This window comes from Chlorogloeopsis sp. ULAP01 (assembly GCF_030381805.1).
Lineage (GTDB): Bacteria > Cyanobacteriota > Cyanobacteriia > Cyanobacteriales > Nostocaceae > Chlorogloeopsis.
Genome location: NZ_JAUDRH010000008.1, coordinates 173,014 through 230,684, shown reverse-complemented (window position 1 = coordinate 230,684; position 57,671 = coordinate 173,014). Strand labels below are relative to the sequence as shown.

The window sequence follows — 57,671 nt, the reverse complement described above, 5'->3', positions numbered from 1 at the left end:
TCATCAGCCAAGATGGCAGCGATTTGGTCGTAATCTAGCGCTCTGAGGGCTTCTTCATAATCTGGCAGTACTACCACATCTGTATTGGGAAGAAGTGCGTAGATATTTGTTTCAGCAGTACTGCCTTGTATGACTGCCACTTTTTTACCAGCCACATCACTCAGTTCTTGAATCTGGCTCTGGGACTTCACGAGTAAGGTTTCACCTGCCAGATAGTAAACCTCGGAAAACGCCACTTGTTCTCCTCGCTCTGGGGTGGCGGTTAAAGTAGCAATAACTACGTCAACTTGCCCTTTTTCTAGCAAGGCTCGTTCAGTGAAACGTTTACCTTGATTAATCAAATCTTCTCTACTACGAAGCCGAGTCACATTGAGATCCACTATTTTTTGCAACCACAGAGGTAAACCAAGTAACATTGGGTTTGCCCCGACTTGGGCATCTGGGTTGAATTGCTTAATTATCGCTCTAGCTCTGGTGTGGGCTATAAATAAATTTCGCATCAAATCGCCCACTGCTGCCATCTGCTGTGACATCGAAGCACCGCGAGGTAAACCGGGAGGCATAAAATAAGCCCTTTCCCACCAAGGTTTGACGTAGCCGTAAATGAGTTGGCTCGGTTCGTTAAAGGTAATCCAGTAGCGGACTAAATCGCCCAGACGTTTAGCTGCTTCTGTGGCGTAGCTGGCAAAAATAGCCGGAAACTCCTCAGCAGTTAAACCACCCCGCCCTTCTACGTGTAATGGATGGGTAAAGTGGTGTAAAGTAACAATTGGTTCCATTCCATAGGAACGGATCGTTTCAATGACTTGGCGGTAGTGCTCGAAGGCTGCATCGTCAAACTTCCCTGGCTCAGGTTCCACTCGCGACCAAGCGATCGAAAAGCGGAATGCCTTGCAACCAAGGGATTTAGCGAGGCCAATATCTTCAGCATAGCGGTTCCAAAAATCAGTTGCTTGACCTCGTGGTGTGAGAGCGCGGCGGCGTTCCCAAACATCGCGAATATCCTCAAAACGAGCATCGTAAGCTTCGCATTGGTGATCGGCAGAAGCAACACCAAACAGAAATGATTCTGGTAGAGGTGAGTAGCGATCGCTCATTGAAATAACTCCTTTTCGATCTAAATGTGCAAATGTATAAACAGTTAAACTAGACACTCATGTCATAAATCACACCACGAGGGAATGAAAATCTCTTTTCTCTAGCCCCTAGTCCCTAGCCCCTATTTTCAAGACAGTTGAACTGACACTATGCTTCGCTCTGCTAATCTTTGAGCAGCATCGGGGTCGTGACTGGGAAGATAGACTGTAGGAAATTCTTGGACATATTGCAAAATTCGCTGCAAAGTTTGGCGAGAAGAATTTTCATCTTGGGCAACACCATCAACAATCTGCTCTAACATCAACTGTTGCGAGTAAGAGGCATCACCAGCAAAAAATAGCGATCGCCCATCAATTTGAACCAGTACTGATAGATGCCCTGCTGTATGTCCGTGGGTAGGAATTAAGCAGACATCCCCAGCCTTTGTGAGCGTGAAACTTTCAGGAAAAGGGCCAATTGGCTTGGGTTCAAAGTCTATCAAGCGAGGAGCTAGCCACTTAGGCCATTGATGGTTCAAATAGCCTTTTAGCTGTCCGCTCCAACCACCGCTCACCTCGTACTCCCGACGAGAGACTATAATTTCTGCGTTGGGAAAATACTCTAAACCACCAATATGATCTGTGTGCATATGAGTGAGAATCACCCAACGAACATCTTCCGGTTTTATACCCAAGGCTTGCAACCTATTACCAACTTCATCTTCAGGTTGCAAACATGGTTTGATACTCCACTGAAAATAGGGATTCCACCAAGGAAAATAGCCTGGTTCTAAAGTGCGTGCAGTCTCACCTGTATCGATTAAAATAATCCCTTCTGGATGCTCGATCGCCCAACTGTAAATGGGTAAAGGCTCAGTCCAATTGCGATCGAGAATGGTGTTGACTAAGCGCATGGCTCCATGACCTTTGCTGTAGCACTGACAGGTTTTAATTGCAACAAGCCCACTCTTAACAGGATGAATTCGCATTTTTAAACCTTGCAATATTTTCTAGAACCTTCTGCCTACTGCCCTCTGACTTGAAAGTCACCTCACCCCCTGCCCCTCTCCTTGCTAAGGAGAGGGGTGTCCGACAGGACGGGGTGAGGTTTTTCATGCATGGGGGTGAAACTTGTTTCATCGTGACTGCCTTTCTTCAGTCACTTCAAGGCGAATAAATACCAAACCGCACCTTTAAACCATCACGGGGAGTTGGAAACAAATCGCGGTTAAATTCTAGATTTTGCGGCAACAGTTCCCAGGTATATCGACGTAGCAAATGCACCGCCATTACCTTGAGCAGCACTGTAATCATGTCTTCACCAGGACAACGATGCCCATCTTTCGCTCCGCCGCCTTGGGGTACGTAGCTATTTGGTGGCAAAGTCGCAAATTGTTCTGGAGCAAAGCGGCAGGGTTTAAAACTTTCTGGCTCGGAAAATACCTGCGGCATATGCATGGTAGTATGGATTCCTGCCACAGCACCCCATCCTTTAGGAATGCGGAAGTCTTTATACTCGCAGTCTGTCTTTACCTTGGCGAAAAAAGTAGCAGCGTTAATCGGATAAAAGCGGCGAATCTCTTTGGTGATTTGCTCCAGATATACCAGCTTTTGCAACCGCTCCATATTCAACGCACCATCACCAGCAAATTGATTAACTTCTTGCCTAGCGCGTGCCATTATCTCCGGATGTTGAGCTAAGGTTAGGGACAGAAGAGTGAGCGCCACATAAAAACCGGAGTAAGCTGCAAAAAATAGATGCAATACTTCACGGCGCAACTGGTCGTTAGTAAGGGTAGAACCATCTTCACCACGGGCTGTTAAAAGTACTTCTAAAATATCTTGTTGAGGTTGCTCTTGGTGTTGAGCGATCGCGCGATTAATATAATCGAGCAGCCAATCGCGACTTTTAAGTGCTTTTCCGTAGGCATTAAAACCCAGATTAATCGGGACTGCGGAAAAACCTTTGATAAAGGTGTCCATGATTTTTCCTACAGCTTCACTGTCTGAACCAGGCGTTTGTCCTACAAACAAAGCATTGCTCAAAGAAGCGCACATTTTGCGGTATTCAGTTAACCAAGTAAAGCTGCCTAACTTTTCCCAACGCTCTAGATAGTAAGCAGCGTTCTGTTCCATGACTGGAATATATTTGTCGAAAGCCTGCGGCATAAAAGCTTGGAGAATTAACCTTTTCCGGCGACGATGTTCTTCTCCGTCCAACAACGGCAAGGCATCCCAGTCTAATAATTCTCGAACTGGTTGTGGATTGCCATTCTCACGGGTAAAGTATTCCTGATTGAGAAAGAAAGTAAAAGCTTCAGGGCCGATAAAGACGATGACTGGTTTACCAAACAGGTGGGTTTTAAAGACTGGGCCGTATTTTTTTAGTCGCTGGCGGTAAAAGCTATGGATATCCCAAGCTAAAGCAATAGTTTCTCCTATCAAGGGCAAACCGAAGGAACCAGGCGGTAAGGGCTTGCTATTGATATTTGGTTCAGTATCTTTACCTTGGAAATTTTTTTGAATTTGCATAATTTTTGTGTGAGTTATGTTGTTAATAAATTATTAAAATTTCAACAAGTAATACAAATTCCCCATATAAAAAAAACGAACCACAAAGAACACAAAGAACACAAAGAAATTAGTACTCATCAAATGCATTTTTATAGATAATTGATAGAAGTAAGTATTAGTAAATTCTGTTAGGTAAATATTTTTTAGCTTTGAATATTGTCATTTTTTATGCCTATATAAGTTAAAGCCTGGAGGCAGCAGCCCTCAAACCCCTCGTTACCAGGTTCAACCTGGTAACGAGAACTAGAGCAATCTGGCTCTCTCAATCTTGTGTTTATTTACTAAAGAGTTTTGAGATACTCCAACAAATCTTCTAAAGCAGCTTTATCCCAGCCCGTGCCTTGATAAGGCCAAGGATAATCGTGTCCTTTATTAGAGTTACCTAAAGTATGGGTATCTAATTTATAGTAGGTTTTTTCGTTTGGCTCTGTTGGTGAAGCCAATCCTACATCAATCGGATCGTAAAGATTATCTCCGCGATAAAAAATCTCACGCCTTGGTTTGAGATTAATTAACTCTGCTAATGTCAGGACACTACCATTGTGCAAGTAGGGAGCGCGGGCAAAAACCGATTCTAGGGGAGCATTAATGAAACCTTTGGTATCTCCCATCGGCCCCGGTCTGAGGTTTTCCCGCTTTGGCTTTAAGGGATGATCTTCAGGAAAGTAAGTCTCCACAGCATCGGGCAGTTCTTGATAGTAACGATAGTTAAGTCTTGCGGAGTCGGTTTGAATTTCTGCGATCGGTGTAATCAAACCTTGAACTTCTCCTTTGATCCAACTGTCATCTTTTGAGTTGCGATACCCGTGACAGGTGCTGCAATTTTGCATATAGACAGCACGACCGCGTTCTACTTTCTGCGGATCTAGTTTTGCGTCTTTAAATACTTCTGTATATTTTGGCCCCTTTAAATCTAACGTGTACTCAATAGCTTGAACAGCATTATGAGAAATTTCCGGCACCAGTAAGTTATTTGGATTGGCTCCAGCTGCGATCGCGGCGAGAACACTACGGCTGAGACGGTCTCGAACACTACCGTCATACTGCGCCCATTCACGGTTTTTCTGTTCGTATAAGGAAGGAAGTTTGGAAAAAGACCGATCCGATGCACCTGGTCGATCCATGACAAAGCGCACTAATTCCCTAAAAGGTTGGGTGCGACCGGGGCCATTCGGTTCTAGGTGAGCGTTTCTCAGGTCTTTGCCAGTATAAGGCTCGTCCCACTTGGGCAGTGAAGCCGCTACCTCCCGTCTCGCTGTTGATAGCCAAAAGGCGATCGTGGCTTTATCTAAAATTCCTAGTTGTTTGTCGTACTTAGACTCATAAGCCTGGACAATGTTGGTGAGGGTAAGACGCTTGTCATCAAGCAGAGATGATTTAACTGCATCAACCCAGGCAAATAAATCTAAAGATGTACTGCCCATACCTGTGACTACAATTTCCTCATCTCCCTCAAACCTTCTAATGTGAGAAGAGTGACACAATACACAACTAAAGCCTACGAATTTTGTGGGTGAAGGCGATCCCGATTGTGGTTGATAATTGGACGCGTTAAAACCTATTGGTAGTCCTTCGTTCTCGTTAGGTTTTCCTCTGATAAATCCAAATTGTTGAATCCAATCTCCTGCTTCCTTACCTGCTGGCTGAAATTTATCGGGGAATAAATCTGGCAGGATTTGAAACACTGGCAAAGGCATTAACTCAGTACCGATACTGCCGTGCAGAAATGCCTCTTTGGGAGTTCTAAATTCTGGCTTGACCCAAGTTGATTGTAGGAAGAAAAAACCAGCGATCGCTACCAGCACAATAGTAATAAGGGAGATAGCACCAATTTTAATGATTTTGAGCATATTTGTTTTCTCTGTTACTTTTTACCCCAAATTTGCTCGTGTTGGGCTTGACGACGGAACAGTTCTGGATCGTAGTATTGCTGGTAATATTCCATTTCCAGGTTCGAGAATTGCAGCCAGATGCCAGGAACGTAGAAGGCGTCTATATGTGCGGGGAAGCGACCGTAGGTTTCCCAGATATAGTTGCAGATATCTTTGGTATACTGAATTGTTTCTTTGGAGTGGGGTTCGGCGTTGCGCAGGAAGGCTTCACCACTGCTGCGATTTTTGTAAGGGCGGGTAAATATGTCCTTGTCTCCATAGGCTCCTTGGCTGCCGAATTTGTCTTCAATTACCCGATCAACTGCTTCATCCATTGATTTTACATAAGGCGGGCATAGTCCTTCCAGCACTCCATCAATACCCACGGGGTTAGTCTGAGGAGTAGGTAGTGGCGCCCACCGTTTTTTGGCTGGAGTGGGTTGTTCCATGCGGAATCCTAAACCATACCAATCCTTGGCTGGATTGCGTTCCAAAATGTAGGGCTGGAAGACTGAACCGTGTATCCAGCTACCAAGTCCCATTGCCTGACTGATGAGCATTAAATTCTGCAAGATGAAAAAACACTCGTAATCAGTACGCATTGTCTGAGCAAGTCCCAAGGGAACGACGTTGTTAGGATTGACAAAGCCTCCTTGGGCGCGATCAATACCGCCGATGGGTTGATAGGGAATCCAAGGAACCAGTCCTAAATGCATACCAATCCATGCTTTCCAATCTGCCCAGCTTTTGGGTCTGAACTTTTGCCAGTCATCGACAAACAAAGGTTTTTGTCCTTCCGGCTCAGATAGCAGGATGAGCAGAACATTAATATATTGGCGGGTACAATCGACGACTGGGAAAAAGACTGTTGTCCCTGGCAGGTTAGAAATTTGCTTGTTCCAGCCGAGGTAGTAAGGATAGATCCGGGGGAAATCTAGACGGCGATCGCTAATTCGATGTTTGACAGCACCAGCAGCTTTGAGCCAGTGTTCCTCTGTCCAGTCTTGCCATTTGGGAGGCAGATCCCCAAGGACTGCTAAAGCTTCACGTCCCTTGAGATGCTTAATTAGCCAGATACCTTCGTCATTAATCATGAAAAAGGATGTGGCTTGGGAATTATCCGCACTACTACCCGAACGAGCGACGATATTTAGAAAAGGAGTTCCTAGTTCTTTGCCTCCTTCTGGTTTATAGAGCGGCCCGTCGTGAGTCGTGATTCCTGTCATCCCTGTGGCTACAACCAAAATCGCCTCTTCTAGAGGACTGAGGGGTTCGGGCTGATTCGGACTGGTATAGCTGAGTTCTCCTGCCGAGATGCAAGCACCACGGGCTACTCTGCGGGTGCGGCGCTCTACAATTGCTTCCATTAAGGGATAGCGAAATAGCTCCACCAAACCTGGATGTTTTGCGATCGTAGATGCTAGAGGTTCACTGATGAGTTGATTAATTTCGCTCATATAGTAGGGTGGGCATTGCCCGTCAAAGTAAATATTTGAGATATCGGTGAGCAATGCCCACCTTACAGAAAACCGCTTTACAAACAACAGCCGAAGATAGACTTCAAGCTGTTGGGCGTTTGTTTCGGAATGGAAAAGTAAAACTAGTTAAACTTTTCTAATTCCGCCAAAATTGTTGGAAAAACGTCTTTTGCTGCGTTTTTACCCATAAAACAGTCCATATGTGCATAATCGGGGATCACATGGCGCACGTACAAGTCTTTACCGTTTTTATCACACAATAGTTTATATGTAATTTCCGAACCTTCAGGTAAGAAAAAGGCGTTATCTGCACCGTGAATAAATGCGATCGGAATAGCTAACCGCTCTAGATGAGGCAAGTAAATATCTTTACCATCTTTATCTAATATTTGCCCTCGACGCAAAATTAAAGAAATATGTCTGAAGAAGGTCATATTTGCCGGGCCGAATATCTCGTGAATGGCGTCGTGAGTAGCTTCGTTGAGTTGGTCTATTTTGTATACCTCTCCGTACATGAACAAAATTCGGCGATCAACCGGATTATTGTAGGGTTCTTTGGTGGGATAAAACCTCAAAACCATGTCGTAAAGACGATCCTGCCAATCGGCATGGGTGTCAAAGTCAGGATTGAGAGTTTCTACCCCCAATACTGTTAGAAACGATGCCAGACGCAAACCAGCTCTGATTTCGTTGAGGGTTGCTGCTTTAGGATGGGTGGTGAGTTGAGAGCAAACTGCGGAACGTACCCCTTTGAGACCTGCTAGCATAGCCATCAAGAAAGACATCGAACCAACACAGTGACCGACAACTTGGACTGTTTCTGCCCCAGTTAGAGTACGTACCTTTTCCACAGCTGCTGGCCAATCGTAGAGGGCAATCTCATCAGTGGAGAACTGAGTAGTAGCAGATGGCAAGTCGGCACTGGCTCGATAATCAAACAACCAAACATCATAGCCTTGAGCGTACAAGACTTCCGGTAGGTTTGTCTCAACAGTATCGATGGAAAATGCCAAGGTAGAAGTGCCAAAGCCTGGTGCTAGCATGACTGGCCCTTTCGTTCCGCCTTGATAGCGAGTTAGTCGCAGTTGTACACCATCACTTGTATTAAAGAAATGAACTTGGGGAGCCGACATCCGCAGGGGACGCTTTTGGCGGGGTGGTGCATCTGGATCGAATACTTTTGAGGGAGCAAATATTCCACCGTAAATATTGAACAAAACTCCGGCAAAAAAGCTGCCAAAGCGGGCAGTTTCTTCCAATTGCTGCTTGAGACTGGTGGTATTGGTAACTTGCAATGTAGACATCTGCCGCAGAAAATCTGCTGGCTGGATATTTAAAATTCCCCGCCCCAGCACTGGAGCGTTGAGATTGTCACCATCATGGACAGTAATATACAAAGTTGTTGTGTCTGCCCATAAATCAAAGCCCGGATCGTTGTGTACAACTTTAAAGCCATCTAAGTAATAAACCTTACCGTCGCTGGCTGTCATTGTCATGCCATAGGCCATGCGGCGCGTATTTACCCGATCCGGATCGACAATAAATAAGTTAAATTCGCCATTGGTTACTTTTAAAGGTTCAGGCGATAGAACTGGGGCGGTGACACTGCCAACGATTTTGGCTTTGTGGCTTTCATCGGTGAGCATCACCTCTAAATCGTCGGAGGTGACAGTAACAGTAAACTCAAACCGGGAGTTATTTTGTTTACCTTGCTGGGCTGCACGTTGATAGTCGTCTTGAATTTGCGTTGAAAAGTAGCCCCGCATAGTTTCAGTGAACTGAATTCCCACTTTGTTTTGTGTGGCTTGGGTTGTTGGCATTGAACACCTCGGTTAGTAGTTGGGCAAAATTAAATTCATTCGTGGAGACAGGGAACGGGGAAGGGGGTTGGGGGAACTAGGAACTAATGACTCTTGACAAATGACTAATGACTAACCACTATCAAGCAACGCAGATGCCATATTTGGGTAATAAGTCGTGGCTGATGTAGAAGTGATGTGCCTGCAAAGCGTCGTGAAATAATTTCCAATCACTGGCTAAAAAGGTGGGATGATAGGAAAATACTTCGTTTCCCCGGTCAATACTTTCTTCAGTACCAAGGGCTAGAAATTTCCATGAATTTTTGCCTTTGGGGATATAAGTAACTACTTCCTTACCAAAACTAAACTTACCCTCAGCGATCGCCTGCAACCACTTTTGGTGTCTTAAGCTACCGCTATTTCCCGTAATATTTTTTAGCAAAAGAGCGATCGCAGTCCGATCCGGTTCTGGCAATCCTGGGACAGTGGCATTGGGATCGCCTGCTATATACCGTTGCATAGCTTTACACATACAATCGGCCGCTTCTAAAAAGTCTTTGGGATTGTCTCTGATAATTTTTTCGCCCCGTCCGTTAGTGTAGCCCCAGCGTAAAAAAGGCTTGTCAGGATGGCTGAGAACTGCTCCATGTCCCAGAGGTAAAGCTTCGCTAACAAAATAATTTGTCAGGCGATCCATGAGACTGCGATCGGGTTTGCCATATTCGTCCACTAAGTTTCTCGCTTCGTTAACTCGATGGTTAACACCAGCAAAACCTTGATGCGCCCATGTATCAACATAGACGTGCATTGTGATACCAAGGCGATGGAGAGCATAGGGAGTGTCTTGACGGAGAATACACTCTCTGACCATTTCTTGAGCAACATAGCTATTGGGACGACAAATTAGCTTGTCAATAAATTTACCTGGAGGCTCTTCTGTTGCAGGTAGCCCTCCGTTCCCTGGCAGAAAATGAAAGGGAATCCAGACGAGGTTATTTGCCAGTTCCTGAAAGTTGCGGTAGTCGAGCATTTTGTGGGCGGAACTGATGCGGCTAAATAATGCCCCATTATCAAAACGGATCACCCCGGCATTAGTGGCATCATCTACGTATTGAGCGCAATAAGCGATGATACTAGCCGCTTTATGTTCAAATCCAGCTAGTCGCGCGGCGACGTAAGTAACACCATGATGAAAGTCAATTTGCATGTTTAGTCATTGGTTATTTGTCATTGGTCATAGGATAGTGGTTAGTAGGGGCGGGTTTTGCCGATGATTTTTCGGTTGAAACAGACAATTTATCTTCTAAACCCGCCCGTACACTAGTTAGTTGTTCTCTCCTCATCTCCTTGTCCCTTGTCCTCTTTCCCCGTGTCTCCTACTCGCCTTATCGCTCAGACGTAGACTTCAGATAGCGTGCCAACAAAGAAGCGACTGAAGCGATCGAGGGCTTGTGTTTGTTGCCAGCGATTTTCAGCATTTGTGACTTTGATTGTGGTCATTTGCTTAATAAAGTCTGTGGGATGGATTTTGAGAATGCCCTTACCAAAGACGGGACTGTTGCTACTGTCACCTGCATAAATAGTGATGTAAAGAGTGGTGGTATCAGACCATACATCGAAGCCCGGATCGTCGTGAATTTCTTTAAAGCCCTCAAAGTAGTAGATTTGTCCCGTTTCCGCAGTCATCTGCATCCGGTAACGCATTTGTCGTGTCTTGGGCTGGTCTTTTTCTGGTATAAATAGATTGAACTCGCCGTTGGTAACTGTGAGTGGATCTGTAGAAATCACAGGCGCTGTTACCGTACCAACTATCTTGGCTGGGTGATTGGGATCGTTAAGCAGCACTTCCAAATCGTCGCAAATTACGGTTAGGGTAAATTGTAGGGGTGTGCCGTCTTTTTTACCTTGCTGTGATGCCTTTTGATAGTCGTCTTTAATTTGCGTTGTAAAGAAGCCACGCATGGTTTCGGTGAACTGAATGCCTAGTTTGCCTGGGGCAGACGGGGTTACTGGCACTGAAGGCAAGTCGTAGTTGATTGTCCAACCCCTATCTTTGGCAATGAGGGTACAGCAGCGCTCGGCTATAGCAGAAATTGTCAGTAGTGGATTTACTCCCAGTGTACGAGGAATTACTGAGCCGTCAGCAATATACAGGTTTTTGTAGACATCTGTGCCTTGCTGTGTAGCAAAAACTTGTCCTTTGTGGTTAACTACACCATGTTCGGCGTCCTCTGCCATGATACAGCCACCTAAAGGATGGACGGTAATTAGATCGTGTCCAAAAACATTAGTCCAGATAGGGTTGGGAATTTGCGTACCGCCTAAAGGGCGAGTTGCTTCTTCTAGGCGATTGTTCACTCTTTGAAAGATGGGTTGTTTGCCGACGCCTTGCCATTTGATATGAAGACGATCGCTTTCCAAATACATACGTCCAGCGGCATCATCATGAGTCATGACTAGGTAAGTCTGGGTATTGCGGACTGCACCTGTGTAAGCACCTTGAGCTAAACTTTGTGCTTCTCTGAGTTTTTCTTTAATGCGATCGCCTATACCACAGTCAGTGTCTTTGCCTAGTATTTGGGCAGCCGCAGCAAAGGTTTGCGGTAGGATGGGAGCCAGCCCTCCGGGAATTGAGCCTTCTTCGATCACCATACCATTATCTAGTACAGGTTGCTCGCGCATATCAATAATACCTGTAATGCAAGGGCCGACAGGTTCTTGTTGCCCTGGGAGACGTTCGCCAAAACCAACGCCGTTAATTGTTTGCTCGGTGTTGTAACCAAATGCCAGTACATCACCATTGCCAGTAAAGTTATGTCCTACTTTTTCGGATAAGGACAAACCGGCTGCTTGAGAGCGCAACAAAATTTCTGTAGATCCCAAAGTTCCCGCCGCTAAAATCACAATATCGGCACTGACAAACATTGTTGGAGCGTCAAACTTTTCTTGCCCGGCATTCTGCAATTGGTAGTGAACCAACCAGCGATCGCCTTCCCGTTCTAGATATCGCACGCTTACCTGCGTATAAATCTCCGCTCCGTGATTCTTGGCATCGGGTAAATAATTCATCAATACAGTATTTTTTGCCTGATGATTGCAACCAGATACGCAGTCACCGCAGAGATTACAAGATTTTTGCTCTACACCTACGTGATTGACTTTATCTTCAAAAGTAACATTGATGGGTGGTCGATAAAACTTTTCATTTAAGTATTTAGAGGATTTTTCCAACGCCTGTAATTTTCGTAGCTGCGGCAAATTTTCTGGATAGGGAGTCGGTTTGAGCATCTCTTCCGCACGACGATATCCTTCCATTAAGAGAGTATCTAAATCATCACGCAATCCTTTTGGCCAACGGAGATCTTGAAAAACACGAGGTTCAGCTCGTAAAGATACGTTAGCGTTAACTAACGATGTTCCACCCAAACCACAACCAACAAATACATTAATATCCTTATCTATATGAAAATCGTACAAACCCGTGCGTGAACCAACATGCTTACCACCAGGTAAATCTAGTTGCATTTCTGCTAAGGCTTCTTTGGTGTTGTTAGGGTATTCACCGGGCTTAAATTCTTTTCCCCGTTCTAGTACGCATACCTGTTGTCCGGCACGAGATAGGCGCGATGCAGCGATCGCGCCCCCATATCCAGAACCTATAACAACTACTGTATAGTGATTTTTAATGTTCTCAATCGGACTTGATAAGCGAACCATGCTATCTTTTCCTTGAAATAATAAAAATTAGCTAATGCACCCCAGCCAATGCAGAACAAATAATAAAGACTATCAAACCAAATCTGAGATATTGAGATATCGCCGGGTTAATTGTGTACTTCAACAACAAAAGAAGTAATTCTGTAAAATTTACAAATTTTGATATTTTCAAGTGATTGCATCCAGGTTGATGCAAAGCTGTATTAAACAAAGAATAACAATAGAAGACAACACGGCTTGATTATTTTCTCTGTAACCTCTTAGTAGCTAAATTGACTTAATTTCATCATTATTAGTCCTCACCTACAAGTAAAATGATTACTCCAAAAGTTGGACTGGTGATACAAATACTAAATTCTTCAAAGAATTAGATTTAGGCTAATCGCAGGTTTAATTATAATTTCGAGAGCTAGTATAGCTGTAAGCAATTATACAGGTGTAAATTTTAACTATTTTTTACGAAAGTAGTGACATTATCAGCATAGGCTAGTGTATTCAGGGAAAATCCCTGATTTGGATTAGAGCGTATGCTGTTCTTATAGTCTTAGTGCATAGCATATCTGTAAGTCTTTGTTTTTTATCGCCTACTCGCTCCTGAATCTTGAACAGATGGAGGCTGAGGGAATAGAAAGCCAAGGAGTGTTCTAAATATATAGTTCCCCGACTTATTTGAAAAATCGGGGAAATTATTTTATGAGAATTTTCCTCTGAGTTTTATGAATAATTTGACCAAAGTTCAGAAATAAAGTTCAGAAAAAATAAATTCTTTTTTCAAAAATATTTTTGTTTGTATTTCATTTAATGATGAGTATTATGAATTGACATATATATGTAACTTATATCTAATATATAAATAACATACAAAAATTCAATGATTTGCATAACCAATATTATAGTAGGCATCTACAAGCAAAAAACAGTCAAGTTTTGATGAATAATCAATATCTAATCAGTGACAGTTAAATAACTATCAATTTAATTGGTATCAGAAGATGAGGTAGCAAAATGAAAATTATCTTTCATGTCATTATCAAAGTTTTTCCCAATTATAGTAATCGCCGTGGTGGTAAATTTGTCAACGGAGTTGCTACTATAATTAGCGCCCTCGCTAGCTTACTAATTACAAGCTATCAGGTGGATTTCATTCCTTACCATCTAGAAAATATCCACTTAAATGACCAAAAAAATCCTACCTGCCCATTAGTACAAACAATACCTACTGTGTTTTTTAATTTAAAATCACGCCACTTGCTACAACACGGGTTCCCCGTGCCACACAGTGGCTCCAAAATCTAAAATCTTAAATTGGTATTACAAGTGTGGATGAGGAGTTTCAAGTTAATTAACTATCTATTTTAAGTACAAAACAATGAAAACCAATCAGGACAGTCGTCTATTTCGGTTCGCTTTTAACTCTCTCAAATACTTTTTATTAGCATTAATAGGACTGGCGATCGCCTATGTTATCTCAGCCTGTTTTGGCGCATTAAATCTTGCTGTTATGCTACTGCCGATAGTCATAGATTTTGTTGTGCGATTGGGCATTATCCTATTTTGTGCGATCGCAATCACCATCATCATTGAATCTGTGCGCTAAATACAGTAAAGTCCCGCCATTATTTTCTTGGATTAGGCACGTAGAAATTTGACCAAAATATCTCATAATTCTTGCTGTATGCCTTTGGCTGACTAATTCTCAACCAAAGGCTGCTTAATCACAGCTGAAATTGTTTACAACAGAACAGGTTTGAAAACTTAGATCTTGTACCTCGCCCCTCAAACGCCTGGTAAAGTACCCTACGCAAAGCGTCTACTGGGCGTCTACCAGGCTTATAGTTCAAGTCTGTTAAATCTGACTGAAAACCTTACTCAGTCTACTTTAGTAGACTTTAGCTTCTCGCGGTGAAATTTATTTCTTGGCGGTTGAGAGCTTAAACGCAAGATATTTAAAAAAGTTAAGAAAAAATAACCTATGCTAAATATAAAACTAAGTATTTGTAGTGATTACTGTCAGGGCTTCTTTTTAGTAGCACATTGGCAAAGTATAAATTTTTTACTTTCTTGACTTCAAGAAACTCATAGATTATGGAGATTGAAGAAGCATTACGGTTTATAGATGAATTGCTTACACCAATAGAAGAGCGTCTATCTGAGCCTCAAAGGATAGTCTTTGTAGCTGCTTGGCATGGGCAGAAATATGGGGAGTTTGTGGTTCCTGGTTACGCTCCTGGATACATAGAGCGAACAGTTGCTCCCGAACTGTGGAATCTGCTGACAAGGATAATAGGAGAAAAAGTTACCAAAAAGAATCTACGAAGTGTAATAGAGCAGACATGGTTGCAGCATTCACAGCCAGAAGGCAATCAAACGCAAGAAGATTCTAACTTGACAGATAATTACTCTGAAGAAGATGCGATCGCCCCAGGGTTTGATTTTTGTCCAGCCCACATTTTATTTCATCAACATTATCAAGAAACCTTCACAATTGAATCTTCAAGTAATTCAGACCTTTGCTATATTTTCATAAACACCAGGCACTTCAAAAATTGTAAAGCTAGGCTTTTAAGAACTATCTTGCAATATAAATCGGATGAACTTTTCAGCGAATCTGTTCAAGAAGCCGTTGTTTGGTCTTTGCTTGGCAACGCCGAATTACTAGTCACATTTAGAGCTACGGAGAGTATAATCAATAGTTTTAATCAGTCTCTGCACGAAGAACTTTCTGGAATATTAGATGAGCCTCATGATGGTAGCCACTATGGTATTTTTTTGATTAAAATCAGTGATGAATATTCACGAATTCATACTCACGCATCTTTTCCATCACAAGAAGATATTTTTCAGCCAGGAAAACGTCTTTATCAAAAAGAGTTTCCCTATGAAGAGCTTCGTAGTGTAAAAGCCTTTATTAAGTTACGTTTTGTTGGAGATGGTACAATCAGCGACAGATTAATTGCCAATATTAGTACACATATTCGAGAATTTAAAGATGTTTTAGAAGGTTATTCTGTTTCTATTGATAGACGATATATAATTATCGAAGTTCATATGCCTTGTGGTCGTCTATTTCGCCTAAATCAATTATCAAAACTTCTGGAAAACGTTTTAAATAATAATCTTCTTAAGGAGACTTATCTTGCCTATGACCTAAATTACCACATTTAGCATAGATAAATTATAGTAGATGTTGGATTATAAGTAAAATCAAGAAAAATCATGAAAAATCAACATTTATTCAAACCCAAGATTGTTAAATTCGATGCAATAAAATCATCAGCAGATTCTGTTTCCATATCTCAGTTACCTGCTCTTGGCGATCGCAAGTTTATAACCATACAACTGCAAGCTAATACATTGCTTGAAAAGGCAATAGGATGGACAGATGAACAAGTTGCGAAAACAGCAATATTACTACTTGTACTTGATGGCTCGCTTGTGACCCCAGAAATAAAATTAGAGCGAGGTTCACTGGCTAGTCTATCTAAAATTAATCAAGTATTTGCTAGTCAAGAAGGATGCACGTTAGCATTAATTACTTGGTCATTAAAAGATTCAACAATTCCAGAGCACATATCATACCACTGTCCGCAGTTAGTGTGGTATGACAAGTATGAAGCTTGGGTAGGAAAATTAAATTTTGAAGTATACGGTAGTGACTTTCTCTTTCCTTGGAATGGATACGCAATTAATATACCACCAGAAGAAAATCAACAAGAAAAAAAAGCGTGTTTACATATACATCAAAGACTAAAAAACTTAATTTTTATTCAAGGTTCATCAGCAGCTACGGTAGGTTACTTAGTTGTTGAAGATGATGGACGTTATATTGCTTGGCCTCTGCGCAGTGGCGATATTATTCTTGTGCAACCAGGTGTTAAGCATAATTTGGTATCAGCTAGTAATGGTCAACCTTTACAGTTTTTTGTCTTTAATGACACTCCTTCAGATTATCAAGAACCAAAGACATCTGATTATCATGTTTTAGACTGCATTCCTTGGCATAAAGTTACAATTGCATCACGCCCTCATTTGGAATCCCTTATGGCAAATGTAGGAGTCGTTTAGATGCTATTTGAGGCTACACAAATTGCTTGGTATAATGGGCGTTTAGTTGAGCGCGAACAAGCTGCACCATCCATTGCTAGCCACTCTCTTCATTTAGGCATTGGAGTTTTTGATGGAATGATGGCTTATTGGAATCGCGATCGCTACTACGTTCACCAAATTGATGCACATTTAGAACGTTTTCGCATCGGTTCCCAAAAAATGGATCTAGGATTTCCTTGGTCTTGTCATCAGTTAAAACTAGGTATAGAGGAACTTTTAAGTCAGCTTCCCCCAGCTGATTACTATATTCGACCAATTGTCTACCGTTCATGTCCTCAAATCAATGTCACAGGAAGCGATCGCATGGCTGTTGATGTGGCAATTTTTGGGGTTATTGCTCCACGTGATCTTGACACACCTCTTTCTTGCCACATTTCCCCCTATGAACGCGTATCCAGCCTTGCAATTCCCGTCACTTGGAAAATCTGTGGTTCTTACGTCAACAGTTACCTAGCCCGACGTGCAGCAGAGAAAGCTGGATTTAATGATGGTATTATGCTGGATCAAAAAGGTCGAATTACAGAAGCATCGGCTGCAAATCTTTTTCTGTTGAATCAAGAAACAATTGTCACACCTGCGCTCACTCCAGAAATTTTCCCTGGAATAACGCGATTCACCTTGCTTGATATTGCTAAGTCTTTAGGCATAGAAGTAGTAGAGCGTGATGTATATCCTGAGGAATTGGAAAATTTTGAGGGAGCTTTTTTAGCTTCTACTTTAATGGAATTAAAACCATTAGAAAGGATAGATTGGTATAAATATAATTCCTCAAGTCATCCTTTATATCGTTTCCTTTTAAAAGAATTTAGAGAAATCACACATCAATAACTTTATTAATTTTTTTGTTAAAGCTTAATTATTTTATATGTAAAAATGTACCCAATTTTTGAATAGCTTGAATGTAATCTGAGGGCAAACCACAAACCGAAGCTCCATTAATAATATGTTCTAAATAGTCAACTGTCGGTAGTAATCCCTCTGTAATCCATTGAGGTTGAGCAACATAAGTATAAGCCTCAATTCTAGAGGTATTATCTAAGTTTACTTTGACTTCAACACGTTTATAAAGTATGGGATGCCCTTCATATTTATCTAACTCAAATAAATCTATTTCGTCAAGTTGAATAATAATTCCTCTGACTTGTCGTGTAGGATGGGGAACTATATTTGCTCCTACTCTCTGTTGTTCTGCAAACATATTAAAACGCAATTCATATCCTGACAAGGAAGCAAGCTGATAGCTACCATCCCAGTTCCGAATCCGCGATTGCAAACGCATTGGATTTAGATTTGAACCATACGAAAAGACATTATGTAATTTTTTCTTTGTAACTTTTTGTTCACCTTTATGAATTGATTGCATATTCATATTTCAACAACCAGCAAGTATATATTTTGTCAAAAGTAGAAATATTTTGCATACTCAGTAGGTAGACATAATTAAATGTAAGATTAGAGTTTTATTCATAGTAAGCGATTTATCACTCTTAATAGAGGTTTTGAGGGCTAGAGCCGCAGACTACGAACTTTAATTTAATTTAGTCATTCTACTTAGAATCTGCAATAAATATTGTACGACCATTTATATTTCTAGAATTGCTACAAATAATACTTATTAATTTTATTTTTGTAAAAAAATATATTTACACAATGAACTGCTATTTAAATGCCTGAAGATTTTCAGGAGTTATCTGCTCAACAACCTCAATACTTCCATCACCCGCAACAGTCCAGATATCATAGTTACCAGTGACATCTCCTTGAGAGTCAAAATCAACATTACTCCCAGCTCCTTCATAATTAATCTTCTTACCTTGTCGAATCAGATCTAATGCTTGACAAACATCACTAACTTTTTCTCCAGGAGGGTTAGTAACTGTTCGTATATGTTCTTTAATAGTTTCCCCAGAGGTAGATTTAGCTGATTCTGCTGCTAAAACTAAAGCAGCCGTAGCATCCCAAGTATTAGGATCGTATATACTTGGTTCTTGACCATTGTATGCTTTTTTATAAATCTCTCTAAATTTTGAAAATGCTGGACCTTTTGCACTAGGTGCTGTACCAGTAATATTAGCAGTCGGCAAAATTAATTTTCCATCATTACTTTTTCCTACTATTTGAGATAGATTAGCATCCTTCAATCCATCAGATAAAATTAGTGGAGTTTTTACTAACAATCCACGTTCATAAATCGAACGTAATACGAGGCTGCCTGTTTGAGAATAATCTATCAAAAGTACAGCATCTGGATTTTCTTGAAAGGAATTTAATACTTCTGTGTCAAATGTAATTGCATTGGGTGGATAGAAAGCAATATTATTTTTATTGATTATCTGTCCGCCTAAAGCTTCAAAAGCTGGTATAAAAGCATTAACTAAGCCTCTCCCATAATCATTATTAACAGCCAAAATAGAAACTTTTTGATATCCTTTTTTTTGAGCTATTTTAGCAATTACTGGGCCTTGAAAAGTATCAGGAGGAGCAGTACGGAACCAAAAGCCTTTGAAATCTCCTTTCTTGGCTCGTTCTGTAAAGCTAGGGCTAGTACTAGAAGGAGAAATCATCACGATTTGATTCTTCACAGCAATATTTACTGCCGCCGCAGATGTGGCACTTCCAGCGCCTCCTACCACACCAGAAACTTTATCTAAATAAGCTAGTTTAGACATAGCTTCAGCCCCTACTTGTGGTTTTGATTGATCATCAACCGAGATGAGAGTGACTGGTTTCCCCATGACTCCACCACAAGCATTAACAGTTTTGATTAATAGATTGGCAGTTTTTTGCATAGGTATACCATATGCAGAAATTTCTCCTGTCAAAGGTAAAAGTGTACCTAGTTTGAGTGAATTACTCACAGATGAATTAGCTCTGAATTCACAAGAAGTACTTAGTAGTAGTAGCACAAATAGACTAAAGCGAATGTGGAAAAGTCTCATTCTCTTAGCGTGCATATATTTACTAAAATATTTGTTAAATTTTGCCTGGTGTTTCACCAGGTGTGAAATGCATTATTTCTGTTCCATTTCAATATCGCTTAAAACTAACTAGCAATCAATTCATAAACTTCATCATATTTATGTCTGAATATCAGGAATACCTCAGACTGTGCGATCGCTCTTGCTGCTATTTAGATCCCCGACTTTTTTGAAAAAGCCGGGGATCTATAACCTCTCACCAAAAGACGACGGGGAAGCCCGTTCCTTTAAGGGGCGCTCAGAATCGTCGTCCGTCGTCTTGGGGCAAGGGGCATTCATGCATTGGCCAATGCCCAATTCCCAATTCCCGATGCCCGCGAAATCCCCCCGACTGAAGTCTGGGGGATGAGCTTAAAATTTGCGTGGCAAACTAGTATTCATCTCACGTTACAGACTGAGCATTACCTTGGATATCTGCCCCGTCTGATTTGAAACGTCGCAGCCTTGAGCAGCGATTTCTATAGCCCCTAGCGTTCTGCAAGCCGTGGTAAACACTGCCTATGCAAAGATAGAGGAGGTAGCGATACTAGCAGCCAGACGTTCTAAGCGAACATCCGACTCAAACACCATTTCCTCAGGTTTGTACAGCATTTTTATATTGTTTCCGTCTACTTCCAGTGCAGTAGAAAACTTAATCCAACGTTGATCGGGAATGGTAAAAAGCCGATCTTTTCCTCTCGATAACTCTCGAACAAACGCCTCAATTCCTTTATTGCGGTTAGAGCGACGTTGATAAAACGATTGCAGCCGCCGCCACAGTTTTGGAAATATCGGTGGTAACGCTGAGAGATCGGGAGGGATATTTACTTCAAATCCTTCCGTTGAGCGATCACCAGCCCAAGTTTCTCGATTTGCTGCTCGTGCTTCCTTAGTTGCAGCCACCATCTCATCGCGCAACTCTTTATAAAGAGTTTCATAAAACATCGGGTAGACATAACCCTCTTGGAGCAACTTGTAGTTGACACTTTGACGCAGCAAGTCAGCTTGAAGTTCATCCCCTCTTGCCGTATTGTCCCAATCTGGTGGAGCGCCAGTAAAGACAAAGCAAACAGGGCGCCCATTGCCATCAGCATGGCTGGATAAAATATATCCAGGTAATCCGGATTGCTCACCCCCAAGTAACTCGATATTCCGTTTAGTCGCGTTTGAGGAAAAGGGTTGAATCGCTGCTTTTTCAAGAGCATCGATACCTTCGTAGCGTAGCTGAACTTGTCCACCACTCTTGAATTCAATTCGCCCTTCTAACTTATCAAACAATGTATCATTCTCTGCCTGAAACCGAACTGAATCTCCATCAGGAACCCCGCTGGTTGGTTCAAAAGTCCCTCGAATCAGCAAAAACGGCATAATCTTGTCCTTAGTGTTGAAAAGTTTAATAGATCAACTAGGGATACAATCACGACGTATGTAATTTAGTGCAACATTGACTCACATATCTTAATATTTCCATAAATCCTTAGCCTGGAATTTCCGGAGCAAATATATCTATATAGACTCAATAACCCATCATCGCTACGGATTGTAATTACTGAGTAAAAATTCTGTAGCCATGTAGATGATGGATGCCTGCAAGCGATCGCTAATTATGAAGATTATCCCAAAACGGTTATTACCTAGACTTAAATTTATACCCTGCGGATATTTCTTTTCAAATACTGTCCAATTGGTGAACCAACTACCTCTGTTTTGTCGTAGATTAAATGACCGCGCAAAAATGTATGCTTGACTCTACCAGTTAACTCAGCACCTTCAAAAGGTGTATATCCTTGTTGAGACTGAGATTCACTAGCACGCACCACAAAGCTTTCATTTGGATCTAAAAGCACCAAGTCAGCATCATAGCCAACAGCAATATCGCCTTTCTCAAAAAGTCCAAAGCGCTGGGCAGGATTCCAAGACAATAATTCTGCCATGTGATTGTAACTCATACCGCGCTTGCTACCTTCGCTGAAGACACCCGAAAGCAAGTATTCTGTACCACCAAATCCAGATTTTGCTAGCCAAATATTATTCGGTTCTAAAGCACTTCTTTTTTGTTCTGCCGAACAACAAGCGTGATCGCTGACAATCCAATCAACCTGGCGATTCAGCACTGCTTGCCATAAGAATTCTACATCAGCGCGGGGACGAATCGGCGGATTCACCTTTGCCCAGGTGCCATTGGGAGTATCCACATCTAAAAGCAAATGCCCGACGGTTACTTCCCGGCGAAAGTTGATGTGAGGAAAAGCCACCTGCATAGTTAAAGCTGCTTCCATCGCTTTGCGAGAACTCAGGTGCAGCAAATTGATGTTGGCACAATTTGTTTCGTGTGCCAAATAAGAAGCAATGCAGATTGCCAAGCCTTCAGAATGAGGCGGGCGGGCTGCACTGTAAGCGTGCAAGCCAGTGAGAGTATTTTGTTGCTGAACAATTTTGGTGTAAGCGTTAAGAATTTCCGCAACTTCACAATGCAAACTCAAGCTAATGCTGTCTCGCTTATCTGGGTGTTTCTCCATCAAGCCAGTCAAACTACGCATGATGAATTCAAAATGTGCAAAGTCGTAGCGCTCTTCTTTATTAATCATCAAAAACAAGTTTTGTTTCTCTGACAATCCATGCAGCCCGTAACCACCATAGAACATGAAGATTTTGAACGAGGAAATACCATATTCTTCAAAGAGCATAGCCATCTCATCAATATGCTGGCTAGCAATAGGTGCAATGTGATAGCTGTAATCAACATAAAAATTATCTTTAGATAAAGTTAGAACCTCTGGGAAAAAATCTCCATAGGAACCACCTTTGTTCAAGTAATACTGACCTGTGCGAATGTAATTTAAGCTAGTGGTAACACCTCCCATTGCTGCTGCTTTACTTTCGCTCACTGCATCCTGTGCTAGAGGTTGGTAAATACCAATGTGCATATGAGCATCGACAATGCCAGGAAAACCCAATAAATTCTTAGCATCAAAGACTTCTTTGGTTTGTTCTGGACTGATTTGAGGTGCTATTTGGGCAAACTTGCCATTTTTAATGCCAATATCGAGTGTTTCAATATAATTTTGGTTGGGACGCACTACTCGAACATTTTTTATGACTTTATCTAGTAGAGAATTTTCAGACATAATGCACCTCAATTAACAGTAAAGCAGAAATAATTTTTATCTGTAACGAACCACAAAGTATACAACGAGATTATTTCATGAATCATTTAGGGTTGTTATAGATGCTGATGAGATTATTTCATTTATAAACATAATAAAAATAATTTATTTTTATTACAAATAAGTTGAAACTTATTGCAAAATCTAAAGTTTAAATTCTCAGAGATGATATCAATACTGATAATATTATTTCTACAAGCTGATACCCTTGTGAAGCGATCGCCTGCTCTGGCGATTTGATTACTTTTAACAATAAGCGTCAAACTGTTGAAATCTTGATTCCCAAAGTTATAGTTTGCAAAGCACTCCCATGTTATGCTGAGTCAGCAAACTTTAGATGCCGTCAAGCTTTGAGTATATGCCATCAGGCGTTGAGCAAACTTCTGGACAAAAACTGCGACAGTTGCTTGCACGTCCGGAAATTCTTGTGATTCCTGGAGTTTACGACTGTCTGGGAGCCAAGCTAGTGGAACAATTGGGCTTTGATGTTGTTGCTACCAGTGGCTTTGGTATAGCTGCTTCCACACTTGGTTTACCAGATTATGGTTTTCTGACTGTCACAGAAATGCTATACACTGTCGGGCGAATTGCTCAGTCAGTAAGCATTCCGTTGATTGCCGATTTAGATACTGGCTATGGCAATGCTTTGAACGTAATGCGTACCGTCAAAGATGCCGTACAGTTAGGTGTAGCAGGAGTGATTTTAGAAGATCAAGAATGGCCGAAAAAATGCGGTCATTTCGAGGGGAAACGAGTCATTTCGATGGCAGAACACGCAGGAAAAATTCGGGCGGCAGTACAGGCAAGGGGTGATAGCGGTTTGGTGATTATTGCCCGTACTGATGCTCGTGCCCAATTAGGTTTAGAGGAAGCAATTCGGCGTGGCAGTACATACATAGAAGCTGGGGCAGATGCACTATTTGTGGAAGCACCCCAATCTGTTGAGGAACTACAAGCAATAGCCTCTGCTTTCCCAAATGTGCCACTGATTGCAAACATTGTTGAAGGTGGCAAAACTCCTCAGATTTCTGCTTCCGAGTTACAGCAGTTGGGTTTTAAGATAGTATTTTTTCCAGTCACTGCTGTTTTAGCAGTAACGCAGACTATGACTGCTTGCTTGCGGCACATTAAAGAACAGGGAACTACAGCTAATTTACAAGATTTGGTTAAGTTTAAAGATTTTCAACAACTGATGGGTGTTCCCAAATATCTGCAAATGGAGAAGCAGTTTGGTGGTTAGGAATTGGTTATGTGGGCGATCGCAAGGAATGATTTTGCTTGCCGTTGCGGAGGTTGACTATTAGTTACTTAAAATTGAGATAAGGCATAAACTGAGCCGCAATAGCGAGATGAAAAATAATTTGCACCAATACATTGAGATCGTGGATGGAGTCCGCAGTGGTAAACCCTGTATCACTGGAACGAGAATCACTGTGGCAGATGTGGCGATGATGTATCTCCGCATGGGTCAGTCTTTGGAAGAGATTGCAGGGAAGTATCAATTGCCTTTGGCGGCGGTGTACATGGCAATGGCGTTTTATTTCGAGCATCGGCAAGAAATTGACAGACGAACGATGGAAGCAGAAGCGTTGGCTGAGGCAGAAAGAATCAAGCAGCCTTCTTTGCTGCAAGAAAAATTGAGTGCAGCTAGGGACTATGTTTGAGCGCATTCGTTTCCATTTAGATGAAAATGTAGATCCTGCGATCGCATTGGGGCTGAGACAAGTTGGCATTGATGTGACGACCTCTCAAGAAGCGAAACTTTTATCTAGAAGTGATCTGGCTCAGTTAGTGCTAAGGCTGAATCCCGTGTTTTGGTAACCCATGATGATTTTCTGATTCTCAGTAGCCAAGGCAGTGAACATTGTGGAATCGTCTATTGTCAGAAAGATACAAAATCCATTGGCTATTTGATTCGGATGCTGATTTTGCTGTATGAGGTGGTGACGGTAGAGGAGTTGAAGAATCGCGTAGAATATTTGTAAAGGCTTGCTTCATGCAACTAGAAGACTACTTCAGTGTGTTGGCACCGGATGATATCCGGCTAAAAGGAACACGGATTGGTATTGAGACGATTTTATACGAGTACATCTATCGCTGCAAAACACCAGAAGAAAAAATCGCCGAGCAATTTCATACGGTGACACTCGAACAGGTTTACGCCACCATCTTGTATTACTTGCATCACCGCTCACAGGTTAATGCGTATCTGGCAGATTGGCTAGAGTTTTCTCGAACCATACGTGAAGAACAAGAGCGAAATCCTTCACCTGCCAGAATAAGATTTCGGCAAATGCGAGAAGAACAGGCACTCAAGCAGTTACAGAAAAGCTAATGGCGATTCGGTATCTGTTGGATGAACATCTTAGTCCGGTGTATCGTACCCAACTAGTGCGACGCAATCCTGAAATAGATTAATAATGTATGTTTAGGTATCGGTTTAAGGAGTATTAACTAAGTATTTATATAAGTCATCAATCACGGCATTAGCAGCAGGCGGATCTTGCCATGCTATCCATGACCACCAATCAACGAGATAAACTTGCCCTTTTTGAACAGCCTTGAGTTTTTTCCAAAGGGGTTTGTGTTTTAACCTTTCATAAGCTTCTTTATTTACACTAAAAACCGGCAAAAATAAAATATCACCATCTAACACATCAAGTCTTTCGTGGGAGAGTTCATGACTATAACCACGAGATACAACGACATTTTGTGCTGGTGGTCGTTGCAGCCCTAGTTCATTGAGGATAGAGCCGATGAATGAGTTTTTAACAGCAACAATACTGTAAGAATTAAGAACAATAGCCACAGAAACAGTTTGATTTTTATAGCGATTGCCTAAGACTACTTTTAATTCCTCAACTCGCTGATTATACTGATTCATTACTTCCTGCGCTACTGCTTCTTTTCCTAACACCTCAGCGATAAATCTAAATTTATCTTTCCACTTAGGTTCTTTCCAATTAGGCATATCAAAAGGAACCACAACTGTAGGTGCAATTTGAGAAAGCAAAGGGTATATTTTTTTAGTAGGTTCCCAAACCAAAATTAAATCAGGCTTAAGTAGTAAGATTTTCTCTATATTAGGGTTAAGCACCAATCCTACTTGCTGAACCTCTTTTATCTCTTCTCCCAGGTGAGCTTGTTCTGTTGGATAGTTTGCATTCAAATCAATTAGTATAACACTACTAGCAATGGGTTTAATACCCAAAGTAAACGCATTACTTAGCAAGCTGGTGTCAGAAAGGACGATGACCCGCTTAGGGTGATTGGGAACACAGGTTTCCCCCATCAGGTGTTCCACGACTCGACAAGGAGTTGAGGGTGATTTAATACTCAGCATTACGGTATGCTCAATCGCCGTGCTGCTACAGGCTGAGGCGATCCCAATTGTAAGTAGTGCTAGTAATAGTTGTTGCTTTACCCCCCTCAGTCCCCCCTTATAAAGGGGGGAAGAAGTTGACTCCAATTCCCTCCCCTTTGCAAGGGGAGGGTTAGGGTGGGGTCGATCCTCGCAATTGACGAATCGTCTGAGCGATCGCCTCCACCACTTCATCCAATTGTTGATATACCTGTTCATTGGTAAACCTCACCACCCAATTCCCTTCGCTTCCAAAAATAGTTGTCGTTCTTTGTCATATTCAATTGCGTCAGGTTGAAAGTGACTATCCCCATCAATTTCAATCGCTAATTTGAGTTCAGGTACATAGAAATCAACTACAAATGCACCGATACTGTATTGTCTGCGAAATTTACAATTTTCAACTTGTCGTCCTCTGAGCTTTGCCCAAATTTTGGTTTCGGCTGGAGTTAAGTTATTACGGAGATTACGCCGTTTTTCCAGTTCGGAGGTTTTGTTGTAGAGTTTGGTCATTAGTTGTTGGCATGGGTTTATTTCTGTTTATTATTCCCTGTTGTGTATTGACTAATCTCTACCCCCCTTAATCCCCCCTTGGAAAGGGGGGAAACCGGAAAATCCAGTTCCCTCCCCTTGGAAAGGGGAAGGTTAGGGTGGGGTAATTCGAGGGCTGGTAGCGATTCGATAACTTGTGTGTACACCGTAGCCTTAAAAAGGGGGGAAACCGGAGTTCCGGCTCCCTCCCCTTCACAAGGGGAGGGTTAGGGTGGAGTAAACAAGAGACTGGTTATGATTCGATAACTTGTGTACACACCGTAGCTTTTGCAAGGGGAGGGTTGGGGTGGGGTCAAAACTGCCACGAAATCGTACCCTGCACTGTGAACGGCTCACCACGATTAACCAGCAATATACCAAAGGCACTTTCAAAATAATCGACATCGAATAGATTTCTAAAATTAAGGGCAGCACGGAAGCGTTCTCTCCTGTAAAAAATTGCTGCATCCGTCCGCAGATAACTTGGGAGTTCCAGGCTATTGTCTAAATCCACTTGCCGCTCTCCTACATAAAATAATCCCAAACCAAAGCCTAACCCTTGTAAATTACCTTCTTGGAGTTCATAGGTTGTCCACAGATTCAAGGCATTTTCTGGGACGTTACGCAACCGATTGCCTACAGGAAGTGTATTGTCTTGGGTAATCCTGGCATCGGTGTAGGCATAGCCTGCAATAATGTTCCATCCTGGCAAGATTTCACCTTGAACACTCAGTTCAACGCCTCGGCTACACTGCTCCCCAGTCTGAATCGAAAAGCCGGATGGTACACCGGGTCTAGTATCATCCGTTGTGACATTGGAGCGGGTCAGGTCATAAAAGGCAAGGGTCGTTGAAAATCGGTCATTCAAATCAGCCTTGACTCCCACTTCATACTGAGTACCACGTTCTGGTTGAAATACATCATCCTCAAAACTACGTCCAGTAACTGGTCTAAATGAGCGACTGTAGCTGGCATAAAGAGAAATCGGTTCAATCGGCTGATAAACAATGCCTGCACGCGGACTGAAGGCATTCCCCGATTGACTGGTTCTAGTATCTCTCAGAAAATCTCGATCAGTTTGCTCAAACAGATCAAACCGTCCGCCCAACAAAAACTTGAGATTAGGAGCCAGTGTCACTTGGTCTTGAATATAAATTCCTAAAGTGTCTGTTAAGCTTGAATTAATACCAACAAGATTGAAAGATTCAGCAGCAGGCTCTATATACACAGGGTTGAACAAGTCGAATGAGCCAGGAGCTAAAGAAGTATTGCCGCTAAAGTCATACCGCCCCAAATCAACACCGACGGCTATTTGATGTTGAATTGAACCTGTTAAAAATTTCCCAGTCAAATTAACATTTAAGTCGTAGAATTCCTCCCTTTCTTCAAGGTCAATAAATATGCCGTTTAACGTTCGATTGTCAGCAGCCAGACTAGTAGCTTGAAATAAGAACTTCCCATCTGCGTAAGCAAAGTCACGATATCTCGTTTGAAACGCATTTTGTAACGACCAGTTATCGCTGAACTGATACTCTAGGCGATATCCTATTCTGCCTGTTTGAGTAGTTAGAAAAAAGTCAGGATCTGCAAACTGACGATCGCGGGGAATGCGACCATTGGGGTTAGGCAGTACTGTACCGACTGCTGGCACACCTACAAAATTGGAATCATTTATCTCCGTGTACCCGCCTTCTAAGATTAAACGGGTTCGTTCTCCAATTGCTACGCTTACGACGGGGGCAATAGTGAATTGATCCCGCTCATAAAAATCTATAAAACTACCTCTGTCCAGGTAGGAGGTAATCAGTCGGTACAAAACCGTTCTGGAATCGTTTAAGGGTCCAGATAAATCAATAGCGCCCCGATATAAGTCATAACTGCCAATAGTGGCATCAACAGCATAGAAGGGGTCGCGCAGTGGTTGTTTCGTCACCAGGTTAATGGTTCCACCTGGATTACCTGCCCCGTAAAGCACGGAAGCCGGACCTTTGAGCACTTCAATTCTTTCGAGATCGGGGGTAGTTTCCGGAGCTAGCTGTCCAGCCTCTCTCAACCCATTCCTGAGAATGAAGTTGTTGGCAAAGTTAAAGTCAGGAAAGCCTCGAACAATCAAGTTGGCACCTGCACTTTGTGAAGGATTGAATGGAGCTACCCCAGGAACGTTTCTTAGGGCTTCATTGTAAGCGGTAACATTTTGATCGCGTAGCACCTCTTGGGGTACAACTTGAATCGATTGGGGAATGTCGCGCAGGGGGGTGTCGGTTCGTGTCCCCACAGATGTATTCGGTACGCGATAACTATCTTGCTCTCCCGTCACCACCAACTCAATCGGCTCATCCTGCTGCGCTGCTGGTGTCTCACTCGCTGGCTGTTCTTCGGTTGGCAACCCCTCCCTCTGTCCTCCCCTTGGTAAGGGGAGGGAAGGGTGGGGTTTTGTGTCGCCTTTGTCGTAGATGCTACCGCAAAAACCAGCCCTGCATCATCATCAAATAACTCAACTGTGGGTAATGCTGCAACACCTACCACAGTCACCCGCACAGTATTTGCATCAATATTCGTAACCGTTATTTCCGTAATTCCCTCGACTGGTTTTTCCGAACGAAATGTGAACGCCTCACCACTGGGTAAACGCAGTTGAGCATTGGGAATATCTGCAATAAAGTTATTCTCAGCACTGCGATTTGTAATTTGCAGTTGTTCACCAAGGGTAGTCTCTAAAATCACTTCCACCCCTTTATCCGTGGGATTTGCTTTCACTCCCGTGATGGTGACAATACTTCCCTGTTGAGCTACCGTGTATGCGCAAGAATTACCCCCCTTAATCCCCCCTTGCAAAGGGGGGAAACTATTCCCTCCCCTTTGCAAGGGGAGGGTTAGGGTGGGGTGAAATTTAGGACATATCTCAACAGGTTTTTCCTGTGCCGATACCGATGAAACTGCAAAAATACTCAAACATCCCGAAAGACTGATTAAAAAAGATAGACGAACAGATAAACACCAACCCCTCATAGTTCCTCACACAGCAATCAAATCTTTTGTTGCTAATTATTTTTGATAGCAATAAGGTGTAGTGTAGAAAAGTTGACTGCAGCGTGTCTATCCAAAAAATGCCATTTATCTAGCCGAAAAATGCTTTTTCCCCTGCCAAGTATTGGCTGGGTGTGATACCATACCGTCGTTTGAAGGCTGCTGCAAAATGACTTAGGTGGCTATACCCCACTAGATTTGCACCTCTGACACTTTACGATCGCCTTGACGCAACAACCTTTGTGCATTCTCTAACCGTTGCTGTGTCAGATAGCCCACCACCGTTGTGTTAAAAAGTTCGGTAAAACCTCTCTGAAGAGTGCGAACACTAACTCCCACCTGCTGTGCTAGTTCACACAGAGATGGCGGATGCTCAAGTTGTGTTGTCAAAATTTCTTTAGCGTGGTAAATGCGGGCGATAGTGTCAGGTTTAAACCCAGGTAAGTCATAAATTGGCTGTTGCTCTACCGAAATCAAATCTAGGTACATTGCTATTATTTCAAACACCTTCGCCTGAAAATACATCCGCTTTGCTGCACCGCGATAGGGTGGATTCCACATTTGTTGAGCAAGCGATCGCATTGCTAGAGTTACGGTGGGATAAAATGAGAGTTTCCAGTCTTCCCCTTTGAACAGCAATTTCTGGACATCAGAACTGTACTGCCCATCCTCCAGAAAAACCGATTCTATCAGTTGTGGTTCAATTTCCACATTTACGCAAGTTAAACGCTCTCCAGCACGATTTTTACAAATGTAAGAGGGCGAAATCCCGCTACCCGAAAAATAACTGCGTGTTCCACCCATAACATGAGGATGAACATTCTCAAAATAAAGGCAGCCTGATAGGAAAATCGTGAATTGAATCGGATGGTTGTGGACAGGTGTTTTCACTATCAAGTCCTGATGACATTCGTAATCTGAGAAAGACAACCATACCCCAGGCGATAGCTTCATACTGCAAGAGTAGCCCCGACCCAAGATTTCCGGCACTCCCTCAAGCCTCTCAAAGCTATCAAGTACGAGATTTTCAAACTGGGGTTCAGGAGCCTGTTGGTGCAGTTCGTCAAGGTCTGATTGGCTGAGGATGAGTGTCATTGTGGAGCTAGATAAATGCGATTTATTATCAATAATTTTACCACCACATCAATGATGGATCTCAATTATGTCCGCCCAATTAGTTCTAATTCCCGCATCTATCTGTGCAAAAATCGCAAATCCTACCAAAGTTACTGCATCTGTGAGGCGATCGCGCTAGCTTGGTTACATAGCAAAATAACTTTACAAAGCGCCTGCTAATGAATCAAAGCTTAAGCGTTGCTCCTACTACAAGTAAGGACAGCACAACAGAAAATCTTGTTGTTACTAAGCAACAGCAATTTCTCAAGCAACTAGTAGTCCTTGCGTTAGAACTGCTTTTAGCTTTACCCTTAGGTTTAGCCCTCTCTCACTTCAACGTTGGTGGAATTGCCTGGATCTTCGGTGGTATTGCCTCCGGTGCGGCGATACTGCAAATTTGTCGGGTTTTTTACGACTATTCTCCTAAACCGAATCGAACTGCCAGAAAAATCGGCATGGCGCTTGTGGGCTTAAATGTTGGCTTTTCCATTGCTCACGGTAATTTAGCTGGTGCTGCGTTTGGTATTCCTGTTTTTATTTTTCTCACCTTATTCTTACTTTTGTGTGGCAGTCTAATTGGCTACATTTACTCTCATTTGAGCAATACTAATTTGTTGACAGCGATGCTGGCTACAGTTCCTGGTGGTGTAGGGCCAATGTCAGCGATCGCCGCCGATTACAATCGAAATGTTTCCCTTGTGTCATTAGTTCAAGCGCTTCGCGTCACTTGCGTAGTTTTTCTGATTCCGTTATTTATTAAGACATTTTACTCTGGTAATTTAATTTATCCACAACCACGCTCTATTACAGGTGCCTTGCTCAGTCTCGATGCATCTGGGATTGAATTACTTTTGTTGGCACTGCTTTTGTGCGGATTAGGAGTTTATTTAGCTGTTTTGTGCAAAATTCCTGCTGGCGATTTTTTTGGAGCATTACTGGTTGGAATTGCATTTAATCCTTTGCTGAATTGGTTGCATCTAATTGGTGATGTTAACTTTATTCCCCCTCCTCTAGTAAATTTACTAGGCCAAATGCTTTTGGGGATTACTATCGGTGAGTATTGGGGTGAAAAACCCGTCTTAGAGAAACGAACTATAGGATATGCATTGATGTCTGTGGCAATGACTCTCGCAACAGGAGCTATCGCTGCTATGCTTGCCATGCAACTAACATCTTGGGATTGGTTAACCTGTCTTTTGGTAACAGCACCAGGAGGATCTGCAGAGATGATTTTAGTGGCCCTGGCATTGAATCATAATGTGGAAGTTGTCACGGCAAGCCATTTAGTGCGACTTATTGCTATTAACAGTTCTTTGCCAGTTTGGCTATTTCTATTTCGTCATCTTGACAATCAAACAGAGGAACTAAGTTGAACGGTGTAAATATTTATAGTTGGGATAAGGCAGATGGGAAGAGGGTTTTAGCCTTATCTTTCTTAACATAATTGTGTTTTTTCGCCGACTTACTGATTGTAAGGTTTAAGTTTTTCTTATCTTCTATCACCTGTTTATTTTACTCCCTTATTTTTTTAATCATTTTTGTAAATTATTAGCCGCCCTCTTTTAATGCGTGAAGAGACTATTTCACTCGCTAGGAAGAGGAAATTTAATTGCATAAAAAATTTCCATTAAGAAAAGTGGACTTTACTTTCAACAAGCGCGATCGCCAGCAAATAAGGAGTCAGCCATATGCCACGAGCAATCAAAGATTCAGTCATCGTCATTACGGGTGCCTCAAGCGGAATTGGGCGTGCCACAGCATTGGAGTTTGCCAGGCAACGTGCAACTTTACTGCTGGCAGCTCGACGCGAAGCAGCTTTGCAGGAAGTTGCCCAGGAGTGCGATCGCTTGGGCGGAAAGGCTCTAGCTGTGCCAACTGATGTAACAAATGAATCAGAGGTTCAATCACTGGCACGCCGTGCAATTGAAAATTTTGGTCGCTTAGATGTTTGGGTAAATAATGCCGCCGTCAGTTTGTTTGGTCGGTTCGAGCAAGTGCCGATGGAGTCTTTTCGACGGGTAATCGATACCAATTTATTTGGTTACATTCATGGTGCGCGTGCAGCCCTACCTTATTTCCGCGAACAGGGAAGCGGTACTTTGATTAATGTTTCCTCGGTTGTAGCCATAACCGGTCAGCCATACACTAGCCCTTATACTATTAGCAAATATGCAATTCGTGGTCTTTCCGATTCCCTACGTATGGAGTTATACCTAGACAACGCACCCGACATTCATGTCTGCACTGTGTTGCCAGCCTCCATAGATACACCGATATTTCAGCACGCAGCTAACTATACCGGACGTAAAACTAAAGCACTCAGCCCTGTATACCCTGCCAAAGAAGTCGCTGAAGCGATCCTTGGATTGGCAGAAAAACCGCAGCGCGAAATCATCGTCGGACAAGCTGGTTATCTTCTTGCCCTAGAAAAAACCTTGGCACCCGATTTAGAAGAGCGGATGATGGCACGGCAAGTCGATGAGGATCACTTCCAAGACTACAAGCCAGCCATGCCAACAGATGGCAATTTGTTTGAGCCAATGCAAGATTACACAGGTATCAGTGGCAATTGGTTGGGTACTGGCGGCATCACAACGCAAGATGTTTGGGACTTGGCAAGGCGGGCTGCAAAGGTATTAGGTATACCGATTTACTAAGTTTAGTTAATTGTTAATGGCTAATAGCTAAAATATGAACCTACGCAAAGGAAGATTGGAAAGCCAGTACACGAATGTAGATGGTTTGTGGATGCATTCACGTGTATCCGTGGATGTACTTCCCCAGGATGCTCCTGTGGTGATTTTGGTGCATGGGGTGGTAGTTTCCAGCCGTTATATGATTCCTACTGCCGAGTTGCTGGCTCCCTATTACCGTGTCTATGCACCAGATTTCCCTGGTTATGGCGAAAGTGACAAGCCAAAGCACGTATTAGAGTTGCCAGAGTTGGCAGACACTTTATGCCGATGGATGGATGCGGTGAGAATTGAGCGGGCAACCATGCTCGGTAACTCCTTTGGCTGTCAAATTATTGCAGAGTTTGCCATGCGCCATAGCGATCGCCTTGAGCGAGCCGTCTTGCAGGGGCCGACAATTGATCGACACGCACGCAACTTACCCCAGCAATTGTGGCGTTTTATACTCAATTCTCCTTTAGAAGATCCTTCCCAAACTCCCATTCAAATTTATGATTACTGGCTGGCTGGCTTGCCACGCTTTGCCCGTACCGTGCAAATAGCGCTAACAGATCGGATCGAAACCAAACTTCCCTACCTGCGTGTGCCTACTCTCGTCGTGCGCGGTAAAGAAGATCCGGTTGTGTCCCAAGAGTGGACTGAGGAAGTCGTCAATCTCTTACCAGATGCTCGACTGGTTGTAATTCCAAGCGGAGGACATACCCTCAATTACAGTAAACCCTTAGAACTATCCCGTGTGACAAGAGCGTTCATCGACGCTACAGAAAAAAAGGAGAGGTTTAATGCAAACACCCTTGTTTAATCGAAATATGGCTTCTTTGGCTGCAAAATTTAGGATTGCACCGCCCTATATTGCCAACTTTGATTCCGGTTCAGCCATGCTGCGTGCCACTGCTGCTTATCTGCGGGGAGAAGATTTTCCTGGCATGGGTACAACACCACCTGCCGCAGAACCGATCGCAACTTTGATTAACAAGCTCCCCCAACAAGTTCAAGAATTCATCTACACACTGGGCAGTGCAGGCGAGGCAATTCTTCCCCAACAGTTATCAGATGTAAGTGCTGAGGTAGTCTCCCAGTGGATGGTGAGCCAATATCCCCAGCGCCAATATCCAGCAGTTGCAATTGGTTCTGCCAGTGGTGCGCTTGTTCACCTGAGCGCGGCATTGGATATGCCTTGGCTGCCACAAACCTTTATGATCCCGGTTCTGCATCCGGAGATGAATCCAGACAATCCCAAAGAGGCGATGGAGTGGGGTAGGCAAGTAGCAAAGCCTCTCCTTGATGCTAACCCAGAGTTGGTATTGCATCATATGTACGATCCCAACCAAGATCGTTTGACTTTGCGGGGTATGGATTATTTCCGCGTCAAGCGCCTGCGCCTTGGTGAAACTTACAAGCGCTTTTTGGAAAACTGTCTGCCCAGAGGTGGCACTATTTTCATTGTCGAGTGTCAGCGCACCTGGCCGACAACTCAAGTTAGCGATCGCCACATTTTCCAGTTTGGGGCGCTGGGTGGTGCAACACCAGAAGAATTTATTCACGGTAGCGATCGCGTGGCAGATTACTTGGAGCGTTACAACGTACCCAAGCGGCAATGGAATCCGCCGACACCCGATGGCGATCGCCCTGAAGCTGAATGGGGTTTTGAGCCTAGCTTGCGCAATGATATAGAAAATTTTGCTCGCGATCGCGGCTATCAAATCCGGCGGATTGTCTTTCAAGAACCAGAGCATCTCAGTCCTTTTGTCGCTGAACTTTATCGCCACTGGTACAAACAGCGCGGTATGCTTGCTAATCGTTTGCTGGTGGAATCATTTATTCTTCTGGAGCCAATGTGGGCTTTGCGTACTGGTTCCGTGCCATTTTGGATGAAGTTTAATATGCAGCCTTCCCTAGAGTGGATTGAAAATTATTTGGAAAACACCGATCCCTACGATGAAATTTACATGATCCTTTTCTCTCACGGGGTAGATGCGGTTGGCTTACCTAGCATTGAATCCTGGCGTCAGGTTTTTAGGCGAGCTCGCAAGCGCGGTGAGTTTATTGGAGTGGAAGAAGATAAATTCCCTAGAAACTTTGCCACGTTAATTCGCTACTACACAGATTTACAACGAGTTATTCCATCACGCTACCCGCTCCCCGGTTCATTAACTTTAGAGCAATTAGATCGGTTTGTTCAAGAAACGGGCGATCGCTTCCCGGTAAATTGGGAATGATATTAGTTTGCTACACAAAGATTCAACTTCTTGCACTTATTACTATAGTGAATACAAGTCAACTTCAACAGGAGGTAAAACTAAAGGAGATTTAGATGAATCAGGTTCTTAAGAGCAAAGTAGCTCTGGTGGCTGGAGCAACACGCGGGGCGGGTCGTGGCATCGCCACTGAACTGGGTGCGGCTGGTGCAATTGTTTATGTCACAGGTCGAACCACCCACGCTCATCGCTCCGAATACAACCGTTCTGAAACCATTGAACAGACAGCAGACCTAGTGAATCAAGCGGGCGGTCAGGGCATCCCTGTTCAGGTCGAGCATCTCGATCAGGCACAGGTTCAGGCTCTAGTGGCACGAATTGAGAGCGAACAAGGGCGGTTAGATATTTTGGTCAACGATATCGGCGCAGAATACCTAGTGGATTTGAACAAGCCTATTTGGGAGCTTTCTTTGGATCGGGGACTACGAATGCTGAGGTTGGCGATCGACACGCATATCATTACCAGCCACTTTGCACTGCCGCTGTTAATCAAAAATCCGGGCGGACTGGTTATCGAAATCACCGATGGCACGGCAGAATATAACGAAAAAAACTATCGACTGTCGCTGTTTTACGATCTAGCAAAAACATCGGTAATCCGCATGGCTTGGGCACTGGCGCAAGAGCTTCAACCCCATAAATGCACAGCCGTTGCATTGACTCCAGGCTGGTTGCGCTCAGAAATTATGTTGGATCACTTTGAGGTGAGCGAAGCAAACTGGCAGGATGCCACAGCAAAAGAGCCTCACTTCGTTATCTCTGAAACCCCCCGTTATATCGGTCGTGCCGTTGCCTGTCTTGCCCAAGATCCGGATGTTGCTCGCTGGAATGGTCAGTCGCTATCGAGCGGTCAACTAGCTAAGGTTTATGGCTTTACAGATCTGGATGGTTCCCAGCCTGATGCTTGGCGCTACATCCGTGAGGTTGCAGATGTTGGTAAACCTGCTGACGCAACTGGATATAGGTAGGTCATCCGCAGCACCTAGTCCTGGCGATTAGAAATCGCGGCTATACAAGCAAAGTCCGCCGACGCGGACTTACTTTAAACCCACGTAGGTGGGTTTTGTATGTGTAGCTGCGACTTCTAGTCGCCTGGTGCAAGACGGTGATGTGATAAATCACACAACGAGGGAATGAAAATATTTCTTTTTCTGTTCCCCCAACCCTATTTTCAAGACAGATATCTGAATATTCGAGGATTTAAGAGATTGAAAATATATCCTATCAGCTATTGTTGATTTTAGATGATTGCAAGGAAGCCAAAATGGTTGCCCAAATTCAAGAATTAGATGCCTCGCACTGGGTTAAAACTCGTTCATCCCTCGATCCTAACGAATCCAGCTTTCTGATTTGGACAGGTAAAATTTACGCTTTTATGCCCGGTGAAAAACGAACACTCTTGTTTAAAATGGTCGGTATGAATGTCAGTAGGTGTATTCCCACTGAAGAGAGTAGCTGGGATTTTACCTCTAGAGAACTGACTTACTATCTCAATCCCCAAACAGAGGAGATTTTACATAAGTGGGATAATCCTTGGACGGGAGAAACAGTTACGATTATGCACGTCGCCAATAGTCCAGTACAAGGCAATTTTAGGGGGAAGTTTCCGGCGCTAGTAGACGGTGATAGCACAACTTTCATGTTTGATATATTTCCTACTTATGATAATCCCCTAACAGAAGATTCTAAATTAGCTCAATACAGTCCACAATCTACTTATCAAGCTGCGGAGTTATTTAAAATCACTGTCCCCACCGCAGATTTATTTAATGAGGAAATGTCTTCAGTTTCTCAACTAAGGCTAAGTTGGGATAGGATTGGTCAATGGTTACCTTGGATGAACATGGGCGATCGCCCCGGTTATCTTATCTATAGTGCTTACGGCAGCAAAGTTAGTGGCTTTAACGAGTTACCACAACTGCTTCAAGATGAAATTAATACCCGCGTTCCTTTATATAAAAATGCTCCAAAATCCTGTTCAGATGAAGTGGAAGATATGACATCATGGCTTTACTTTCAACAAAATTTTGATGCTTACTTAGCTGGCGAAAGATTCCCACTGCCAGTTACAGAAGAAAATGAAGGAATTACCAAAAAATAAATTATTCAATAAAATGTAGGGTGGGTTAGCGAAGCATAACCCGCCATTTTTGGGAGAGTTGATGGTGCATTATGGACTATCGTCCTAACACACCCTACTACAAATTGGAGATTTTTTATGGCGATCGCTTTCCATAAATTTCTCAATACACCTCATCATGAGTGCCAATATCAATTAGCACAATCATATCCTCATCTTCATCAGGATTTGGCTGAAATGTGTAGATAATACGGCAATCATACTCAACCCAACAAGCCTACAAACCCTCTAAATTACCTTTTAACTTATGTGATTTTAAAGTAGGTGCAAATGATCGGCTGCTAGTAATTCTAAAACCTCAAAAATTATTTCTTCTAACCGGGGATTTTTACGAATAACTCGTTTAAAAGCACGCTTAAAGCTACTATCCCAAACAAGAGATCTCATTCTTCACTTAACAAATCAGCCCGCAGCTCCTCAAGAGTACCATGCTTGGCTGTACCTGTTCTAATTGCTTCCAATGTTTGTGTAGCGTTTCTATAAATTTCTTGACGCCGCTGTTCAATCCGCCTTTTAGAAATTAGTTCGAGTAGTAAATCTTGCTCTTCGGTCGAAAGAGCCTCTACATATTCAATTACTGTCTGAAAAGATACATTTTTGCTCATCGACAATGTTGATATCTTTTGAGAATTCTATACTTTTTCATCTTATACCACTATATAACAACAAGCTTAATTAGCCCGCAAAGGATTCGCTGGAACACAAAGTTATTATGCTTGGCGATTCTGAGGAGAAGTGATCGCTATAACTTGTCACTTCATCAAAACAACAAATAAAGTCAATTTCAATAAACAAAATGCCCGATCGCTTTCTCGTTTTGCCAAAATGCTTACTCAAAATGCCCGATCGCTTTCTCATTTTGGTGTTTTCCGCAAGCAAAAAGACATATTGCTTACTCAAAATGCCTGATCGCTTTCTCATTTTGGTGTTTTCCGCAAGCAAAAAGGCATATTGCTTACTCAAAATGCCCGATCGCTTTCTCATTTCAGTAATTCACGCACTCCTATAGGTGTTTTCCGCAAGCAAAAAGACATATTGCTTACTCAAAATGCTTGAATGCTTTCTTGTTTCATTAATTCACACACTCATAAGAGCGATCGCCTTCACGGGCTTTGTTTGTGAGCCAAGCCCTTCTAGTACAGCAGGTGCGTAAATAAAAACACCATTTTAAATGGTGCAAAAGCCCGGAATACAATTCTTTTGACTTCAACCTTGCGCTACTAAAGTGAAGGCGAAGGGCGCTCAACATTATAGAGAATTGGCGTAGTAACGCTGCTCAATCCACATCCGAATTTCTTCTTCAGAACCAAAACAAGCATGACTTCCAGTGACAGGATCGTAAGCGTGCCAACAAAAGGGATGACCATAACGGTCTGATTCCTGCCATACTTGTAATTCAGAACCACTAGCTATCCAATTGGCGATCGCTTGCCAACTATTTTGACAAATTGATAAAAAATTCTGTTTCTTCATAGCAAAAAATCTTGGGAAAATATACACCATCTATCTTTTATGTTCACCCAAGATTTTTAATTAGATAAGGTACAAATTAACCAAGTTTAACTAGTACAGTTTTGATAATTGCAACTGTACTAGTCGAAATTCACCCAACTGTACGATGTGAAACTAAGCAAAATCGCTTATAGTTCCAATAGTCAAGCTTTTGTAGTAATTTAGTGAGTGCCTAATTGTGAAAATTTTTTTAGATCGGCAGTCACCTCAACCTATTTATTTGCAAATTCGCGATCGCATTAGTAGTCTGATTAAATCTGGAGCACTACAATCAGGCGATCGCCTTCCCTCAATCCGTTCTCTAGCAAAGAGTTTACAAGTAAATAAACTAACTATTATTGAGGCTTATAGTGTTTTAGAAGCAGACGGTGCAATCTCTGCACGCCAGGGTTCTGGATATTTTGTCAGCACTCAAACTATTCCTTCTGCAAATCCGCAGCCAACCTTTTCCCCTACTCAAGAAGTAATTATTAAAGAGCCAGGCAGTAATTCTTTTTTTGATATGCATGTATCTGGGGTGCATGCACAGAGACAACCAGGGATGATAGATTTAAGCTTTGGTTGCCCTCGTCCTCCAAAAAATTTAACACAAATTGCTAAACGAGCGCTTAACCAAGCAGATGCACTATCCAAGTATGATCTGCCTCAAGGACAGTTAACACTACGCAGACAAATTGCTCAAATGTTGGTACATCAAGGATTAGATGTATCAACGGAAAACTTAATTGTTACTAATGGTTCTGAGCAAGCTTTGTCATTGGCAATTTATCATTTTGTGCGTCCAGGAGATTGGGTAATTGTAGAAGCTCCCACATATTTTGGAGTGATTGCCATCCTAGAAAGTTTAGGAGCAAAGATCATTGGTATTCCTATGACTCCTGAAGGAATAAATTTAGAATTATTAGAACAATATTTGTGCAGTCATCACCCGAAATTAATTTACACTATCAGTACACTACACAATCCTACAGGTTTGACAACTACCCAAGCTCACCGCCAAAAATTGCTTGCCCTAGCCGAACAATATGAATGTCCGCTTTTAGAAGATAACGCTTATGAAGGATTAAATTTTGAGCCTGTACCAGCTCCAATCAAAGCTTTAGATAAAACTAATTGGGTAACTTATGTTGGTACATTTTCTAAAACTTTAGTACCTGGGTTAAGAGTTGGTTATATGGTAGTTACAGGCGAACATTATCAAGCCATTCTTGAGCGTAAATTATTTCACGATGTTCATGTGTCCACCTTTTCTCAGGCAATAGTTAGTGAATATTTAGCATCAGGGCATTACCGCCGTCACCTCAGTCAATTGCGAACAGAAAATCTTCAAAGTCGCAATATTATGCTCCAAGCAATAGAGAATTATTTTCCGGAAGAGGCAAGATGGACTGTTCCTAAAGGAGGTTTATTTCTTTGGGTGCAATTACCAGGAGATGTTCCCATTCAAGATATCACGAAAGAAGCTTTATCACAAAATATTTTAATTTTTTGCGGTTCACCATTTTTCCCAGATAAACAAGGATACCCAGCAATGCGACTGACTTTCGCTAACTCAGCAGAGGATATCGAAAAAGGAATTTCTATTTTGGGTAACTTGCTGAAAAAATATCTTTACAGAGGACGTAAAAGTATATCTAATTATCAATCGCTTGTTAATATTAGCTAGTACGAATAAAGCAATCATAGGCTATGCTAACGCATTTTCTATCTCCTTTCTCAATCAGCGTAGGGAAGGCATTGCTCGTAACGCCAAAATAAGGTTTTGAACCAAATCTAAGCAATGCCCACCTTATTAGTGCAAGATGTTAATATACCAAGTTGGCATCAAAAGTCTTGTTATACAATTCTGGAATAGTTTTAATTCAAAATCCAAAATTTGTATTAAGCGGTGCGTTAGGCTTTAAGCCGTAACGCACCCTACTTGATATTAAACGTTATGCGATACATTCGTGCCTGCTATTTTATTTGGTATGATTAGCCCATAGTAGCCAGCAGCGATCGCTGTTAAAGCATTCAGCCAAACATTGTTACCAAAAATAGGCATTAAACCAAACATCGTTTTACCAAAGGGCAATAATCCCATAATGGCGATGATGATATAGGCGACTGCAAAAGTAGCATTGAAAAGTCGCGCACTTGTGGCGTTAGTATAAGAAGCAATTCCTAACAAACCCACGGCACAATATACAAGATTATGCAAGAAGTTAGTGGGGAAAATCCCAAATACATAGCCAAATCCGGCAGAATAGGCACCAGGAGCCATGTTAGCGGGGATATAGGATGCTGTTGTTCCTGGTAATGAAACAAAAGCTGGTATAAATCCAGCTATACCAAGAACTAGAAAGAGAATGCCAATAGTTAAAGCACAGTAACGCTCTGTCAGTTTTGCCGCGTTAATGTTTTCCATTTGATTACCCCTGATTTGTGTAAATCTCGGCTGAATCTCGGCAAATTATAGAAATAACTTTGCAACCGATTTCTTGCATCGGCTGATTGCGAGACACAATACTTCTAATTCAACTCAAATCAATTACATTTATCTCTATCAAAAGAAAGGATTAAAAATTACCAGGCAGTGTCTTTACCTATACTAATAGTTTGATATTTTGAATTATTCTCATCTTTTATTTATTAAACAAATTTAAATCAAAACTATATTTATGAAGTTGCCGCTACATCAAAAAATCTGAATAAAAGATGATTCATAAAGTAAACCTTAAACTGTAGTGCTACGCCAGTAGGGTGCGTTAAGCGCTACTTCTAATTCTCTTAAATTCTCAAATTCTTGCATAGCCGCAACACAACGGTAATAAAACGAGAACTCAGAGCGGCGGCTACTTCACAGAAGCCGCTTTGCGTCTACCGCCGAAGTGCGTTAGCTCCTCGCTCCGGGAGGCTCTGAAGTTCGGTGGGCAGAACATCTGATCGTTTTTAACCTCCCCTACTTAACTGCGCAAAAAACAAAAACCCCAACTTTTTTAACCTAGCTTGAATATATCTGCTATAACACCACTATCATCTACCAGCCTAGCCTTTGCTGGAGAGTCATAAACCACCAACAGGGAAGGTTCTCCAAACAAATCTTGAGATAAGGTTATACCCTCAGCATGATCGTCCCGATTTCCATAGGGAAAGTCTTGTACTAACTTTGGATTATGAAGGACATTTTCTTGCAAGTGAACCCCTCCTGGCAAACAGTATAGTTGCACTGGCCCATCCAAATCCATTGTTGGTCCTGCTAAGATTAACAAGTCCTCTCCATGCACGCACAAGTCTCTAATCCCTAAACCATTCAAGAATATAAAATGCTTTTTGTACTGCCTTTCCTCTTCTGAAATATTCTGTAAACTCAGCACTCCTGGTTGAGATGAATTTACTTCTATTTCCAACATTACAGCCCAACCACGCAGTACAGGGCCGCGCAATCCCACAAAAATACGGTTTTGATAGACTGTTATACCTTCAATATCAAAGCCATTATCTTTACCGGGAATTTCTGCTTTGACAAAAAAACCTAAATGAGGATCGTCTGCTAAAGCTTCCATCAGTAAGTTTCCCTGCTGCGTTACTTCTAATTTGCCAGCAGTTAACTGCACATTAGAATCTTCTGGATGAGGGCAAGATTTGTGTAACTCACCGTCAACAAGAGGAATACGAGCTAAAATATAGCGGTTTGGTTCTGATTTAACTTGTGTTAATCTCTTAATATTTTCGACATCAGATTTTTTGGATTTTGGTTTTTTGCGTTTCCAGCTATGAGAACCAACTATCCACAGATAATAACCACTGTAATCAATACCTTCAATATCAATTTCTTCCTCTTCTGGGGCGGGTAAACTGATATATTCTGCTACATGAAATTGTTTATGCTGGGCAAAATTATTATTCTCCCAGTACAGACGTTCAATAGTTGAGGTTTCATCTGATCCTAACCATAAATACTTTTGATCTGTCAGCATCACTGCCGATAAGTCTTCCCTGTGTTCTTTAAAATTATCAGTAAATGTAAGTAAAACTTGATTTAAAAAGTTTGGGTTTTGCATTTTACATGCCCTCTACTTAGATAGATTTTATATATATTTTTCGTATATTAAAATACTCAGTATTAGCTATTTTGAAATACACAAATGCCAAAATAAATTTATTGTTAAATTACTTTACAAATCAAATATTTTTTGGATTATTGCAATCTCAAAAATAAATATGACAATAATTCGCATTACTTTAAGAATACATCAATTGGTTAAAAGACACTGCGAAATTATAATCAATGCTATTATTTAATATATTCTATACAATCATTGATATTTGTCTAAGGTGTGTTAATTCCTATGACCTTAGCTAGCAACTCGAAAGTGAAAAGCAACGTAAAAAGTTTAGGATACTATGCGTATTCAGCAATCCAAAAACACTTTAAAAAAACTTTGAAATGGGAAACAGAAGTAAAAAAAGATAAAGATCCAGAAGCGCTGCATCAAATGCGAGTAGGTATACGTCGCCTGCGAACTGCTGTCAGTAGGTTTGATCAAGCGTTAAATTTGCCGAAGTTAGTTAGCGATAAAAACCTCGGTAAAATTGCACGTCGTCTTGGCAATTTGCGAGACTTAGATGTGCTAAAAGAAACTTTAGAAAATCTCGTTCAACCAGATTTACCGAAAAAAGAACGGCAATCTCTACAAACAGCTTTCGATGCCTTGGAAAAACAGCGTGAAAAAGCACTGCAAGATGTGCGAACAACATTTAAAGATGAGCGTTATAAATCAATAAAACAAAGCTTACAAGATTGGTTGGATGAACCTAGTTATCAACCACTAGCATCTCTACCGATGCAGGAAGTTTTACCAGATTTACTTTTGCCAGAGATCAGTAGTTTCTTGCTGCATCCAGGTTGGTTAGTCGGAATTCAAGTGGAAAATTCAGGAGTAATTACCTCACAAGACTGGGAAGCAGAAACAATAGAACAAGAATTAACAACCAATGGCAAGCTTCTTCATAGTTTGCGTAAACAAACTAAACGCCTGCGGTACCAAATGGAGTTATTTAGCGACTTATATGGTGAATCTTACACAAATTATGTTGCCCAAGTCAAAAATATCCAAGATATTTTGGGATCTATGCAAGATAGCGTAGTTTTAAGTGAGTGGTTTGTGGATGTTTTCAAATGCGAACTTCACACTCAACTTCCTACTTTGGCTAATGTATTAGCCCAAAATCGCTATCGAATGTGGCAACAGTGGCAACCCCTGCAAGAGCAATATCTAAAAACTGAAACCAAACAAGAATTGCGTTTAACAGTACTTCAGCCTCTCAAAGACTAAATTCCTGGTTCAACCAAGCGGGTAGTGGGGCGGCTCTGATATAAGTCTTGCACAACTTGTACAGCACAGGCTACAGTTACAAGTCCAATGACTGCAACAGGTGATAAACCTTTACCAAAAATAGCGATCGCCATTACAGCAATAGTTGTTCCGAGTCTATATTCAGAGCGAATTTTACAGTAGCGAATAACGCCAACGCGGTGGAGAATACCTAAAGCTAGGTAACATAAACCTACAGAGCCGCAGAGCAACCATCGTGTTGTATCGGCTAGCGGTACTGTTTGCTTACTCATCAAAACTTCTTCTACACCAACTCCTGCCGCCGCGATACCAATGACTAAAGGTAAATGGGTATATAGCCAGATTGCAACTGTACTAATTTTTCCTTCTGCCCGTGCTGTTTGAATCGGTGTGCCACCAAGATTATCAAAATAAACCCACCACAAGCTAAAAGCGATACATAGACCGAATATAGCAGCAATTACGCTCAAAACATCCCATTTCTGCTGAGAAACACCATCAACCACAGCAATAATTGCTTCACCTAAAACAATGATCGTAAATAGCCCAAAACGTTCTGGTAGATGGGAAGCGTGGGGTAGTAGTTTAAGCTGAAACTTTGTTGCTGTAAAAGGTGTTACCAAATCAACAATAATTCCCACTCCCCAGAGGACAAAACGCCAAGGTGGGCTGATAAATGCAGATACTAGCCATACTATGGCAGCAATAGTAAAACCCGTGGCATAACGTGTTGTGAGGGGACGCGCTGCGGGAATGTGTATACCAGCACGGATGTATTCTACAATCAGTACAGCTCGACCAAGAGCATAGGCAAGGGCAAAGCCAGTAGCACTTTCACCCAAACCGTAGTGGATATTAACAGCCAACGCTGCTGCTGTCAGCATTTGTAAAGCAACCAGCAAACGCCGTCCGATATCGTCGCTATCAAAGCGATTAGCATACATAGTAGTGCCAATCCACGACCACCACACGGGTATAAACAGAAAAACAAAACCTAGAAATCCTGATAGTGAAACATTTTCTTTGAGATTATGGGCGAGTTGAGAAACCGCAACCACAAACACCAAATCATAAAACAGTTCTAGCCAAGTGGCGTGTCGATGTTCTTCGCCGTCTTCACTGGTACGTAAGCGTGGAGGTTGCAAAAAATTTGTCATAGTAGTTGATTACTCATTGCTTTTTACCATTAGCCATTAACCAGACACGATTATCCGCCACATACTTGCTCCTAGCCCAATAGCTGCAAGATGTTGCCATAGCAGCACACGCAACGGTTGCCGAGCAATTTTTTGTGTTAGTAATACAGATAGCAGAACAGAGAAAATTAAGGTAGCCCCCTGTAAAAAAGCAATGACGGCAGGGTGCGCCACTACAACTGGCAATTGTTCGCCATTCAAGCCAAATGTTGCAAAAAACACTGGTAATATCTGCCCTCCTTCTCCTAAGCCCAAGCGCAGATAATGAGCCAAGTTACCTCCTAGTACCAATGGCAAATAACCATAAGCTAGCTCTATAAAAGCTCGCGGTTTGATCCGATTTGGGATTTTAACCGCATTCACAGAAGAGATGTAATTATTTAACCAGCAATAAACCTTTATCAATCCATATCCCAGAAAAGGAATAGTCACGGGAATAATTAAAGCCAGTAGAGATAATCCCAAATGCGGCAAAAACTGAGTTAAATCTATTTGTATTCCCAGCCAAGATTGTAACTCCGGCAGACGATGCAAATATACTCCACCCATCAGTAAAAACAACAGTGCCACTTCATAACTGCGAGGTATGTGAGTTGTCCATAATTCAATACCAGGAGGACGTAAATTAAACTCGACGGAACGATGGGGACAAGCCTTCAGACAAGTCATACATAATACGCAGTCTCTATTATCTTCTAGCTGTGCTGGGTGAGAGTATAAGGGACAACCGTCAGTTTCCATTCCCTCACCTTTCTGCGGGCCTCCTTTATAACATTGATATGTAGTACAAGTAGCAGAACAAATACCTTGTTGCGCTCGTAGTTCCGTCATTGAAAGTTTGGCATATAAACCGTTCATGCCGCCGATGGGGCAAAGATAACGACACCAAAATCGCCTCTCAAAAATGGCAGAGAAAATCATTGCCCCTGCTGTAATTAACAACAATAAACAAGCTGAAAGATAAGCTGTATTTTCTAAGTGCCAGAGTTCTTCCCATAAGAAAATTAGGGTAAACATCCCAAATAAAAACCATCCACCCCATTTTTCAGCTTTCTCTCTTGGCCAGCGCTTAAGTTTTATAGGCAACAACCATGTCGATAATTTCTGCGTGATTTCACCGTAAATCATGAACGGACAAACGGCACACCAGATCCTGCCCAGAAAAGGAAACAGGAGAAGAAATACAGGCCACCACCAAGCCCAAAATAGATTTAAAGCAAAATTACGATCGCGTGTTTGTGGCCCTACAAATAATACCGCAACAATAAAGGCAAAACCAGCAACAGTAAACCCATAATTAATGCGATCAGGCCACCACGAACTGCGCAGAAACTTCCGCAAACCAGGATAGGCATTTAAAAGATTCACCCGAAATCGCTTTTTCTTTGTTTCTGCTGCCCAGAAAATTTCTTCTGTTAACTCTTGTGCCTCCCCTGCTTGGACAATTGCTCGTTCCACCAAGTTTTGTAACTCTTTGATATTGCCAGGAAAATCATAGGACTGTAGACGGCGTAAAGCTTCTGGAGTAATATGCGGTTTGGCAATACCTCTAGCGCGAGTGTAAAGACTGATATAATATTCGACTTGAGCATTAGTATCGGCTTTCCGTACCCGTAGCGGCGGTACTTTAATAATTCGACCAACACAGCGTTCAATTTGGGGTTGAGCTTTTTCTGCAACTATCACAATGCGGGCGCAACTGGTGCGGGGTTCGCTGGGTGAATCACCTGAACGAGTTACGGGAATATACGTATTATCTTGTAATAGTTTTTTGACTTGGGGCAGCAACTCAGGCGGAATTTCTTGGATATTGTTGAGAACAAGAGTCCCTTCCCCCAACCATTCCAAAAGTCCGGGTTTGCCGCCAGCACGCCCAAATAATTCAGCCCCACTAGTTTGGAGAATGCCGCAGTTAATTTTGACAATTGGTTCTCGCCGTTGTTTAGAACCAAAATGAATCAGAGCAGCAATATTGTCTTTTTCTAATCCCGGTTCACCGAAAATCAAAACTGACTTGCGATCGCTTGCTGCTTCCCGAATTTGTTCGCGCAAACGCACCGCATAGCGACTTGTCCCTACAATACCTCGTTGCGCCTTTGTGACTAAATAAGGACGTAATGCCAAAGAGCGTTCTTGCTCGTAGCTAAAAGCAGATGCTAGCTGTGCCAATTCCTGTGCTAACATCCGCGACACAACTTGAGCAATTTCTGGGTATTGATTGATTACTTCTCGAAATTGAGCAGCAGGCACAACCCAAAAGCGACATTCTGTAATAGTAGTAATTGTGCGCTGAGGCAACTCATCCAACAGTATTTCTTGTAAGTGAATGATAGAACCGGGGAGAAAACCAACAGCTAAACTTGGGTTATTTTTATTACTGCTATTGCTTTCGAGCTGACCTTCCAACAGAATATAAAGTGCTTCTGGAGGAGTACCCTCAGTAGCAATATTGTGGTTTGCTGGAAAAACTTTTTCTTCGAGGATTTGAGCGATCGCACTTAAAGGTTCAGGTGAGAGAATTCCTAAAGCTGTGCGTTCTTGTAGCCATATCACTGTCTGTTGTGATGTCATCGTGGCTGTTCCCCTCTCAGCACTGCTGTATACAAAGAATTATCTCGTTGACAAGGCCTTTGAGCAAGAAAGAGGTAAAGTGGGCATTACTCAAAATATTGAAATCTCTGTCTACGAAAATTACAGTCATGCCCTCCCTACGGACTTTATAAATGGCAGATTTTTTGTTGGGGAGAGCGTCGTACCAAAAAATTAGCTTTCAATTCGGATGTTGCTGTGTGAAGTAGGAAAGTTCTTGTTTCAATTGAGAAATTTCTTGTTCCACATGAGAACGTTCTCGTTTCAAGTGATAAAATTCTCATTTAAATTAATAGAGAAGAGGGAAGTGTGACAACAGGAGAGTTGATTTAGACAACCTCAACCAACCACAAGCTGTCAAGTTTACCTTTCATAACAATATTTAAGAATAAATTTATATTTCCGAGAAAACATTTAGATAAGAATATTACTTAATGTCAGGGTAAGCTGTGGCTCTAAATTATGATCGAGTTACAATCGATATAAGCCACTACAAGCAACAATCCTGACTATTTTTGTGTCTGGAAATAGTGTCGAGAGATGTGTATTGAAAAATATGTGGTTTTGTACATTTCTTTACTAAATGTAAAAATTACTATATTTTTCAACTCTTAAGAATTTTGTTAGAAACAAAATAAGAAAATCTATCTATAGATAGATGAAAGAGTAACGTTAGTGATTTACTGCACGTAACCGCAGTTGTCTAGACACAAAGCACCCTAGACAAAATGTGGAAGGTAGTAAAGAACTGAATTTAGTCTCTGACCATTGTATTGCATTCAGATCCCAGCCCCAAGTATTAGGTTTTATTCAGTCATGTTAGACTTGTCCGTCTATAGCTCTCAAAAAAACCAGCAACTGATCAACTCTACCGATTGGAACGTTCTAGAGACAGAATTTGATCCCTCTAGGTTACATCATCAAGAAACAGTTTTCACCCTCGGCAATGGGTATTTAGGAACACGAGGCACTTTCGAGGAAGGTTATCCTCATGATTCTCCAGCAACCATCATTCATGGAGTTTATGATGATGTGGCGATCGCTACTACTGAACTAGTTAACTGCCCCAGCTGGCTACCGTTTGTGGTGAAAGTAGCAGGAGAGCGCTTTCGCATGGACAGTGGAGAAATCCTGCACTACGAACGTCGCCTCGATTTGCGTTTAGGTATAGTCAGCCGAGATGTGCGGTGGCGCAGTCCCTCAGGACATACTGTAGAATTTCATTTTGAGCGGTTTGCTAGTCTAGCAAATCAACATTGTTTGGCAATCAGATGTCAAATTACATCTGTAGATTTTGAGGGCGAAATTGAGGTTGAAGTTGGATTTCATCCTGAGCCACGCACTCAAGCTGTAAAACATTGGCAAACTTTGAAGCAAGGTGGCTTAGATAATCTGATCTGGCTGCACAGTCAAACTCTCCATTCTGCTATCGAACTTGGCATGGCAGCTAAGTTGATAGTAGAAGGAGAAGAAGTTGCATCGGTACACGTAAATCAGGTTAAAGATTATAGCCCGACGCTAGTAACAACTTTGCAAGTAGAACCAGAAAAGACTGTTACTCTAGAAAAGATTGTTACTCTCTACACCTCACGGGAAATACCAACTCCTGCCGAAGCAGCGTTAATTCGACTCGTCGCTGCACCCAGCTATTCAACCTTGTTAGCAGCGCACATTGCTGCATGGGAGAGGGTTTGGCAAGATAGCGATGTGGTCATAGAAGGCGATCGCTTCTCGCAGTTGAGCATCCGCTACAATCTGTTTCAGCTACTTGCGGTTGCACCCCGTTATGACGATAGAGTTAGTATTCCTCCCAAAACCCTTTCCGGTTTTGCTTATAGCGGACATATCTTTTGGGACACGGAAATTTTTATTCTGCCTTTGTTGATCCACACTCAGCCTGCCTTAGCGCGTAACTTACTTACCTATCGCTACCACACTTTACGGGGAGCGCGACGCAAAGCCCAAGAAATGGGATACAGAGGAGCAATGTATGCTTGGGAAAGTGCCAGCACTGGTGATGAAGTGACTCCCAGGTGGGTACCAGGGCCAAATGGCGAACAAGTCCGGATCTGGTGCGGCGATATTGAGGTACACATTAATACTGATGTGGCTTATGCTGCTTGGCAATACTGGCAAACCACAGGTGATGATGAATGGATGCGCGACTGTGGCGCGGAAATAATTTTAGATACGGCAGTGTTCTGGGAAAGTCGGGTAGAGTGGAACCAGCAGCGCCATTGTTATGACATTCGCGATACAATCGGCCCTGATGAAAACCACGATCGCGTAGACAATAATGCCTTTACCAATGTAATGGTGCAGTGGCACTTGCAAACTGCTTTGGCATTGTGGGATTGGCTAGTGAAGTCCTATCCCGACACTTCAGTACAATTGGCACAAAAGCTTTACTTGCAGCCAGAACAGCTCGAACTGTGGGGTGACATTGCCAATCATCTCTACATAAATCAAGATTTGGTAACTGGTTTGATTGAGCAGTTTGAAGGCTTCTTTAATTTAGAAGATGTTAATTTAGCTGACTACGAACCCCGTACCAAATCAATGCAAGGTTTGCTAGGAGTAGAAGCCACCAGCCAAAAGCAGATTCTTAAGCAGCCGGATGTGTTGATGCTAATGTATCTGTTGCGCGATCGCTTCGACCGTAAAACCCTAAAAACCAATTGGGATTATTACAGCCCCCGTACCGATCATAGCTATGGTTCCTCTCTCGGCCCTGCAATTCACGCTATTTTGGCTTGCGATCTCAATCAGCCAGCCGAAGCCTACACCCACTTTATGCGGGCAGCAATGGTAGATTTAGCGGACGTGCGTCGTAACGCCCACGAAGGAATCCACGCCGCTAGTGCTGGGGGAGTGTGGCAAGCAATCATCTTCGGCTTTGCTGGTGTACGGTTGACAAACTTTGGCCCCATAGCATGTCCAAATCTTCCTCCCAACTGGACGCGCCTAAAATTCCGACTCAAATGGCGCAACGAATGGCATGAGTTTGATTTGACTGCGTAATCGCACTGGATGCTAAGAGGCGGAGAGCGGGAGAGGGGACAATGGGGGAGATGGCGAAGATAGGGAAGATGGGGGAGAATTACTCTGATTGCTTCCTTACCTCCCTCACCTCCTTATCCCCTTGTCTGTTTCAAAACCACCCTTCCTGTTCCAAAGTCTCAATCAACTGCAATCCACGCGGATCGCCTACTCCTAGAATTGCTGTTTTAGCATCTTCTCGCACGCCCAAATCTTGATCTTCGGCAAAGGCTTGAATCAAAGCATCAACGGCAGTCGCATAGACAACGTTAGAAGGTAGTTCGCGACATAATTGTCCGATCGCCCAAGCACTATTACTCCGAACTGCTGCGATCGGATCTTGCACCAAGGCTTCAATTAACGGTGGTATTGCTTTGACAACAACTTCATAACCCACTTCTGCCATTTGTGCCAAGGAACTAGCAGCCCACAAGCGTACTGCCGGAATGTCGGTTCTCAAAGCATCTGCTAGAGGTGCTAAACAACGGCGATCACGGCAGTTACCCAATGCCCAAACAACTCCTTTGCGCACATATCCATTCCAGTCTCGTTCCAATTGGGCAATCAATGGTTCAACTGCATCTGGGCTGGGATTACGTCCGAGTCCATAAGCTGCACTTACCCGCACTAAGGGACAAGTATCAGTTAAGAGGCGAATCAGATGGGGAATAGCACGTTCATCTTCTATGTCGCAGAAAGCACGCGCTGCTAGCATCCTCTGCTGTGGCTGAGAATGCTCTAAGAGCGGTAGCATTTCCTCTGGATCGGGTTTTGGCACTTCTGACTCTGCGGTCAGTGGCTCCATTTGATCTAAAGGGCTTTCTAGCTCCGCTTCAGCATCGAGTAGGCTCAGGTCATCTTCGTCGTACATACATCAAAAGTACCATTACCTACTGCCACTTACCATACCATTTTTAATTTTGGATCGTGGCAGTAAAAATTACTTAACAAAGGGTGTAAGGGTTTAAGGGGGTGAGGGTTTAAGGGTTTAGGGTTACAAGGGAAATGATTTTTGAAAATTGATTCTACACTTCCATGCCCTTGATGGAAATCATGCTGGAAGTATACAACACCTATATTTTTGGATACAGAGGTTTTAACATCCAAAAAGATTGGGTTTGATAACCCAACTGATTATAAAGATTTAAGGCAGCTTGATTGGATGGAAAAACTTGTAAGCCAATTTGGCGATCGCCTCTTTTTTTTGCCCATGCTTCTGCATACTGCATCAAAGCTGTGCCGATACCTCGTCGCCGATACTCTGGTACAACATAAATTAAAAAGATATGAGCGTGGCGATCGCCACTCACTTGATCAATGGCATTTCCCATCCACAAGCAACCAACAGGAGAAGTGGAGGAGTGGAAAGGTGAAAATTTCTCCGCATCCCCGCGTCTGGGCGTCTCCGTGTCTTCTTCCCCTTGCCCCCCCTCTTCCTCTACCCACCACAATGGGGTGTTGTCAGAGAAATATTGTTTAACCGTTTGCGCCAGATGGGAAAAATCCTGAGTAGGAAACATATCCTGGTAAGTCAGGTGCATAAACCTGATTAGCATTGCCCGATCAATAATAGAACCACGCTTAATGCTGTACCCCGGTAGTAGTTCCTCAGCCAAAGTAGTATTTACGCTCACTGGTATTGTTTATGCCGACATTAGGAAATTAGAGGAGCAGAAGATGATACGGTTACAGACATAGAGAAAAAACTCTCTTCATCTCTCAACACCAGTTTGTACCCTGCGGGTAGCCGCCCGGAGGGTGTATACAATTCGGGCTTGCTCAGGTGGCTGAGTCCTCCCCCTATTCCCCCATCTTCAATCGGTGCGGGTGCTGCCATATCTGAAGGCAAAAATATGCGAGCGCTGACTGCCACCAAGGCAATTAGAAATATTACCACTACAAGTAGTGGTGCAATATACTGACGAAAGATAGCCATGTTGAATGCAAGGTGAGCTTTCTAAGAATTAGTTAAAGATTTGTTAATTTAACTGGAATATATTTTAGCGGTGTTCGGGGGGCAATGTGAAGAAAACTAAATGCCAAGGTCGGCTAACGCCGGCAGCAGCAAAATTGAAAATTTTTCTGCCCGTGCCGCAACCGCCACGAGTGTGATCGCTAACCTTGGCATCAGTTAAAGTCCCTTTCCTAATTTTTCGCTTTTGTTCCTAGTTCCCAGTCACCAGTCCCTAGCCCCTTTACTTTATTATTTGCGATCGCCTAACTCACGTTCTACATCAGCAATCACTCTTTCCCAGTACCAACTTTCTGGCATACCAGGATTATCCAGCTTTGCCTGCTCTATTAAACGTTCTGCCATAGTAGCATCACCATCTAACTTCGCAATTAGTTTGTTTCTCAGACGACTATCAACTATCCGTTGATTCGCAGTAATTTTAGTTACTCGCTGTGATGAGCGAGATTGTTGTCTGCGTAATTCCCAAAATAAAACGTAATAAAGCGTACCAAAAATTAAAATTAGGCTAAATGTTCCCAAGAAAGTTAAGAGGTTAAGTGCCAGATATCCCAAAACTAATTGGGAAAGAACATAGCCAAGCAAGAGTCCAGTGAATAATAGAATAGTTGTAGCAACAACAATAATTAGTTTCTGCCCCATATATCATCTTCCTCATCGTCAAGTCCTGGTCTCTTAATTGCTACTGGTTTAGGGTTCCAGGGGGCAAAGATAGGCAAAAGCAGTAACCCCGGCACCGCAGCGACGATAGTGATTAGGAAAAACAAAGGCCAACCCGTGCTTTGGGCAATCGATCCGGCTGGAGCAGCGAGGATGTCGCGGCTGACAGCCATCAAGCTAGAGAGCAATGCATACTGAGTTGCAGAAAAACGTTGGTTGCACAAACTCATCAAAAATGCCACAAACGCAGCTGTTCCTAAACCACCACAAAAGTTTTCGATGTTAATGGTAAGCACCAGTAATTGATAGTTTTTAGCGAATTGAGGTTGGGCTAGTACAAAGTAAGCAATGTTACTCAAGGCTTGCAGCGCACCAAAAACCCAAAGTGAGCGATTGATACCAATTTTACTCAAAATGGCACCACCTGCCAGAGCGCCTACAATAGTAGCAATTAATCCCATTCCTACCTGTATTGCCCCGATATCAGTTTTGGTAAAACCGATAGTTAGTAAGAAGGGAGTAGCCATATTGCTCAGTAAGGCATCACCTAGTTTATAAAGGGTGATAAACAATAGAACCAATAAGCCTGAGATGATACCTCTGCGCTGGAAAAATTCCCCAAAGGGTAAGATTACAGCTTCGGCTAAAGAAGTGGGAGGAGTAATTTCTTTTGGTTCTGGTGCAAATAGGCTACCAACAATACCAATTATCATCACACCTGCCATCAATAAGTACACTGTAGACCAAGGTATGCGATCGGCAAGTATTAGCGCCAAAGCACCTGCTACTAATAAAGCTATTCGATAACCAAGAATAAAAACTGCTGCACCCGCCCCCATTTCTAATTCCGTCAAAACATCTGTGCGATAAGCATCAGAGGCGATATCTTGAGTTGCACTCAAAAAAGCAATGACTATGGCGTTGATGGCTAAAAGCTGTAAGGCTTGTTTAGGTTGTTGGAAAGCCATGAAGGCGATCGCTATAATCAAGGCAATCTGCGTGATGAGCAACCAACCCCGTCGCCGCCCTAAAAATGGGAGAGTAAACCGATCAAGAAATGGTGACCACAGAAACTTCAATGAATAAGGTAAACTAGCAAGGCTAAACCAGCCAATAGCCGCCAAATCAACTTTTTCTACGGTCATCCAAGCCTTAAGGGTATTACCGATTAACAATAAAGGTAAACCTGATGCAAAACCTAGTAATAACAAAGCCGCCATCTTGCGGCTCTCAAATACTTTTAGCAGTGATGGAATTGGTTTCACAGCTTTGAAATTCCGTAAGGATCTAGTTAATACATATCAAGAATTACAATAAAAAGTTTTTTTGAGTTATAAGACTTATGTATATTTTGTATATTTATCTGACTGGAGATTGAAATATATTGCCATAGCCAGTGTGTTATTTACTGCCAATTTGCCTATCTTGAAAATAGGTGCTAGGAGCTAGGGGCTAGGGACTAGACAGAGAAATTTTTGGTTCCTACAGCCCTAGTAGTTCCTTAACTTTCATTAAGCAGCTATTCTGTTCCCTGTAACCTGTCACCTGTTCCCTTTTTCAAATTCGATAAACTTGATGCCCTTTAATTTCTACCCCGTGTTCTTTGAGGTATTTTGCCCAACCTTCGCGAGTGCCAATATCGCTTTTTTGCTTCAATAATCCTAGTTCCTGTTCTTTTTGGGTAAGTTGAGCAAATTCTTTGTAGAGAGAATAATCAGGAGTCACAAATGTTTCTTTACGATGCAAGATGGGCGGATTTGCTCTATTTTCATAATCTCTATGGGTTATACTTAGAGTCTTTAAGTCAATAGTAATACTTGCTTTTAATGCCGGATGGGGTTCAGTATCAAAATCTGGGTAAAACAGGTAAGATATTTGCGGTTCATCTGTATAAAATTTTATAATTGTCGCTCCATCAACTCGCCCGATAGTACGGCTAGCGCAGCCTTCATAAATTCTTAGTAAGGGTTCGAGTTCAGATAGTGCAGAAACATGAACGTATAAAGCGCCACGTGTATGTTTGCCAATTTTGCTTTTGTTGCAAGCAGCTTTGACTATATTTGGTTTGCCTAAGCTAAACAGCTTGGTGTCAGCGACTTGGCAAGCTTCTTCGTAACTACCAAAAAAAGCTTTGATGTCGTAACGCATTTCTGGTGCTAATTTTTGCCAAGCAGGACGAACTTCAAAATGGGTGAGAGCGAGATATACTTGAATGTCAAGAGAACGACGGTAGGCGATCGCATCCCATTCTGTTTCGTCAGTTACTTGCAAAACTACACTAAAGGCACGTCGGAAACTACCAAATTCTTTCAATAATTCTTGTTCGTTTGCCAATTCACCTTTCATGGGTAATCTACCACGTTTTGTATAAAAAGCCATCAATGGTTGCAGTACATCTTGGTAGTCTTCAAACCGCTTTACAGGAATGCGGATTCGTGGCGTCGAAGTTTTCGAGAAAAAGCGTATCGCCTTATAAGCTTCTTTCTCAGCTTCATCTCGAAAGACAAAGTATACCCCCAGCGCTACAGGTACAGCGTCTACGTTTAGTGTTTCATCAATGTATTTTTTGAGTTCTTCTTGTTGGTAATATTTCTGAAAAGTATTGTGGCGAGTCACAACACCATCACCATAAGGTATAAGATTGCGGCTAGGAGCATTAATCAGCACTTGAGCAGCGACAATTAAAACTTTGCGCGTCAGTTGCCAAGCTGCCAGTAGAGCTTGACAGCGCTCTTTAGGATCTTCAATCACGTTGAGAATGTACCCCAAGTTAACCACATCACTAACAATGCGATCGCGATCGGGATAGTAGTAAGGATCCCAGCCTGCACTCCTATAACCTAAATTCGCTACTCGCTCTACATCACCGCCGTAACCACAGCCGTAGTCAAAAAACGTGGTATCTTTATTTAAAATTGCCCATTCTATAGCCAATCGCACTGGCCGGGATAAATCAGTGCGAACAATTGCGGCTCTGTGGCGCTCAATTTCTATATAGCTCTCAGCCATAAGAGCATAGGAATTTGCTAGTGGATAGTAGATAGTAGTTAGTAGTTATACCGTTTCGATATGAAGATGCATATTATTAAGCCTGCCTCCGCAGGCTTTGTTCGTATAGCCGTAGACGCCGGAGGCGTCTTCCCGTAAGGGTGGCAGCGCGCCCTTGGAAGTTCCCCGGAGCTTTCGGAGTCTTCGGCTCCGCTCCGTTGTAGCGACTGCCGTCCAGGCTTACAGTCTGAGGGCGTTAATTGCTACTAACCACTAACCATAATTTCAATTTTTGGCCGCTAATTCAATCAAATCTTCAATTTTCTTGATATTTGGATCGCCTGCTAAATATCCAATGCCACGATGTAAATGCAGGCGAAATTGTGTCACCAGGGTTTCTATATCGGTACCGAGATTGTCATTGTGGCAGCGCTGTTTAAGTGCCAGAAGCAAAATGTCGGACATTTCGCCACCAAAAACACGCCAACTCATTTCGACGTTGCT

Annotated in this window: 52 protein-coding genes and 2 pseudogenes (2 of these 54 only partly in view); 21 read left to right on the top strand and 33 right to left on the bottom strand. The window is 42.5% G+C overall.

The genetic code is table 11. The features are described from left to right. From QUB80_RS17835 to QUB80_RS17795, 9 genes are all read right to left on the bottom strand, one after another. Positions 1–1,097, bottom strand: the 5' portion of a protein-coding gene (locus QUB80_RS17835) for a family 1 glycosylhydrolase (RefSeq protein WP_289790852.1). It extends 1,162 nt beyond the left edge of the window; the window shows 1,097 of its 2,259 coding nt (coding positions 1–1,097); its start codon is at positions 1,095–1,097; its stop codon lies beyond the left edge, outside the window. A 128-nt stretch (positions 1,098–1,225) separates the two neighbouring features. Further along, complete coding sequence (locus QUB80_RS17830; RefSeq protein WP_289790851.1) at positions 1,226–2,065, bottom strand: N-acyl homoserine lactonase family protein; 840 nt, start codon at positions 2,063–2,065, stop codon at positions 1,226–1,228. A gap of 175 nt (positions 2,066–2,240) precedes the next feature. Beyond that, positions 2,241–3,608 (bottom strand): cytochrome P450, encoded by a 1,368-nt coding sequence (locus tag QUB80_RS17825; RefSeq protein WP_289790850.1) that lies wholly within the window; start codon positions 3,606–3,608, stop codon positions 2,241–2,243. Positions 3,609–3,931: 323 nt separating this feature from the next. Further along, entirely contained in the window at positions 3,932–5,500 is a 1,569-nt protein-coding gene (locus QUB80_RS17820; protein WP_289790849.1) for a c-type cytochrome, read from the bottom strand. Positions 5,501–5,514: 14 nt separating this feature from the next. Continuing rightward, a complete protein-coding gene (locus QUB80_RS17815; protein ID WP_289790848.1) occupies positions 5,515–7,032 on the bottom strand; it encodes a hypothetical protein in 1,518 nt (505 codons plus the stop codon). 89 nt (positions 7,033–7,121) lie between these two features. Next, positions 7,122–8,819 carry an alpha/beta fold hydrolase gene (locus tag QUB80_RS17810; protein WP_289790847.1) on the bottom strand — a complete coding sequence of 566 codons (1,698 nt, stop codon included), beginning with the start codon at positions 8,817–8,819 and terminating at the stop codon, positions 7,122–7,124. Positions 8,820–8,940: 121 nt separating this feature from the next. Then, a complete protein-coding gene (locus QUB80_RS17805; RefSeq protein WP_289790846.1) occupies positions 8,941–10,005 on the bottom strand; it encodes a DUF6765 family protein in 1,065 nt (354 codons plus the stop codon). Positions 10,006–10,018: 13 nt separating this feature from the next. After that, positions 10,019–10,141, bottom strand: coding sequence for a hypothetical protein (locus QUB80_RS17800; protein ID WP_289790845.1), 123 nt, complete (start codon positions 10,139–10,141; stop codon positions 10,019–10,021). A gap of 49 nt (positions 10,142–10,190) precedes the next feature. Then, complete coding sequence (locus tag QUB80_RS17795; RefSeq protein ID WP_289790844.1) at positions 10,191–12,515, bottom strand: GMC family oxidoreductase N-terminal domain-containing protein; 2,325 nt, start codon at positions 12,513–12,515, stop codon at positions 10,191–10,193. 1,005 nt (positions 12,516–13,520) lie between these two features. Between QUB80_RS17795 and QUB80_RS17790 the strand changes: the two genes are divergently transcribed. The 5 genes from QUB80_RS17790 (at position 13,521) to QUB80_RS17770 (ending at position 17,450) form a co-directional block, all read left to right on the top strand. Continuing rightward, positions 13,521–13,811, top strand: a complete 291-nt coding sequence (locus tag QUB80_RS17790; RefSeq protein ID WP_289790843.1) for a hypothetical protein — start codon at positions 13,521–13,523, stop codon at positions 13,809–13,811. Positions 13,812–13,884: 73 nt separating this feature from the next. Next, positions 13,885–14,112, top strand: a complete 228-nt coding sequence (locus tag QUB80_RS17785) for a hypothetical protein (protein ID WP_289790842.1) — start codon at positions 13,885–13,887, stop codon at positions 14,110–14,112. A 488-nt stretch (positions 14,113–14,600) separates the two neighbouring features. Next, complete coding sequence (locus QUB80_RS17780; protein WP_289790841.1) at positions 14,601–15,680, top strand: helix-turn-helix domain-containing protein; 1,080 nt, start codon at positions 14,601–14,603, stop codon at positions 15,678–15,680. Between the two features lie 51 nt (positions 15,681–15,731). Continuing rightward, the gene (locus QUB80_RS17775; RefSeq protein WP_289790840.1) at positions 15,732–16,580 is read left to right on the top strand and encodes a cupin domain-containing protein; all 849 of its coding nucleotides are present in this window, start codon (positions 15,732–15,734) and stop codon (positions 16,578–16,580) included. After that, positions 16,581–17,450: an aminotransferase class IV gene (locus QUB80_RS17770; protein ID WP_289790839.1), complete on the top strand. Its 870-nt coding sequence runs from the start codon at positions 16,581–16,583 to the stop codon at positions 17,448–17,450. Positions 17,451–17,478: 28 nt separating this feature from the next. Here the strand turns inward: QUB80_RS17770 and QUB80_RS17765 are convergent, their stop codons facing one another. From QUB80_RS17765 to QUB80_RS17750, 4 genes are all read right to left on the bottom strand, one after another. Beyond that, positions 17,479–17,985 carry a gamma-glutamylcyclotransferase family protein gene (locus QUB80_RS17765; RefSeq protein WP_289790838.1) on the bottom strand — a complete coding sequence of 169 codons (507 nt, stop codon included), beginning with the start codon at positions 17,983–17,985 and terminating at the stop codon, positions 17,479–17,481. A gap of 295 nt (positions 17,986–18,280) precedes the next feature. After that, positions 18,281–19,480 (bottom strand): ABC transporter substrate-binding protein, encoded by a 1,200-nt coding sequence (locus QUB80_RS17760; protein ID WP_289790837.1) that lies wholly within the window; start codon positions 19,478–19,480, stop codon positions 18,281–18,283. Positions 19,481–20,098: 618 nt separating this feature from the next. Beyond that, the gene (locus QUB80_RS17755; RefSeq protein WP_289790836.1) at positions 20,099–20,947 is read right to left on the bottom strand and encodes a thermonuclease family protein; all 849 of its coding nucleotides are present in this window, start codon (positions 20,945–20,947) and stop codon (positions 20,099–20,101) included. A gap of 278 nt (positions 20,948–21,225) precedes the next feature. Then, positions 21,226–22,707: an amidohydrolase family protein gene (locus tag QUB80_RS17750; RefSeq protein ID WP_289790835.1), complete on the bottom strand. Its 1,482-nt coding sequence runs from the start codon at positions 22,705–22,707 to the stop codon at positions 21,226–21,228. Positions 22,708–23,104: 397 nt separating this feature from the next. Here QUB80_RS17750 and QUB80_RS17745 point away from each other — a divergent pair, with 397 nt between their 5' ends. From QUB80_RS17745 to QUB80_RS17725, 5 genes are all read left to right on the top strand, one after another. Beyond that, positions 23,105–23,986 carry an isocitrate lyase/PEP mutase family protein gene (locus tag QUB80_RS17745; protein ID WP_289790979.1) on the top strand — a complete coding sequence of 294 codons (882 nt, stop codon included), beginning with the start codon at positions 23,105–23,107 and terminating at the stop codon, positions 23,984–23,986. A 109-nt stretch (positions 23,987–24,095) separates the two neighbouring features. Beyond that, positions 24,096–24,410 (top strand): DUF433 domain-containing protein, encoded by a 315-nt coding sequence (locus QUB80_RS17740; protein ID WP_289790834.1) that lies wholly within the window; start codon positions 24,096–24,098, stop codon positions 24,408–24,410. Next, the gene (locus tag QUB80_RS17735) at positions 24,403–24,567 is read left to right on the top strand and encodes a hypothetical protein (protein ID WP_289790833.1); all 165 of its coding nucleotides are present in this window, start codon (positions 24,403–24,405) and stop codon (positions 24,565–24,567) included. Before QUB80_RS17740 ends, QUB80_RS17735 begins: the two co-directional genes overlap by 8 nt. After that, positions 24,561–24,731, top strand: coding sequence for a hypothetical protein (locus QUB80_RS17730; protein WP_289790832.1), 171 nt, complete (start codon positions 24,561–24,563; stop codon positions 24,729–24,731). Before QUB80_RS17735 ends, QUB80_RS17730 begins: the two co-directional genes overlap by 7 nt. An 11-nt stretch (positions 24,732–24,742) precedes the next feature. Next, positions 24,743–25,081 (top strand): DUF433 domain-containing protein, encoded by a 339-nt coding sequence (locus QUB80_RS17725; protein ID WP_289790831.1) that lies wholly within the window; start codon positions 24,743–24,745, stop codon positions 25,079–25,081. A 105-nt stretch (positions 25,082–25,186) separates the two neighbouring features. On the opposite strand, the gene QUB80_RS17720 is transcribed toward QUB80_RS17725, so the two are convergent. The 6 genes and pseudogenes from QUB80_RS17720 to QUB80_RS35250 all read right to left on the bottom strand — a co-directional run. Next, positions 25,187–26,326: an iron-siderophore ABC transporter substrate-binding protein gene (locus tag QUB80_RS17720; RefSeq protein ID WP_289790830.1), complete on the bottom strand. Its 1,140-nt coding sequence runs from the start codon at positions 26,324–26,326 to the stop codon at positions 25,187–25,189. Further along, positions 26,241–26,620, bottom strand: a pseudogene (locus QUB80_RS17715) (endonuclease domain-containing protein). Before QUB80_RS17715 ends, QUB80_RS17720 begins: the two are co-directional and overlap by 86 nt. A gap of 331 nt (positions 26,621–26,951) precedes the next feature. Beyond that, positions 26,952–29,024 (bottom strand): TonB-dependent siderophore receptor, encoded by a 2,073-nt coding sequence (locus tag QUB80_RS17710; RefSeq protein ID WP_502875306.1) that lies wholly within the window; start codon positions 29,022–29,024, stop codon positions 26,952–26,954. Then, positions 28,952–29,647: an AMIN domain-containing protein gene (locus QUB80_RS35255; protein ID WP_502875305.1), complete on the bottom strand. Its 696-nt coding sequence runs from the start codon at positions 29,645–29,647 to the stop codon at positions 28,952–28,954. The genes QUB80_RS17710 and QUB80_RS35255 overlap by 73 nt, the downstream gene beginning before the upstream one ends. 109 nt (positions 29,648–29,756) lie before the next feature. Beyond that, positions 29,757–29,858: a helix-turn-helix domain-containing protein gene (locus QUB80_RS17705; protein WP_289790978.1), complete on the bottom strand. Its 102-nt coding sequence runs from the start codon at positions 29,856–29,858 to the stop codon at positions 29,757–29,759. Further along, positions 29,844–30,619: pseudogene (locus tag QUB80_RS35250) on the bottom strand (helix-turn-helix transcriptional regulator); the annotation flags it as partial. The pseudogene QUB80_RS35250 and the gene QUB80_RS17705, both read right to left, overlap by 15 nt. A 156-nt stretch (positions 30,620–30,775) precedes the next feature. Here QUB80_RS35250 and QUB80_RS17695 point away from each other — a divergent pair. From QUB80_RS17695 to QUB80_RS17665, 7 genes are all read left to right on the top strand, one after another. Beyond that, positions 30,776–30,961, top strand: a complete 186-nt coding sequence (locus QUB80_RS17695) for a hypothetical protein (protein WP_289790828.1) — start codon at positions 30,776–30,778, stop codon at positions 30,959–30,961. Then, complete coding sequence (locus QUB80_RS17690) at positions 30,961–32,154, top strand: AbrB family transcriptional regulator (protein WP_289790827.1); 1,194 nt, start codon at positions 30,961–30,963, stop codon at positions 32,152–32,154. The genes QUB80_RS17695 and QUB80_RS17690 overlap by 1 nt, the downstream gene beginning before the upstream one ends. Before the next feature lie 315 nt (positions 32,155–32,469). Beyond that, the gene (locus QUB80_RS17685; protein ID WP_289790826.1) at positions 32,470–33,438 is read left to right on the top strand and encodes an SDR family oxidoreductase; all 969 of its coding nucleotides are present in this window, start codon (positions 32,470–32,472) and stop codon (positions 33,436–33,438) included. A 34-nt stretch (positions 33,439–33,472) separates the two neighbouring features. Then, positions 33,473–34,276, top strand: a complete 804-nt coding sequence (locus tag QUB80_RS17680) for an alpha/beta fold hydrolase (protein ID WP_289790825.1) — start codon at positions 33,473–33,475, stop codon at positions 34,274–34,276. Then, complete coding sequence (locus QUB80_RS17675) at positions 34,257–35,693, top strand: hypothetical protein (RefSeq protein ID WP_289790824.1); 1,437 nt, start codon at positions 34,257–34,259, stop codon at positions 35,691–35,693. Before QUB80_RS17680 ends, QUB80_RS17675 begins: the two co-directional genes overlap by 20 nt. 95 nt (positions 35,694–35,788) lie before the next feature. Then, on the top strand, positions 35,789–36,700 hold the full coding sequence (locus QUB80_RS17670; protein ID WP_289790823.1) for an SDR family oxidoreductase: 912 nt from the start codon (positions 35,789–35,791) through the stop codon (positions 36,698–36,700). A 296-nt stretch (positions 36,701–36,996) separates the two neighbouring features. Then, a complete protein-coding gene (locus QUB80_RS17665; protein WP_289790822.1) occupies positions 36,997–37,833 on the top strand; it encodes a DUF1838 domain-containing protein in 837 nt (278 codons plus the stop codon). Between the two features lie 294 nt (positions 37,834–38,127). On the opposite strand, the gene QUB80_RS17660 is transcribed toward QUB80_RS17665, so the two are convergent. Together QUB80_RS17660 and QUB80_RS17655 are read right to left on the bottom strand one after the other, a co-directional pair. Then, positions 38,128–38,259, bottom strand: a complete 132-nt coding sequence (locus tag QUB80_RS17660; protein ID WP_289790821.1) for a hypothetical protein — start codon at positions 38,257–38,259, stop codon at positions 38,128–38,130. Beyond that, complete coding sequence (locus QUB80_RS17655; protein ID WP_289790820.1) at positions 38,256–38,477, bottom strand: hypothetical protein; 222 nt, start codon at positions 38,475–38,477, stop codon at positions 38,256–38,258. The genes QUB80_RS17660 and QUB80_RS17655 overlap by 4 nt, the downstream gene beginning before the upstream one ends. A 130-nt stretch (positions 38,478–38,607) precedes the next feature. On the opposite strand from QUB80_RS17655, the gene QUB80_RS17650 reads away from it, so the two are divergent. Beyond that, positions 38,608–38,781 carry a hypothetical protein gene (locus QUB80_RS17650; protein ID WP_289790819.1) on the top strand — a complete coding sequence of 58 codons (174 nt, stop codon included), beginning with the start codon at positions 38,608–38,610 and terminating at the stop codon, positions 38,779–38,781. Positions 38,782–39,120: 339 nt separating this feature from the next. Here the strand turns inward: QUB80_RS17650 and QUB80_RS17645 are convergent, their stop codons facing one another. Beyond that, a complete protein-coding gene (locus QUB80_RS17645) occupies positions 39,121–39,345 on the bottom strand; it encodes a hypothetical protein (RefSeq protein ID WP_289790818.1) in 225 nt (74 codons plus the stop codon). A 217-nt stretch (positions 39,346–39,562) separates the two neighbouring features. Between QUB80_RS17645 and QUB80_RS17640 the strand changes: the two genes are divergently transcribed. After that, on the top strand, positions 39,563–41,050 hold the full coding sequence (locus QUB80_RS17640; RefSeq protein WP_289790817.1) for an aminotransferase-like domain-containing protein: 1,488 nt from the start codon (positions 39,563–39,565) through the stop codon (positions 41,048–41,050). 261 nt (positions 41,051–41,311) lie between these two features. Here the strand turns inward: QUB80_RS17640 and QUB80_RS17635 are convergent, their stop codons facing one another. Both QUB80_RS17635 and QUB80_RS17630 read right to left on the bottom strand, forming a co-directional pair. Then, on the bottom strand, positions 41,312–41,791 hold the full coding sequence (locus tag QUB80_RS17635) for a DUF4383 domain-containing protein (RefSeq protein ID WP_289790816.1): 480 nt from the start codon (positions 41,789–41,791) through the stop codon (positions 41,312–41,314). Between the two features lie 571 nt (positions 41,792–42,362). Further along, positions 42,363–43,427, bottom strand: coding sequence for a DUF3616 domain-containing protein (locus QUB80_RS17630; RefSeq protein WP_289790815.1), 1,065 nt, complete (start codon positions 43,425–43,427; stop codon positions 42,363–42,365). Between the two features lie 288 nt (positions 43,428–43,715). Between QUB80_RS17630 and QUB80_RS17625 the strand changes: the two genes are divergently transcribed. Next, the gene (locus tag QUB80_RS17625; RefSeq protein WP_289790814.1) at positions 43,716–44,702 is read left to right on the top strand and encodes a CHAD domain-containing protein; all 987 of its coding nucleotides are present in this window, start codon (positions 43,716–43,718) and stop codon (positions 44,700–44,702) included. Here QUB80_RS17625 and QUB80_RS17620 read toward each other — a convergent pair. Further along, a complete protein-coding gene (locus tag QUB80_RS17620; protein WP_289790813.1) occupies positions 44,699–45,880 on the bottom strand; it encodes a low temperature requirement protein A in 1,182 nt (393 codons plus the stop codon). The genes QUB80_RS17625 and QUB80_RS17620 overlap by 4 nt on opposite strands. Positions 45,881–45,916: 36 nt before the next feature. Then, positions 45,917–48,490, bottom strand: coding sequence for a sigma 54-interacting transcriptional regulator (locus QUB80_RS17615; protein WP_289790812.1), 2,574 nt, complete (start codon positions 48,488–48,490; stop codon positions 45,917–45,919). An 834-nt stretch (positions 48,491–49,324) separates the two neighbouring features. Here QUB80_RS17615 and QUB80_RS17610 point away from each other — a divergent pair. Then, positions 49,325–51,529, top strand: a complete 2,205-nt coding sequence (locus QUB80_RS17610; RefSeq protein WP_289790811.1) for a glycoside hydrolase family 65 protein — start codon at positions 49,325–49,327, stop codon at positions 51,527–51,529. Positions 51,530–51,659: 130 nt separating this feature from the next. On the opposite strand, the gene QUB80_RS17605 is transcribed toward QUB80_RS17610, so the two are convergent. From QUB80_RS17605 to dndE, 7 genes are all read right to left on the bottom strand, one after another. Next, a complete protein-coding gene (locus QUB80_RS17605; RefSeq protein WP_289790810.1) occupies positions 51,660–52,418 on the bottom strand; it encodes a HEAT repeat domain-containing protein in 759 nt (252 codons plus the stop codon). Between the two features lie 202 nt (positions 52,419–52,620). After that, positions 52,621–53,181 carry a GNAT family N-acetyltransferase gene (locus tag QUB80_RS17600; RefSeq protein WP_289790809.1) on the bottom strand — a complete coding sequence of 187 codons (561 nt, stop codon included), beginning with the start codon at positions 53,179–53,181 and terminating at the stop codon, positions 52,621–52,623. A 20-nt stretch (positions 53,182–53,201) separates the two neighbouring features. Beyond that, a complete protein-coding gene (locus tag QUB80_RS17595) occupies positions 53,202–53,483 on the bottom strand; it encodes a DUF8624 family small hydrophobic protein (protein ID WP_289790808.1) in 282 nt (93 codons plus the stop codon). 267 nt (positions 53,484–53,750) lie between these two features. Beyond that, positions 53,751–54,161: an ABC transporter permease gene (locus tag QUB80_RS17590; protein WP_289790807.1), complete on the bottom strand. Its 411-nt coding sequence runs from the start codon at positions 54,159–54,161 to the stop codon at positions 53,751–53,753. Continuing rightward, positions 54,146–55,444, bottom strand: coding sequence for an AmpG family muropeptide MFS transporter (locus QUB80_RS17585; protein ID WP_502875304.1), 1,299 nt, complete (start codon positions 55,442–55,444; stop codon positions 54,146–54,148). Before QUB80_RS17585 ends, QUB80_RS17590 begins: the two co-directional genes overlap by 16 nt. Positions 55,445–55,736: 292 nt before the next feature. Further along, entirely contained in the window at positions 55,737–57,188 is a 1,452-nt protein-coding gene (locus QUB80_RS17580; RefSeq protein WP_289790806.1) for a DNA phosphorothioation-associated putative methyltransferase, read from the bottom strand. Between the two features lie 264 nt (positions 57,189–57,452). Then, positions 57,453–57,671: the 3' portion of a DNA sulfur modification protein DndE gene (gene dndE / locus QUB80_RS17575; protein ID WP_289790976.1), read on the bottom strand. Its footprint extends 168 nt past the window's final position; the window shows 219 of its 387 coding nt (coding positions 169–387); its start codon lies beyond the right edge, outside the window — the gene reads right to left on this strand; it ends in the stop codon at positions 57,453–57,455.

What these genes read in the sequence shown, in the direction of transcription:
- QUB80_RS17605 (WP_289790810.1), bottom strand. Translation starts at nt 52,418, where the DNA reads ATGTACGACGAAGATGACCTGAGCCTACTCGATGCTGAAGCGGAGCTA.
- QUB80_RS17580 (WP_289790806.1), bottom strand. Translation starts at nt 57,188, where the DNA reads ATGGCTGAGAGCTATATAGAAATTGAGCGCCACAGAGCCGCAATTGTT.
- QUB80_RS17745 (WP_289790979.1), top strand. Translation starts at nt 23,105, where the DNA reads ATGCCATCAGGCGTTGAGCAAACTTCTGGACAAAAACTGCGACAGTTG.
- QUB80_RS17655 (WP_289790820.1), bottom strand. Translation starts at nt 38,477, where the DNA reads ATGAGCAAAAATGTATCTTTTCAGACAGTAATTGAATATGTAGAGGCT.
- QUB80_RS35255 (WP_502875305.1), bottom strand. Translation starts at nt 29,647, where the DNA reads ATGAGGGGTTGGTGTTTATCTGTTCGTCTATCTTTTTTAATCAGTCTT.
- QUB80_RS17825 (WP_289790850.1), bottom strand. Translation starts at nt 3,608, where the DNA reads ATGCAAATTCAAAAAAATTTCCAAGGTAAAGATACTGAACCAAATATC.
- QUB80_RS17630 (WP_289790815.1), bottom strand. Translation starts at nt 43,427, where the DNA reads ATGCAAAACCCAAACTTTTTAAATCAAGTTTTACTTACATTTACTGAT.
- QUB80_RS17740 (WP_289790834.1), top strand. Translation starts at nt 24,096, where the DNA reads ATGAAAAATAATTTGCACCAATACATTGAGATCGTGGATGGAGTCCGC.
- QUB80_RS17720 (WP_289790830.1), bottom strand. Translation starts at nt 26,326, where the DNA reads ATGAACAGGTATATCAACAATTGGATGAAGTGGTGGAGGCGATCGCTC.
- QUB80_RS17665 (WP_289790822.1), top strand. Translation starts at nt 36,997, where the DNA reads ATGGTTGCCCAAATTCAAGAATTAGATGCCTCGCACTGGGTTAAAACT.
- QUB80_RS17590 (WP_289790807.1), bottom strand. Translation starts at nt 54,161, where the DNA reads ATGGGGCAGAAACTAATTATTGTTGTTGCTACAACTATTCTATTATTC.
- QUB80_RS17645 (WP_289790818.1), bottom strand. Translation starts at nt 39,345, where the DNA reads ATGAAGAAACAGAATTTTTTATCAATTTGTCAAAATAGTTGGCAAGCG.
- QUB80_RS17735 (WP_289790833.1), top strand. Translation starts at nt 24,403, where the DNA reads ATGTTTGAGCGCATTCGTTTCCATTTAGATGAAAATGTAGATCCTGCG.
- QUB80_RS17680 (WP_289790825.1), top strand. Translation starts at nt 33,473, where the DNA reads ATGAACCTACGCAAAGGAAGATTGGAAAGCCAGTACACGAATGTAGAT.
- QUB80_RS17810 (WP_289790847.1), bottom strand. Translation starts at nt 8,819, where the DNA reads ATGCCAACAACCCAAGCCACACAAAACAAAGTGGGAATTCAGTTCACT.
- QUB80_RS17790 (WP_289790843.1), top strand. Translation starts at nt 13,521, where the DNA reads ATGAAAATTATCTTTCATGTCATTATCAAAGTTTTTCCCAATTATAGT.
- QUB80_RS17750 (WP_289790835.1), bottom strand. Translation starts at nt 22,707, where the DNA reads ATGTCTGAAAATTCTCTACTAGATAAAGTCATAAAAAATGTTCGAGTA.
- QUB80_RS17620 (WP_289790813.1), bottom strand. Translation starts at nt 45,880, where the DNA reads ATGACAAATTTTTTGCAACCTCCACGCTTACGTACCAGTGAAGACGGC.
- QUB80_RS17670 (WP_289790823.1), top strand. Translation starts at nt 35,789, where the DNA reads ATGAATCAGGTTCTTAAGAGCAAAGTAGCTCTGGTGGCTGGAGCAACA.
- QUB80_RS17820 (WP_289790849.1), bottom strand. Translation starts at nt 5,500, where the DNA reads ATGCTCAAAATCATTAAAATTGGTGCTATCTCCCTTATTACTATTGTG.
- QUB80_RS17685 (WP_289790826.1), top strand. Translation starts at nt 32,470, where the DNA reads ATGCCACGAGCAATCAAAGATTCAGTCATCGTCATTACGGGTGCCTCA.
- QUB80_RS17805 (WP_289790846.1), bottom strand. Translation starts at nt 10,005, where the DNA reads ATGCAAATTGACTTTCATCATGGTGTTACTTACGTCGCCGCGCGACTA.
- QUB80_RS17595 (WP_289790808.1), bottom strand. Translation starts at nt 53,483, where the DNA reads ATGGCTATCTTTCGTCAGTATATTGCACCACTACTTGTAGTGGTAATA.
- QUB80_RS17755 (WP_289790836.1), bottom strand. Translation starts at nt 20,947, where the DNA reads ATGCCGTTTTTGCTGATTCGAGGGACTTTTGAACCAACCAGCGGGGTT.
- QUB80_RS17695 (WP_289790828.1), top strand. Translation starts at nt 30,776, where the DNA reads ATGCGATTTATTATCAATAATTTTACCACCACATCAATGATGGATCTC.
- QUB80_RS17675 (WP_289790824.1), top strand. Translation starts at nt 34,257, where the DNA reads ATGCAAACACCCTTGTTTAATCGAAATATGGCTTCTTTGGCTGCAAAA.
- QUB80_RS17830 (WP_289790851.1), bottom strand. Translation starts at nt 2,065, where the DNA reads ATGCGAATTCATCCTGTTAAGAGTGGGCTTGTTGCAATTAAAACCTGT.
- QUB80_RS17775 (WP_289790840.1), top strand. Translation starts at nt 15,732, where the DNA reads ATGAAAAATCAACATTTATTCAAACCCAAGATTGTTAAATTCGATGCA.
- QUB80_RS17610 (WP_289790811.1), top strand. Translation starts at nt 49,325, where the DNA reads ATGTTAGACTTGTCCGTCTATAGCTCTCAAAAAAACCAGCAACTGATC.
- QUB80_RS17725 (WP_289790831.1), top strand. Translation starts at nt 24,743, where the DNA reads ATGCAACTAGAAGACTACTTCAGTGTGTTGGCACCGGATGATATCCGG.
- QUB80_RS17615 (WP_289790812.1), bottom strand. Translation starts at nt 48,490, where the DNA reads ATGACATCACAACAGACAGTGATATGGCTACAAGAACGCACAGCTTTA.
- QUB80_RS17795 (WP_289790844.1), bottom strand. Translation starts at nt 12,515, where the DNA reads ATGGTTCGCTTATCAAGTCCGATTGAGAACATTAAAAATCACTATACA.
- QUB80_RS17800 (WP_289790845.1), bottom strand. Translation starts at nt 10,141, where the DNA reads ATGAGGAGAGAACAACTAACTAGTGTACGGGCGGGTTTAGAAGATAAA.
- QUB80_RS17765 (WP_289790838.1), bottom strand. Translation starts at nt 17,985, where the DNA reads ATGCAATCAATTCATAAAGGTGAACAAAAAGTTACAAAGAAAAAATTA.
- QUB80_RS17635 (WP_289790816.1), bottom strand. Translation starts at nt 41,791, where the DNA reads ATGGAAAACATTAACGCGGCAAAACTGACAGAGCGTTACTGTGCTTTA.
- QUB80_RS17770 (WP_289790839.1), top strand. Translation starts at nt 16,581, where the DNA reads ATGCTATTTGAGGCTACACAAATTGCTTGGTATAATGGGCGTTTAGTT.
- QUB80_RS17785 (WP_289790842.1), top strand. Translation starts at nt 13,885, where the DNA reads ATGAAAACCAATCAGGACAGTCGTCTATTTCGGTTCGCTTTTAACTCT.
- QUB80_RS17625 (WP_289790814.1), top strand. Translation starts at nt 43,716, where the DNA reads ATGACCTTAGCTAGCAACTCGAAAGTGAAAAGCAACGTAAAAAGTTTA.
- QUB80_RS17660 (WP_289790821.1), bottom strand. Translation starts at nt 38,259, where the DNA reads ATGAGATCTCTTGTTTGGGATAGTAGCTTTAAGCGTGCTTTTAAACGA.
- QUB80_RS17780 (WP_289790841.1), top strand. Translation starts at nt 14,601, where the DNA reads ATGGAGATTGAAGAAGCATTACGGTTTATAGATGAATTGCTTACACCA.
- QUB80_RS17690 (WP_289790827.1), top strand. Translation starts at nt 30,961, where the DNA reads ATGAATCAAAGCTTAAGCGTTGCTCCTACTACAAGTAAGGACAGCACA.